Annotated in this window: 54 protein-coding genes (2 of these 54 cut by a window edge); 35 read left to right on the top strand and 19 right to left on the bottom strand. The window is 64.1% G+C overall.

The features are described 5' to 3' along the window. The 3 genes from K408_RS0120680 to K408_RS0120670 form a co-directional block, all read right to left on the bottom strand. A protein-coding gene (locus tag K408_RS0120680) for an acetyl-CoA C-acyltransferase (RefSeq protein WP_024340578.1) crosses the window boundary here: on the bottom strand, positions 1 to 1,035 show its 5' portion. 153 nt of this gene lie to the left of the window's left edge; only the first 1,035 of its 1,188 coding nucleotides appear in the window; it begins with the start codon at positions 1,033 to 1,035; the stop codon falls past the left edge of the window. Beyond that, positions 1,032 to 2,714: a dicarboxylate--CoA ligase PimA gene (pimA, locus tag K408_RS0120675; protein ID WP_024340579.1), complete on the bottom strand. Its 1,683-nt coding sequence runs from the start codon at positions 2,712 to 2,714 to the stop codon at positions 1,032 to 1,034. The genes K408_RS0120680 and pimA overlap by 4 nt, the downstream gene beginning before the upstream one ends. Before the next feature lie 166 nt (positions 2,715 to 2,880). Then, on the bottom strand, positions 2,881 to 4,977 hold the full coding sequence (locus K408_RS0120670) for a 3-hydroxyacyl-CoA dehydrogenase NAD-binding domain-containing protein (protein WP_024340580.1): 2,097 nt from the start codon (positions 4,975 to 4,977) through the stop codon (positions 2,881 to 2,883). A 131-nt stretch (positions 4,978 to 5,108) separates the two neighbouring features. Here K408_RS0120670 and K408_RS0120665 point away from each other — a divergent pair, with 131 nt between their 5' ends. The 10 genes from K408_RS0120665 (at position 5,109) to K408_RS0120620 (ending at position 16,455) form a co-directional block, all read left to right on the top strand. After that, a complete protein-coding gene (locus K408_RS0120665; protein WP_024340581.1) occupies positions 5,109 to 5,975 on the top strand; it encodes an IclR family transcriptional regulator in 867 nt (288 codons plus the stop codon). Positions 5,976 to 6,041: 66 nt separating this feature from the next. Then, entirely contained in the window at positions 6,042 to 6,839 is a 798-nt protein-coding gene (locus K408_RS0120660) for an ABC transporter ATP-binding protein (RefSeq protein WP_024340582.1), read from the top strand. Further along, entirely contained in the window at positions 6,836 to 7,549 is a 714-nt protein-coding gene (locus tag K408_RS0120655; protein ID WP_024340583.1) for an ABC transporter ATP-binding protein, read from the top strand. The genes K408_RS0120660 and K408_RS0120655 overlap by 4 nt, the downstream gene beginning before the upstream one ends. 13 nt (positions 7,550 to 7,562) lie before the next feature. Beyond that, positions 7,563 to 8,441, top strand: coding sequence for a branched-chain amino acid ABC transporter permease (locus K408_RS0120650; RefSeq protein ID WP_024340584.1), 879 nt, complete (start codon positions 7,563 to 7,565; stop codon positions 8,439 to 8,441). A gap of 2 nt (positions 8,442 to 8,443) precedes the next feature. Beyond that, a complete protein-coding gene (locus tag K408_RS0120645) occupies positions 8,444 to 9,463 on the top strand; it encodes a branched-chain amino acid ABC transporter permease (protein ID WP_024340585.1) in 1,020 nt (339 codons plus the stop codon). A 39-nt stretch (positions 9,464 to 9,502) separates the two neighbouring features. Beyond that, positions 9,503 to 10,738, top strand: a complete 1,236-nt coding sequence (locus K408_RS0120640) for an ABC transporter substrate-binding protein (RefSeq protein ID WP_024340586.1) — start codon at positions 9,503 to 9,505, stop codon at positions 10,736 to 10,738. Between the two features lie 117 nt (positions 10,739 to 10,855). Then, the gene (locus K408_RS0120635) at positions 10,856 to 12,082 is read left to right on the top strand and encodes an ABC transporter substrate-binding protein (protein WP_024340587.1); all 1,227 of its coding nucleotides are present in this window, start codon (positions 10,856 to 10,858) and stop codon (positions 12,080 to 12,082) included. Positions 12,083 to 12,339: 257 nt separating this feature from the next. Beyond that, positions 12,340 to 13,569, top strand: coding sequence for an ABC transporter substrate-binding protein (locus K408_RS0120630; RefSeq protein ID WP_024340588.1), 1,230 nt, complete (start codon positions 12,340 to 12,342; stop codon positions 13,567 to 13,569). A 178-nt stretch (positions 13,570 to 13,747) separates the two neighbouring features. Then, positions 13,748 to 14,977 (top strand): ABC transporter substrate-binding protein, encoded by a 1,230-nt coding sequence (locus K408_RS0120625; protein ID WP_024340589.1) that lies wholly within the window; start codon positions 13,748 to 13,750, stop codon positions 14,975 to 14,977. A gap of 194 nt (positions 14,978 to 15,171) precedes the next feature. Further along, complete coding sequence (locus K408_RS0120620) at positions 15,172 to 16,455, top strand: glycerate kinase type-2 family protein (RefSeq protein WP_024340590.1); 1,284 nt, start codon at positions 15,172 to 15,174, stop codon at positions 16,453 to 16,455. 57 nt (positions 16,456 to 16,512) lie between these two features. On the opposite strand, the gene K408_RS0120615 is transcribed toward K408_RS0120620, so the two are convergent. After that, a complete protein-coding gene (locus K408_RS0120615) occupies positions 16,513 to 17,031 on the bottom strand; it encodes a MarR family winged helix-turn-helix transcriptional regulator (RefSeq protein ID WP_024340591.1) in 519 nt (172 codons plus the stop codon). A 174-nt stretch (positions 17,032 to 17,205) separates the two neighbouring features. Here K408_RS0120615 and K408_RS0120610 point away from each other — a divergent pair, with 174 nt between their 5' ends. Genes K408_RS0120610 through K408_RS0120600 form a run of 3 tightly spaced genes read left to right on the top strand, consistent with a single transcriptional unit; the run spans position 17,206 to position 20,750 of the window. Beyond that, the gene (locus K408_RS0120610; protein ID WP_024340592.1) at positions 17,206 to 18,246 is read left to right on the top strand and encodes a branched-chain amino acid ABC transporter permease; all 1,041 of its coding nucleotides are present in this window, start codon (positions 17,206 to 17,208) and stop codon (positions 18,244 to 18,246) included. A 6-nt stretch (positions 18,247 to 18,252) separates the two neighbouring features. Then, positions 18,253 to 20,022: a branched-chain amino acid ABC transporter ATP-binding protein/permease gene (locus tag K408_RS41175; RefSeq protein ID WP_024340593.1), complete on the top strand. Its 1,770-nt coding sequence runs from the start codon at positions 18,253 to 18,255 to the stop codon at positions 20,020 to 20,022. Beyond that, complete coding sequence (locus tag K408_RS0120600) at positions 20,019 to 20,750, top strand: ABC transporter ATP-binding protein (RefSeq protein ID WP_024340594.1); 732 nt, start codon at positions 20,019 to 20,021, stop codon at positions 20,748 to 20,750. The genes K408_RS41175 and K408_RS0120600 overlap by 4 nt, the downstream gene beginning before the upstream one ends. Positions 20,751 to 20,796: 46 nt before the next feature. On the opposite strand, the gene K408_RS0120595 is transcribed toward K408_RS0120600, so the two are convergent. Next, positions 20,797 to 21,426, bottom strand: coding sequence for a pyridoxamine 5'-phosphate oxidase family protein (locus tag K408_RS0120595; RefSeq protein ID WP_024340595.1), 630 nt, complete (start codon positions 21,424 to 21,426; stop codon positions 20,797 to 20,799). 120 nt (positions 21,427 to 21,546) lie between these two features. Here K408_RS0120595 and K408_RS0120590 point away from each other — a divergent pair, with 120 nt between their 5' ends. Next, positions 21,547 to 22,431 (top strand): LysR family transcriptional regulator, encoded by an 885-nt coding sequence (locus tag K408_RS0120590; RefSeq protein ID WP_024340596.1) that lies wholly within the window; start codon positions 21,547 to 21,549, stop codon positions 22,429 to 22,431. A 143-nt stretch (positions 22,432 to 22,574) separates the two neighbouring features. Here K408_RS0120590 and K408_RS0120585 read toward each other — a convergent pair whose 3' ends face one another. Together K408_RS0120585 and pobA are read right to left on the bottom strand one after the other, a co-directional pair. Further along, positions 22,575 to 22,994 carry a PaaI family thioesterase gene (locus tag K408_RS0120585; protein ID WP_024340597.1) on the bottom strand — a complete coding sequence of 140 codons (420 nt, stop codon included), beginning with the start codon at positions 22,992 to 22,994 and terminating at the stop codon, positions 22,575 to 22,577. Between the two features lie 361 nt (positions 22,995 to 23,355). Next, a complete protein-coding gene (gene pobA, locus K408_RS0120580) occupies positions 23,356 to 24,525 on the bottom strand; it encodes a 4-hydroxybenzoate 3-monooxygenase (RefSeq protein ID WP_024340598.1) in 1,170 nt (389 codons plus the stop codon). Between the two features lie 267 nt (positions 24,526 to 24,792). Between pobA and K408_RS0120575 the strand changes: the two genes are divergently transcribed. From K408_RS0120575 to K408_RS0120535, 9 genes are all read left to right on the top strand, one after another. Then, positions 24,793 to 25,809, top strand: a complete 1,017-nt coding sequence (locus K408_RS0120575) for a TRAP transporter substrate-binding protein (protein WP_024340599.1) — start codon at positions 24,793 to 24,795, stop codon at positions 25,807 to 25,809. A gap of 199 nt (positions 25,810 to 26,008) precedes the next feature. Next, positions 26,009 to 26,518 carry a TRAP transporter small permease gene (locus K408_RS0120570; RefSeq protein ID WP_024340600.1) on the top strand — a complete coding sequence of 170 codons (510 nt, stop codon included), beginning with the start codon at positions 26,009 to 26,011 and terminating at the stop codon, positions 26,516 to 26,518. Positions 26,519 to 26,520: 2 nt separating this feature from the next. After that, positions 26,521 to 27,840 (top strand): TRAP transporter large permease, encoded by a 1,320-nt coding sequence (locus tag K408_RS0120565; RefSeq protein WP_024340601.1) that lies wholly within the window; start codon positions 26,521 to 26,523, stop codon positions 27,838 to 27,840. Between the two features lie 11 nt (positions 27,841 to 27,851). Continuing rightward, positions 27,852 to 28,313, top strand: a complete 462-nt coding sequence (locus tag K408_RS0120560) for a DUF3237 domain-containing protein (RefSeq protein WP_024340602.1) — start codon at positions 27,852 to 27,854, stop codon at positions 28,311 to 28,313. Positions 28,314 to 28,601: 288 nt separating this feature from the next. Further along, positions 28,602 to 29,411 (top strand): crotonase/enoyl-CoA hydratase family protein, encoded by an 810-nt coding sequence (locus K408_RS0120555; RefSeq protein ID WP_024340603.1) that lies wholly within the window; start codon positions 28,602 to 28,604, stop codon positions 29,409 to 29,411. Continuing rightward, on the top strand, positions 29,408 to 31,291 hold the full coding sequence (locus K408_RS0120550; protein ID WP_024340604.1) for a feruloyl-CoA synthase: 1,884 nt from the start codon (positions 29,408 to 29,410) through the stop codon (positions 31,289 to 31,291). Before K408_RS0120555 ends, K408_RS0120550 begins: the two co-directional genes overlap by 4 nt. 24 nt (positions 31,292 to 31,315) lie before the next feature. Then, complete coding sequence (locus K408_RS0120545) at positions 31,316 to 32,077, top strand: SDR family NAD(P)-dependent oxidoreductase (RefSeq protein WP_024340605.1); 762 nt, start codon at positions 31,316 to 31,318, stop codon at positions 32,075 to 32,077. A gap of 84 nt (positions 32,078 to 32,161) precedes the next feature. After that, on the top strand, positions 32,162 to 32,581 hold the full coding sequence (locus tag K408_RS0120540) for an acyl-CoA thioesterase (protein ID WP_024340606.1): 420 nt from the start codon (positions 32,162 to 32,164) through the stop codon (positions 32,579 to 32,581). A 91-nt stretch (positions 32,582 to 32,672) separates the two neighbouring features. After that, positions 32,673 to 33,824 carry an ABC transporter substrate-binding protein gene (locus K408_RS0120535; RefSeq protein ID WP_024340607.1) on the top strand — a complete coding sequence of 384 codons (1,152 nt, stop codon included), beginning with the start codon at positions 32,673 to 32,675 and terminating at the stop codon, positions 33,822 to 33,824. Positions 33,825 to 33,955: 131 nt separating this feature from the next. Here K408_RS0120535 and K408_RS0120530 read toward each other — a convergent pair whose 3' ends face one another. Next, the gene (locus K408_RS0120530; protein ID WP_024340608.1) at positions 33,956 to 34,684 is read right to left on the bottom strand and encodes a glutathione S-transferase family protein; all 729 of its coding nucleotides are present in this window, start codon (positions 34,682 to 34,684) and stop codon (positions 33,956 to 33,958) included. 36 nt (positions 34,685 to 34,720) lie between these two features. Continuing rightward, the gene (locus tag K408_RS0120525) at positions 34,721 to 34,981 is read right to left on the bottom strand and encodes a hypothetical protein (protein ID WP_024340609.1); all 261 of its coding nucleotides are present in this window, start codon (positions 34,979 to 34,981) and stop codon (positions 34,721 to 34,723) included. A 123-nt stretch (positions 34,982 to 35,104) separates the two neighbouring features. Between K408_RS0120525 and K408_RS0120520 the strand changes: the two genes are divergently transcribed. Next, complete coding sequence (locus tag K408_RS0120520; RefSeq protein ID WP_024340610.1) at positions 35,105 to 35,803, top strand: helix-turn-helix transcriptional regulator; 699 nt, start codon at positions 35,105 to 35,107, stop codon at positions 35,801 to 35,803. Positions 35,804 to 35,808: 5 nt separating this feature from the next. Continuing rightward, positions 35,809 to 36,123, top strand: coding sequence for a YkgJ family cysteine cluster protein (locus K408_RS0120515; RefSeq protein WP_024340611.1), 315 nt, complete (start codon positions 35,809 to 35,811; stop codon positions 36,121 to 36,123). Here the strand turns inward: K408_RS0120515 and K408_RS42795 are convergent. Both K408_RS42795 and K408_RS0120500 read right to left on the bottom strand, forming a co-directional pair. Next, a complete protein-coding gene (locus K408_RS42795) occupies positions 36,120 to 36,518 on the bottom strand; it encodes a hypothetical protein (protein WP_024340612.1) in 399 nt (132 codons plus the stop codon). The two genes, K408_RS0120515 and K408_RS42795, sit on opposite strands and share 4 nt — an antisense overlap. A gap of 214 nt (positions 36,519 to 36,732) precedes the next feature. After that, positions 36,733 to 37,080: a DUF3307 domain-containing protein gene (locus tag K408_RS0120500; RefSeq protein ID WP_029674221.1), complete on the bottom strand. Its 348-nt coding sequence runs from the start codon at positions 37,078 to 37,080 to the stop codon at positions 36,733 to 36,735. 385 nt (positions 37,081 to 37,465) lie between these two features. On the opposite strand from K408_RS0120500, the gene K408_RS0120495 reads away from it, so the two are divergent. The 3 genes from K408_RS0120495 to K408_RS0120485 all read left to right on the top strand — a co-directional run bounded on the left by K408_RS0120495 (position 37,466) and on the right by K408_RS0120485 (position 40,163). Next, positions 37,466 to 38,911 (top strand): TAXI family TRAP transporter solute-binding subunit, encoded by a 1,446-nt coding sequence (locus tag K408_RS0120495; protein ID WP_024340614.1) that lies wholly within the window; start codon positions 37,466 to 37,468, stop codon positions 38,909 to 38,911. A 128-nt stretch (positions 38,912 to 39,039) separates the two neighbouring features. After that, a complete protein-coding gene (locus K408_RS0120490; protein WP_024340615.1) occupies positions 39,040 to 39,258 on the top strand; it encodes a hypothetical protein in 219 nt (72 codons plus the stop codon). A gap of 119 nt (positions 39,259 to 39,377) precedes the next feature. After that, a complete protein-coding gene (locus K408_RS0120485) occupies positions 39,378 to 40,163 on the top strand; it encodes an enoyl-CoA hydratase/isomerase family protein (protein WP_024340616.1) in 786 nt (261 codons plus the stop codon). A gap of 168 nt (positions 40,164 to 40,331) precedes the next feature. On the opposite strand, the gene K408_RS0120480 is transcribed toward K408_RS0120485, so the two are convergent. Beyond that, positions 40,332 to 40,976 (bottom strand): glutathione S-transferase family protein, encoded by a 645-nt coding sequence (locus K408_RS0120480; RefSeq protein WP_024340617.1) that lies wholly within the window; start codon positions 40,974 to 40,976, stop codon positions 40,332 to 40,334. An 88-nt stretch (positions 40,977 to 41,064) separates the two neighbouring features. Here K408_RS0120480 and K408_RS0120475 point away from each other — a divergent pair, with 88 nt between their 5' ends. Beyond that, positions 41,065 to 42,039: a helix-turn-helix transcriptional regulator gene (locus K408_RS0120475; RefSeq protein WP_028145947.1), complete on the top strand. Its 975-nt coding sequence runs from the start codon at positions 41,065 to 41,067 to the stop codon at positions 42,037 to 42,039. A 142-nt stretch (positions 42,040 to 42,181) separates the two neighbouring features. Next, positions 42,182 to 42,436: a hypothetical protein gene (locus K408_RS0120470; RefSeq protein WP_024340618.1), complete on the top strand. Its 255-nt coding sequence runs from the start codon at positions 42,182 to 42,184 to the stop codon at positions 42,434 to 42,436. Between the two features lie 54 nt (positions 42,437 to 42,490). Here the strand turns inward: K408_RS0120470 and K408_RS38370 are convergent, their stop codons facing one another. The 4 genes from K408_RS38370 to K408_RS0120450 form a co-directional block, all read right to left on the bottom strand. Continuing rightward, positions 42,491 to 43,723 carry an EAL domain-containing response regulator gene (locus K408_RS38370; RefSeq protein WP_162250062.1) on the bottom strand — a complete coding sequence of 411 codons (1,233 nt, stop codon included), beginning with the start codon at positions 43,721 to 43,723 and terminating at the stop codon, positions 42,491 to 42,493. Positions 43,724 to 43,993: 270 nt separating this feature from the next. Beyond that, entirely contained in the window at positions 43,994 to 44,941 is a 948-nt protein-coding gene (locus K408_RS0120460) for a fatty acid desaturase (RefSeq protein ID WP_024340620.1), read from the bottom strand. Positions 44,942 to 44,956: 15 nt separating this feature from the next. Then, entirely contained in the window at positions 44,957 to 45,973 is a 1,017-nt protein-coding gene (locus tag K408_RS0120455; RefSeq protein ID WP_024340621.1) for an alpha/beta fold hydrolase, read from the bottom strand. Between the two features lie 151 nt (positions 45,974 to 46,124). Then, positions 46,125 to 46,928, bottom strand: coding sequence for an MBL fold metallo-hydrolase (locus tag K408_RS0120450; protein ID WP_024340622.1), 804 nt, complete (start codon positions 46,926 to 46,928; stop codon positions 46,125 to 46,127). A 178-nt stretch (positions 46,929 to 47,106) separates the two neighbouring features. Between K408_RS0120450 and K408_RS0120445 the strand changes: the two genes are divergently transcribed. Continuing rightward, on the top strand, positions 47,107 to 48,306 hold the full coding sequence (locus tag K408_RS0120445) for an MFS transporter (RefSeq protein WP_024340623.1): 1,200 nt from the start codon (positions 47,107 to 47,109) through the stop codon (positions 48,304 to 48,306). A gap of 21 nt (positions 48,307 to 48,327) precedes the next feature. Here the strand turns inward: K408_RS0120445 and K408_RS38365 are convergent, their stop codons facing one another. Next, on the bottom strand, positions 48,328 to 49,335 hold the full coding sequence (locus K408_RS38365) for an outer membrane protein (RefSeq protein WP_155248551.1): 1,008 nt from the start codon (positions 49,333 to 49,335) through the stop codon (positions 48,328 to 48,330). Between the two features lie 386 nt (positions 49,336 to 49,721). Here K408_RS38365 and K408_RS0120435 point away from each other — a divergent pair, with 386 nt between their 5' ends. Next, complete coding sequence (locus K408_RS0120435; RefSeq protein ID WP_230646621.1) at positions 49,722 to 50,411, top strand: helix-turn-helix domain-containing protein; 690 nt, start codon at positions 49,722 to 49,724, stop codon at positions 50,409 to 50,411. Here the strand turns inward: K408_RS0120435 and K408_RS0120430 are convergent. Continuing rightward, positions 50,408 to 51,415 (bottom strand): zinc-dependent alcohol dehydrogenase family protein, encoded by a 1,008-nt coding sequence (locus K408_RS0120430; RefSeq protein WP_024340626.1) that lies wholly within the window; start codon positions 51,413 to 51,415, stop codon positions 50,408 to 50,410. The genes K408_RS0120435 and K408_RS0120430 overlap by 4 nt on opposite strands. Positions 51,416 to 51,430: 15 nt before the next feature. Then, positions 51,431 to 53,044: an acyl-CoA synthetase gene (locus K408_RS0120425; protein WP_024340627.1), complete on the bottom strand. Its 1,614-nt coding sequence runs from the start codon at positions 53,042 to 53,044 to the stop codon at positions 51,431 to 51,433. Positions 53,045 to 53,269: 225 nt separating this feature from the next. Between K408_RS0120425 and K408_RS0120420 the strand changes: the two genes are divergently transcribed. From K408_RS0120420 to rbbA, 3 genes are all read left to right on the top strand, one after another. Then, positions 53,270 to 54,460: an ABC transporter substrate-binding protein gene (locus K408_RS0120420; RefSeq protein ID WP_162250063.1), complete on the top strand. Its 1,191-nt coding sequence runs from the start codon at positions 53,270 to 53,272 to the stop codon at positions 54,458 to 54,460. Between the two features lie 243 nt (positions 54,461 to 54,703). After that, a complete protein-coding gene (locus K408_RS0120415) occupies positions 54,704 to 55,771 on the top strand; it encodes an HlyD family secretion protein (RefSeq protein ID WP_024340629.1) in 1,068 nt (355 codons plus the stop codon). Next, positions 55,768 to 56,099, top strand: the beginning of a protein-coding gene (gene rbbA, locus K408_RS0120410) for a ribosome-associated ATPase/putative transporter RbbA (protein WP_024340630.1). Its footprint extends 2,443 nt past the window's final position; 332 of the gene's 2,775 nt are visible here — the first part of the coding sequence; it begins with the start codon at positions 55,768 to 55,770; the stop codon falls past the right edge of the window. The genes K408_RS0120415 and rbbA overlap by 4 nt, the downstream gene beginning before the upstream one ends.

Here is a 56,099-nt window from a genome sequence, read left to right as displayed (position 1 = left end):
CGCGCCGCCGTCGACGTTGATCTTGTCCGGGTCGATGCCGAGCTTGTCGCGGCAATACAGCACCTGCACCGCGAAGGCTTCGTTCAATTCCCAGAGACCGATGTCGTCCACGGTGAGACCGTGGCGCTTGAGCAGGCGCGGCACGGCGAAGACCGGGCCGATGCCCATCTCGTCCGGCTCGCAGCCCGCGGAGACGAAGCCGCGGAAGATGCCGAGCGGCTTGAGGCCGCGCTTCGAGGCTTCCTTGTCGCTCATGATCACGCTGGCGCTGGCGCCGTCGGAGAGCTGGCTGGCATTGCCGGCGGTGATGGTGAAGCCTTCGCCGCGCACGGGCTTGAGGCCGGCGAGGCCTTCGATGGTGGTCTCGGGGCGCGGACCTTCGTCCTGCGACAGCGTGATCTCCTTCATCGACACGGCGCCGCTGGCCTTGTCGGTGACCGCCATCTGCGTGGTGATCGGCGCGATCTCGTCCTTGAACCTGCCGCCCTGCTGCGCAGCGGCCGTGCGGCGCTGGCTCTCCAGCGAATATTCGTCCTGGCGTTCGCGCGAGATGCCGTAGCGCTTGGCGACGACCTCGGCGGTGTCGATCATGGGCATGTAGACCTCGCCCTTGATCTTGAGCAGCGCCGGATCCTGGGCGTGGAAGCCGTTCATCTTGTCGTTCTGCACGAGGCTGATCGACTCGCCGCCGCCGCCGACCGCGATCTCGACGCCGTCGAAGATCACCGAGCGCGCGGCGAGCGCGATCGCCTGCAGGCCCGAGGCGCATTGCCGGTCGATCGTGGTGCCCGCGACGGTGACGGGCAGGCCGGCGCGGAGCAGCGCCTTGCGGGCGATGTTGCCGCCGGTCGCGCCCTGCTGGAGCGCTGCGCCCATCACGACGTCCTCGACCTCCTTCGGATCGATCTTGGCACGTGCGACGGCTTCGCCGATGGCGTGGCCGAGCAGGGTCGCGCCCTCGGTGGCATTGAGCGCGCCGCGATAGGCCTTGCCGATCGGGGTGCGGGCGGTGGAAACGATGACGGCGTCTGTCAAGAACGAACTCCTGATGCGGTTTTGCTGGATTGTGATGGTTTCTGCTGCTGGCGCAATTCGTGCCGCGACAATTTTCCGACCGGCGTGCGCGGCAGATCGTCGACGAACTCGACCGCCGCCGGCAGTTCGTGCTTGCCGAGCTTGCCATTGAGCTGCGCGCGCAGCTCGTCGAGCGAGAACGGCCTTGCGTCGGGCCTCAGCTTGATGAAGGCCTTTGCGGCCTCGCCCCGATACTGGTCGGGGATGCCGAGCACGATGACCTCGTGCACGCCGGGAATGGTGTAGATCGCCTGCTCGATCATCTGCGGATAAACGTTGAAGCCGCCGGAGATGATCATGTCCTTCTTGCGGTCGACGAGGAAGAAATAGCCGTCTTCATCCATGTAGCCGATGTCGCCGGTGAGGAAGCGGCCGTCGATGAACGCCTCCGCCGATCCTTCCGGCTTGTTCCAGTAGCCCCTGGTGACGTTCGGCCCCTTGATGCGGATCTCGCCGACTTCGCCTGGCGGCAGCACCTTTGTCGGATTGTCGAGTGCGACGACGTCGAGCTCGATGCCTGGCAGCATCAGGCCGATCGAGCCGGGCTTGTCCGGCCCCGTGGGCGGATGGCCGGTGCCGGGCGAGCAGGTCTCGGTCATGCCCCAGCCGCTCTTGAGCTTCTTGCCGACCTTGCGTTCGAAGAAGCTCGCGATCTCCACCGGCAGCGGCGCGCCGCCGGAGCCGATCGTGGCGAGGGAAGAGAAGTCGCGCTTGTCGAGGTCCGGCAGCGCGGCGATCGCGATCCACATGGTCGGCACGCCGGGAAAATACGTGGCGCGCTTGATTTCAATGTCGCGCATGACAGCTTCGACGTCGAAGCGCTGGTGCAGCGAGATCAGATGGCCGCGGCTGAGCGAGGACAGGAGCACGACGGTCAGCGCGTAGATGTGGAACAGCGGCAGCACGCAGATCACGCGTTCAATGACCTCACCGCGCGCGGCGCGCGATGGCTTGCCCCAGACGTCGTAGATCGAGACGGCGGAGGTGAGATTGCCGTGGGTCAGCATCGCGCCCTTGGGCAGGCCGGTGGTGCCGCCGGTATATTGCAGCAGCGCGACGTCGTGGGCCGTGACTTGCGGCCATTCCGCCGGCGCGGCGGCGCCCTCGACGAAGGCCTTGAAGGTCACGATGCGGGGATCATCGGGGATCGCCGCCTGCGGCGTGCCGATCCTGCCCCAATGATCGTCCTCGCAGACGACGAGACGATCGATCAGCCCCTTCTCCAGGAATTTCAGCGCGGTCGGCAGCAGCGCCTGGAGGTTCGAGGTGACGAGCAGGCGCGAGCCTGAATCGGAGACCTTGTGGGTCAGCGCGATCTCGCCGTCGAGCGGCGACAGATGCGCGACGCGGGCGCCGGCCTTGAGCGCGCCGAAGAAATTGACGGGATGGTCCGGCGTGTTGCCGAGGAACAGCGCGACGGAAGAGTTCTTGCCGCAACCGGCGCGCAGGAACGCCGCAGCCGCGCGCTCGGCCATCGCGGCAAGCTCGGCATAGGTGATCGGACGATCGCGGAATTCCAGCGCGGTGCGCGGGCCGTACTCGGCGGCAGCTTTCGACAAGAGGTCAGGGAGCGTGCCCTGGACGATTGCGTCGTCCCAACGCACGCCCTCGGGGTAAAACTGTTCGCCGGGATGGGTCATTCTCTGCATCACAATCGGTCGTCATTCCGGGGCGATGCGAAGCATCAAACCCGGAATCCATCAGGCAGCGCACGCAAAGGCGAAATGGATTCCAGGCCCGGCCCTGCGGGCCACCTCCGTTGCGCAATGGCGCAACGGAGAATGACGCCGAGAGTGCAAGCCCCCATCACGCCGCCTTCGATGTCGCCGCCAGCGAGGCGAAGGTCTTGCCCTCCGCCGCGAGCTTCTTCAGCAGCGGCGCAGGCTCGAGGCTGGGGTCGTTGGTCTCCTTGGCGTAGAACGACAGGCGATCGGCGATGTGCTTGAGGCCGACGCTGTCTGCCCAGAACATCGGGCCACCGCGGTAGATCGGCCAGCCATAGCCGTAGAGCCAGACCACGTCGATGTCGGACGGGCGCGCGGCGATGCCCTCTTCGAGGATCTTCGCGCCCTCGTTGATCATCGGATACATCATGCGCTCGAGGATCTCCTCGTCGCTGACGACGCGCTTCTTGCGCCCGAGGCGCAGCAGCGTCTCGTCGATCAGCTTCTCGACCTCGGGGTCGGGCAGCGGCGCGCGAGAGCCGGCTTCGTACTTGTAGTAGCCCTTGCCGGTCTTCTGGCCGAAACGGCCGGCTTCGCACAGCGCGTCCGCGATCTCCGACTTGATCCCGCGGTCCTTGCGCGAGCGCCAGCCGATGTCGAGTCCGGCGAGATCGCCCATCGCGAACGGGCCCATCGGCATGCCGAACTTGGTGACGACGGCGTCGACCTGCTGCGGCAGCGCGCCTTCAAACAGCAGCTTCTCGGCCTGCTTGCCGCGCTGGGCGAGCATGCGGTTGCCGACGAAGCCGTCGCAGACACCGACAACGGCCGGCACCTTGGCGATCTTGCGTGCGATCGTCACCGCCGTGACGAGCGCATCCGGCGCGGTCTTGTCCGCGCGCACGATCTCGCACAGCTTCATGACGTTGGCCGGCGAGAAGAAGTGCATGCCGAGCACGTCCTGCGGACGCTTGGTCGACTTCGCGATCTCGTCGATGTTGAGATACGAGGTGTTGGAAGCGAGCACCGCGCCTTGCTTGGCGTACTGGTCGAGCTTGGCGAACACTTCCTTCTTCACCGCCATGGTCTCGAACACCGCCTCGATCACGAGGTCGGCATCGCCGACATTCTCAATGCCGACCTTGCCGTCGATCAGCGCCATGCGCTTGGCGGGTGCATCGGCCGGAATGCCGCCGCGCGCGGCGGTCGCCTCCCAGTTCTTCTGCATCACGCCCATGCCGCGCTTGAGCTGCTCCTCGCCCGTCTCGATCAGGGTGACGGGAATGCCGGCATTGGCAAAGGACATCGCAATGCCGCCGCCCATGGTGCCGGCGCCAAGGATCGCGACGCGATTGACGGGGCGCGGCTTGGTGCCTTCAGGCACCCCCGCGATCTTGTTGGCCTCGCGCTCGGCGAAGAAGGCGTAGCGCTGCGCCTTGGACTGGTCGCTGGTGACGAGCTTGAGGAAGCCCTCGCGCTCCTTCTTCAGGCCTTCGTCAAAAGGTAGGTCAATGGCGTAGCCGACGGCATCGGCTGCGGCGAACGGCGCCTCCAGGCCACGCGACTTCTTGGTCATGGCGGCGACGGCATTGGTGAAGATCGAGCGGTCGGCCTTGGCGGCCGCGAGCTTGGAATCGTCGTCGCGCAGGCGCCGCAGCGGACGCTTCTCCGCGAGAATCTTGCGCACGAAGGCTTCGCCGCCGGAGGCCGGACCTTCCACGATCTCCTCGATCAAGCCGTTCTTCAGCGCTTCCGCCGCACCGATGGGGTCGCCGCCGACGATCATCTTGACCGCGAGTTCGGGACCGACCGCACGGGGCAGGCGCTGCGTGCCCCCGGCGCCCGGCAGCAGGCCGAGCTTCACCTCGGGCAGACCGAGCTTGGCCTCCTTCACCGCGACGCGGAAATGACAGGCGAGCGCGACCTCCAGACCGCCGCCGAGGGCAGTGCCGTGGATCGCGGCAACGACCGGCTTCGGCGAATTCTCGATCTCGGACAGCACGTCGTTGAGGGCGGGCGGCTTCGGCGGCTTGCCGAATTCAGTGATGTCGGCGCCGGCAATGAAGGTGCGGCCGCCGCAGGTCAGGACGATGCCCTTGATGGCGGGATCGGCGACGGCAGCCTTGATGCACTCGAGGATGCCGCCGCGCACTGCGGCACTCAGCGCGTTGACCGGAGGGCTGTCGACCGTGACGATCCCGACTTCGTCATGACGCTCAAGCTTAACCACTTCGCTCACGGTGTCCCTCCTTGGTAGGGTTATATACTTTTGTCGATTTCGCGCTGCGGAATTTAATTCCGCATCTTGACGGCAGGGTTATTTTGAAGCACGGACGTTGTCAACGACTCCGCGCAAGAAGCAGATCAGGGATGAAGCGTACAGGAAAGAAGACTGCGACCGATCGGAATTTCGTCGTCGCGCTTTCCCGCGGACTGGATGTATTGCGCGCGTTCCACCCCAATGACGGCCTTCTCGGTAATCAGGAGATTGCGGCCCGCACCAATCTGCCCAAGCCAACCGTGTCGCGGCTGACCTACACATTGACCAAGCTCGGTTATCTGACGCCGGTTCCCCGCTTCGAGAAGTACCAGCTCGCACCGGCCGCGATGTCGCTGGGTTACGCGGCGCTGGCCAACCTCGGCGTTCGGCATTTGTCCGAGCCGTTTCGCGAGGAAGTTATGCGCGCGACCGGCGGCGCCGTCGCCGTTGGCGGCCGCGACCGTCACAGCATGATCTATTTCGGGCAGAGCCGCGGCAGTGAGACGGTCGGCGTTCAACTTGACGTCGGCTCGCGCGTGCCCATTGCAACCAGCGCGATGGGCCGCGCCTATTTCTGGGCGCTCGACGACGCGGATCGCGCCGAAGTGTCGCGCATCCTGCGCGAACATTACGGCAGCCGCTGGCCGAAGATGCGCGACGGATTGGAACGTTCCGGCGAGACTGTCGCGAAGTACGGTTTCGCGATTTCGGTCGGCGACTGGCACGACGACATCGGCGCCGCCGGGGTCGCACTCAGGCTTAATGACGGAACCGGCCCTTACGCATTCAATTGCGGCGCGCCGGCATTCCGCTTCACGGAAGAGCGTTTGATCAACGACATTGGACCGCGTCTCGTAGCGATGGTAAGGAACATCGAAGCGGCGCTCGGGGGTTTGATGCCGCATTCAAAAAAAGACATCAGCAAAAAGCTGAAATCAGGAGGGAAAGTTGCGCGTGTGGCTGAGGGGATCAGATAGCGTTTGTCATCATCGGGAGCGGTTCGCATCGCCCCATCGCTCACTGAACGACGTGAGCGAGACGAGATGACGCAGGCTCAACTCGCGCAGGGGGCATCGCCCCTGCTCGCCGTTCGCGACGTCAGCGTCGTGTTTGGCGGCATCGTCGCGCTCAACGGCGTGTCCTTCGACATGCACAAGGGCCAGATCCTCGGCTTGATCGGCCCCAACGGTGCCGGCAAGACGACGCTCTTCAATTGTCTCTCGCGACTGTATCAGCCGTCGTCCGGCGACATCCTGATGGACGGCGTGAGCATCCTGTCGCGGCCGCCGCACCGGATCGCCGAGATCGGCATCGGCCGCACGTTCCAGAACGTGGCGCTGTTTCCGAACCTGTCGGTGATGGACAACGTCCGCGTCGGCGCGCATGCGAAGACCTCCAGTGACATCATCAGCGACTCCTTGAGGCTTGCCTGGGTCCGGCGCAGCGAGACCAGCATCAACAGGAAGGTGCAGGAGATCCTCGCCTACCTCGGCCTCGAGGATGTCGCCCACACCGTCGTGTCCGGCCTGCCGTTCGGCACGCAGAAGCGCGTCGAGCTGGCGCGCGCGCTGGCAGCGGATCCGAAGATCCTGCTGCTCGACGAGCCGGCCGGCGGCCTCAACCACGAGGAAGTCTACGTGCTCGGCGACCTCATCCGCAAAATCCGCAGCGAGCGCCATATGACCGTGCTGCTGGTCGAGCATCACATGGGCCTCGTGATGTCGATCGCCGACCACGTCGTCGCGCTGAATTTCGGCAAGAAGCTCGCGGAAGGCACTCCCGCCCAGGTGCAGGCGGACCCCGACGTCATCAAGGCCTATCTCGGGAGCAAAGATCAATGACGCCACTGCTCAACGTCAAGGACCTGCGCGCCTATTACGGCCAGGTCCAGGCGCTCCACGGCCTGTCGTTCTCGCTCAACGAGGGCTCGCTGACGACGCTGCTGGGTGCCAACGGCGCCGGCAAGACCACCACGCTGCGCGCGATCTGCAACATGGTGCGTTCCACGGGCGGAGTCGAGTTCGAAGGCAAGCCGCTGAACAACCGCTCCACCGAGAGCATCGTGCGGTTCGGCATCGCCCACGTGCCGCAGGGCCGTGGCACCTTCACCAACATGACCGTCGAGGAGAACCTTCAGCTGGGGGCGATCACCCGCAAGGACAGCGCAGGCATCGTCTCCGACATCGAGCGCATGTATGCGCATTTCCCGGTCCTGAAGCAGCGCCACACCCAGCAGGCCGGCACGCTCTCCGGCGGCGAGCAGCAGATGCTCGCGGTCGCCCGCGCCCTGATGCTGCGGCCGCGGCTGATGCTGCTCGACGAGCCGTCCTTCGGCCTCGCGCCGCTCGTCGTGCGCGACCTGTTCGGCATCCTCGGGAAGATCAACCGCGAGGACAAGGTGTCGATCCTCGTGGTCGAGCAGAACGCCCAGCTCGCGCTCGAGCTCGCCGACCAGGCCTATGTGATCGAGACCGGACGCATCGTGATGTCGGGCAACGCCAAGGACATCGCGAACAACGAAGAAATCCGCAAATCCTATCTGGGTTACTGAGGGAGCCGGGGCAATGGAGCTTTTCACCAACCAGGTCCTGGCCGGCATCGCCACGGGCGCGATCTATGCCTGCATGGCCTTGGCCGTCGTCATGATCTATCAGGCCATCGACCATCTCAACTTCGCGCAAGGAGAGATGGCGATGTTCTCGACCTTCATCTCCTGGCAGCTGATGCAGTGGGGCGTATCCTATTGGGCCGCCTTCCTGATGACGCTGGCGTTCTCCTTCGTCGCCGGCATCGCGATCGAGCGCATCCTGTTCAAGCCGCTCGCGAAGGCACCGGTGCTGACCAACGTCGCGGGCTTCATCGCGCTGTTTGCAATCATCAACTCCTCGGCCGGCCTGATCTGGGACTTCACGATCAAGCAGTATCCGACCCCGTTCGGATCCGCACCGTTTCTCGGCAGCCAGCTGATCTCGACGCACCAGGCCGGCATGATCGGCGTCACCGTGGCGCTGCTGCTCGCGCTCTATTTCTTCTTCCAGTACACGCGGATCGGCCTTGCGATGCGCGCTGCCGCGTCGGTGCCTGAATCGGCCCGCCTCGTCGGCATCAACACGAGCTGGATGATCGCGCTCGGCTGGGGCATGGCGACTGCGATCGGCTCGATCGCCGGCATGCTGATCGCTCCTGTGGTGTTCCTCGAGCCCAACATGATGGGCGGCGTGCTGATCTACGGCTTCGCCGCCGCGGTGCTCGGCGGACTGAGCAGCCCGTTCGGCGCCGTGGTCGGCGGCTTCCTTGTCGGTGTTTTCGAGAACCTCGCCGGCACCTACATTCCCGGCGTCGGCAACGAGTTGAAACTCCCGATCGCGCTCGCGCTGATCGTTTCCGTCCTGGTCGTCAAACCCGCTGGCCTGTTCGGCCGGCAAATCGTCAAGCGAGTTTGATCATGAGCGCAGCAGAAGAAGCCATTGCCGAGGGCCACGAGGCGGTCGAGGCGGTTCCGAAGCGGGCCATGACGCTGGGCACCGGCACCTCGCTCGTGGTGCTTGCGGCGCTGCTGGTCGTGCCGATGTTCGTCAAGAACTTCATCATCTTCCAGATGACGATGCTCCTGATCTACGGGCTCGCCGTGCTGGCGTTGAACATCCTGACCGGCGGCTCCGGCCAGTTCTCGCTCGGGCAGAGTGCGTTCTACGCCGTCGGCGCCTACACCTCGGCGGTGCTGATGGAGCACGCCAACATCAACTACGCCCTGACCATTCCGGTGTCCGCCGTGATCTGCTTCGGATTCGGTTACCTGTTCGGCAAGCCGGCGCTGCGGCTGTCGGGCATCTATCTCGCGCTCGCGACCTTCGCGCTCGCGACCGCGATGCCGCAGTTGCTCAAGCTGAACTTCCTCGAGCACTGGACCGGCGGCGTGCAGGGCCTCGTCGTCACCAAGCCGGACGCGCCGTTCGGCCTGCCGATGTCGCAGGACATGTGGCTGTACTATTTCACCCTCGCGGTGACGGTCGCGATCTACATCTTCTCGGTGAACCTGCTGCGCTCCCGCTCCGGCCGCGCCTTCATGGCGATCCGCGACAACGAGATCGCGGCCTCCTCGATGGGCGTCAACGTCGCGCTCTACAAGACACTGGCGTTCGGCGTATCCGCCGGCATCACCGGCGTCGCCGGCTCGCTCGGCGCCATCGCCGTGCAATTCGTCGCGCCCGACAGCTACACCATCACGCTGGCGATCTCGCTGTTCCTCGGCATGGTCGTCGGCGGGGTCGGCTGGCTGCCCGGCTCGTTCGTCGGCGCGGCCTTCATCATCTTCGTGCCCAACATGGCGGAGAGCATCTCCAAGGGCCTCTCCGGCGCGGTGTTCGGCGTGCTGCTGTTCCTCGTCATCTATCTCGTGCCGCATGGCGCAAGGCAGGTTGCGATCTTCGGCCAGCAGCTCGTTGGCAAACTCAGAAAGAACTGAAGACTGTCACCCAGGCGTTCATTCAAGAAGGAGACCCAATTGCTTTTCGAAAAAACACTGCGAGCCGCCGCGCTTGTAACGGCAACGGCGGCCGTCACTCTCACCTCCGGCGCTGCACTCGCCCAAAAAAAATACGACACCGGCGCAAGTGATACCGAGATCAAGATCGGCAACATCATGCCGTACAGCGGTCCGGCGTCGGCCTATGGCATCATCGGCAAGACCGAAGAAGCCTATTTCAGGATGATCAACGACAAGGGCGGCATCAACGGCCGCAAGATCAATTTCGTCACCTATGACGACGGCTATTCGCCGCCCAAGGCCGTCGAGCAGGTTCGCAAGCTGGTCGAAAGCGACGAGGTGCTGGCCGTCTTCAATCCGCTCGGCACGCCCTCGAACACGGCGATTCAGAAGTACCTCAACGCCAAGAAGATCCCGCAGCTCTTCGTGGCCACCGGCGCGACCAAGTGGAACGATCCGAAGAACTTCCCCTGGACCATGGGCTGGCAGCCCTCCTACCAGAGCGAAGCGCAGATCTACGCAAAGTGGCTGATGAAGGAGAAGCCCGACGCCAAGGTCGCGATCCTCTACCAGAACGACGATTTCGGCAAAGACTACCTCAAGGGCACCAAGGACGGTCTCGGCGCCAAGGCCGCCTCCATGATCATCATGGAGGAGAGCTACGAGATTTCCGAGCCGTCGATCGACGGCCACATCGTCAAGATCAAGGCCGCCAATCCCGACGTGCTCCTGATCTACACCACGCCGAAGTTCGCGGCCCAGACCATCAAGAAGACCGCCGAGCTCAACTGGAAGCCGCTCCAGATCCTCACCAACGTGTCGATCTCGGTCGGCAGCGTGATGAAGCCGGCCGGTTTCGAGAACGCGCAGGGCGTGTTGTCGGCTGCCTATGCCAAGGACTCCACCGACCCGCAGTGGGCCAACGATCCCGGCATGAAGAGGTGGCACGAGTTCGTCGACAAGTACATGCCGGGTGCCGACAAGTCCGACACCAGCATGGTCTATGGCTACGGCGCCGCGTCGACCCTCGCCAAGGTGCTGGAAATGTGCGGTGACGATCTCACCCGCGCCAACCTCATGAAGCAGGCCGCGAGCCTGAAGGACTTCGCGCCGGACACCCTGCTGCCCGGCGTCAAGATCAACACCAACCCGACCGACTTCGCCCCGATTGCGCAGCTTCAGATGATGCGCTTCAAGGGCGAGAGGTGGGAACTGTTCGGGGAGATCATCAGCGGCGACATCGCCTCCCAGTGACACGCTGACGGAATGGTCCAATGCCAAGAGCCCCCGCGGGCGACCGCGGGGGCTTTTTGTTGACGACCGGCGTCAATCTTGTTCAATGCGACCGATCCATTCCAGGGCAGGAGAGCAATGGTCGGCGTTCGTTCCCAGGTTGCGTTCCTCTGGGTCGCTCTCGCCCTGTGCACTGCAATGAGCAGCGAGGTGCTGGCGCAGAAGAAATACGACAGCGGCGCTTCCGATACCGAGATCAAGATCGGTAACATCATGCCCTATAGCGGCCCGGCTTCCGGCTACGCCTCGATCGGCAGGACCGAGGCGGCCTATTTCAACAAAGTCAATGCCGAGGGCGGCATCAACGGCCGCAAGATCAAGTTCATCTCTTATGACGACGCCTATACGCCGCCGAAGACGGTCGAGCAGGCGCGCAAGCTGGTCGAGAGCGACGGCGTGCTCTTGATCTTCGGCTCGCTCGGCACCTCCACCAATGGCGCCATCCGCAAGTACATGAACGAGAAGAAGGTGCCGCAATTGTTCGTGGCGAGCGGCGCGTCGAAATGGAACGATCCCAAGCAATATCCCTGGACCATGGGCTGGCAGCCGAACTACGCCAGCGAGGCGCGCATCTATGCCAAGTACATCATGAAGGAGAAGCCAGGCGGAAAGATCGGCGTGCTCTACCAGAACGACGATTTCGGCAAAGACTATCTAAAGGGGTTGAAGGAGGGCCTCGGCGCCAAGGCTTCGATGATCGTGCGGGAAGAAGCCTACGACACTTCCGAGCCCGCAATCGACGAGCGGGTCGTGAAGCTGAAGGCGGCCGGCGCCGACATCTTCATCAGTTTCACCAGCCAGAAATTCGCCGCGCAGGGAATCAAGAAGGCGGCGGAGATCAACTGGCATCCGATGCACATCATCTCCAACGTCTCGGCATCGGTCGGAGGCGTGCTGGAGCCGGCCGGCGTCGAGATTTCGCAAGGCATCCTGTCGGCGACGTACATGAAGGACGGCTCCGACCCGCAGTGGAATGCCGATGAGGGCATGAAGAAGTTCTACAGTTTCCTCGCGCAGTACGAACCCAAGGCCAACAAGCTGGATGCCGGCGTGGTGTACGGCTATGCCGCCGCGCAGACCATGATGAAGGTCCTGCAGATGTGCGGCGACGATCTCACCCGCGAGAACGTCATGAGGCAGGCCGCAAGCCTGAAGGACTTCGAGCCCGATACGCTGCTGCCCGGCATCAAGATCAATACCGCGCCGGACGACTTCGCCCCGATCGAGCAGCTGCAGATGATGCGGTTCAAGGGCCGGAAATGGGAGCTGTTCGGCGATGTCATCTCGAGCGAGATCGGCCATTGAAGCCGCGCAAGGACGCAATTCGAAATAGCTAACAACCCGCAGAACAACTTTTGCGCCATTGAAGGAGGTGCGCCTCTTCTCGCGCGCCGGAATATTCGACGGCCTCACGACAAAGAAACAGCTCGCTGCGACGGCGCCGGCGGGGTGTTTTGCTTGCTGGGCGCCTGAGAAGGGTATTCAATGCGTGTCGGAGCGGCGCGCAACGATCGCTCCCAATCAAGAACACGACACATTCAAACCGACCTAGGGAGATCAAGATGCCTGCAATACGTGTGCGATTGGGGGCCTTCTCGGCTGCCCTCGTGCTGGCTGTCGCCGTTTCCACGACAGCGTCCGCCCAGAAGAAATACGACACCGGCGCATCCGACACCGAAATCAAGATCGGCAACATCATGCCCTACAGCGGACCGGCCTCCGCCTACGGCGTGATCGGCAAGACCGAGGAGGCCTTTTTCCGCAAGGTCAACGCAGAAGGCGGCGTCAACGGCCGCAAGATCAACTTCGTGACCTATGACGATGCCTATTCGCCGCCGAAGACCGTGGAGCAGGCGCGCAAGCTGGTCGAGAGCGACGAGGTGCTGCTGATCTTCAACTCGCTCGGCACGCCGCCAAACTCGGCGATCCAGAAATACATGAACCAGAAGAAGGTGCCGCAGCTGTTCGTCGCCACCGGCGCCACCAAGTGGAACGATCCGCAGAACTTCCCGTGGACGATGGGCTGGCAGCCCAACTACCAGAGCGAGACCATCATCTACGCCAAGTACATCCTGAAGAACAAGCCGGACGCCAAGATCGCGGTGCTCTACCAGAACGACGACTACGGCAAGGACTATCTGAAGGGCTTCAAGGACGGCCTCGGCGCCAAGGCGGCCTCGATGATCGTGATCGAGGACAGCTATGAGGTCTCCGAGCCGACCATCGACTCGCACATCGTGAGACTGAAGGCCACCGGCGCCGACGTGTTCATGAACATCACCACGCCGAAATTCGCGGCGCAGGCGATCAAGAAGAACGCCGAGCTCGGCTGGAAGCCGCTGCATTTCCTCAACAACGTCTCGGGCTCGATCGGCAGCGTGATCAAGCCGGCCGGCTTCGAGAACGCCCAGGGCATCATCTCGTCACAATACTTCAAGGATCCGACCGACGCGCAATGGAAGAACGATCCGGCGATGATCGCCTGGAACGAATTCCTGGATAAGTACTATCCGGAGGCGAACCGAGCCGACGCTTCGGTCATGTACGGCTACATCGTCAGCCAAGGCCTCGTTCACGTGCTCAAGGCCTGCGGTGACAATCTGACGCGCGAGAACATCATGAAGCAGGCCGCCAGCATCAAGGATTTCGAGCCGGCAGGCCTGTTGCCGGGCGTCAAGGTCAACACCTCGGCCACCGATTTCGCCCCCCTCTCGCAGCTCCAGTTGATCCGCTTCAAGGGCGAGCATTGGGAGCGATTCGGCGAGGTTCTGAGCGGCGACGTCGGCGGCTGATCTTAACCAGTCGCTAAAGATGTCGGGTCCAATCGACTAAAGACGCAGCCCCTGCGGCTTTGCCGCAGGGGTTTTCCTTGAAGCTTTCCGGCAAATCGTATTGAATTGCAGCCGCGTCGCCAAAAACAATCAAGCCAAGAAAAGGGACGCACACACCAAGAAGATTAGGGAGATTGGAATGCCTGCTGTTACCGGCAAGCTTGCGGCCGCATCATTGGCGCTCGCGCTCATTGCGACTTCGACATCAACTGCATCGGCCCAGAAGAAATACGATAGCGGCGCGACCGACACCGAGATCAAGATCGGCAACATCATGCCCTACAGCGGACCAGCCTCCGCCTATGGCATCATCGGGCGGACCGAGGCCGCCTATTTCAAGAAGATCAACGACGAGGGCGGCATCAACGGCCGCAAGATCAATTTCATCTCCTATGACGATGCGTACTCGCCGCCGAAGACGGTCGAGCAGGCCCGCAAGCTGGTCGAGAGCGACGAGGTGCTGTTCATCTTCAACTCGCTCGGCACGCCGCCGAACTCGGCGATCCAGAAATACATGAACTCGAAGAAGGTGCCGCAGCTTTTCGTCGCCACCGGCGCCACCAAGTGGAACGATCCGCAGAACTTTCCCTGGACGATGGGCTGGCAGCCCAACTACCAGAGCGAGACACAGATCTACGCCAAGTACATCCTGAAGGAGCTGCCCAACGCCAAGATCGGCGTGCTCTACCAGAACGACGATTACGGCAAGGATTACCTGAAGGGCCTGAAGGACGGCCTCGGCGCCAAGGCCGCAAGCATGATCGTGCTGGAAGAAAGCTACGAGACGTCGGAGCCGACCATCGACAATCACATCGTCAAGCTCAAGGCGACGGGCGCCGACGTCTTCATCAACATCACCACGCCGAAGTTCGCGGCGCAGGCGATCAAGAAGAATGCCGAGATCGGCTGGAAGCCGATCCACTTCCTCAACAACGTCTCCGCCTCGGTCGGAAGCGTGATCAAGCCGGCAGGGTTCGATAACGCGCAGGGCATCATCTCGGCGGCTTACTTGAAGGACACCACCGACGCGCAATGGGCCAATGATGCGGGCATGAAGGCGTTCCTCGACTTCATGACCAAATACTTCCCCGAAGGCGACAAGACCGACGGCGGCACGGTCGTCGGCTACGGCGTCGCGCAGACGCTGGTCCAGGTGCTGAAGAACTGCGGCGACGACCTCACGCGCGCGAACGTGATGAAGCAGGCCGCAAGCCTGAAGGACTTCCGTACCGAGGTGCTGCTGCCCGGCATCAAGATCAACACGTCGCCGACCGACTTCGCCCCGATCAGCTCGCTGCAGCTGCAACGCTTCAAGGGCGAGCGATGGGAGCTGTTCGGCGATGTGATCAACGCCGAAGCCGGCGGCTAGCCGGCGCCCTGAACACATGACGAGAAATCCCCTGCGCCGGCCGCGCAGGGGATTTTTGCTTGCGGGTCTCCGACCACGCGATTGCAGCGGTCCAAATGGTGCACAAGAGGCAGCTTACGCTTTGCCGCGCGATGCGGTAGGCAGATGACGACAACCTCATCGCCGCCGCTTCAGTCTGCTCAAGGCCATCGTCCATGACCGACCGCCGCCCTCTGCTCCGCGCGCTCTATGGCGCCGCCGTGGCCGCCGCCCATCCGAACACAATCCTCGCACCGCATCTGCGTGCCGCGCCCAAGGGACGCGTGATCTGTCTCGCCGCCGGCAAGGGCGCCGGTGCCATGGCCGCGGCGGCCGAGCGGCATTATCTCGACGCGCAGGGGCTGGCGCCGGAGCGGCTGGTCGGCATCGCCACCACGCGCCACGGCTATGGCGTGCCGACGCGCCGCATCCGTGTGGTCGAGGCCGGCCATCCCGTGCCCGACGAAGCCGGCCTGAAGGGCGCGGCCGATACGCTCGCACTGGCGGGCGAGGCCGGTCCTGACGATCTGCTGCTGGTGCTGCTCACCGGCGGCGGCTCGGCAAACTGGATCGCGCCGGTGGACGGCGTCAGCTTTGCGCAGAAGCAGGCGGTGAACAGGGCGCTGCTGCGGTCGGGCGCGCCGATCGGCGAGATGAACATCGTCAGGAAGCATCTGTCGCGCATCAAGGGCGGCCGTCTCGCGCGCGCCGGCAGGAACGCCGCCGAGATCGTCACGCTTGCGATCTCCGACGTGCCGCACGACGATCCTTCCGCGATCGCCTCCGGCCCCACCGTACCGGATCCGACCACGCTGGCGGATGCACGCGCCATCGTCGCGAAGTACAAGCTCGACATCGACGAGGCCGTGCGCCGCGCGCTCGACGATCCCGCCAACGAGAGCTGCAAGCCCGGCGACACGGCCTTTGCGCACGCGCATTTCGAGCTGATCGCGCGGCCCAGGCAATCGCTCGCGGCGGCTGTGAAGCTCGCACGCGAAGCCGGTTACGAGACGATCGACCTCGGTGCCGATCTCGAGGGCGAGGCGCGCGAGGTCGCCGCCGATCACGCCAGGCTGGCGCTTCAGGCCCGCGCGCAGGGCAAGCGCATCGCGATCCTCTCCGGCGGCGAGCTCACGGTGACCGTGCGCGGCAACGGGCGCGGCGGACCGAACCAGGAATACGCGCTGGCACTCGCCGGCCTGTTGCAGGACACGGCGGGCATCGCGGCGCTGGCCGGCGACACCGACGGCGCCGACGGCGGTGCCGGCAACCCCACCGACCCCGCCGGCGCATTGATAGACGCGACGACGTTCGCGAAGATGAAGGCGCAGGGGCTGCAGCCGCAGGCCTATCTCGACGACAACGACGCGACCGCGTTCTTCGAGGCGACAGGCGATCTGCTCACGCCGGGGCCGACACTGACCAACGTGAACGACATCAGGGTGATCTTGGTGGATTGAGGCGCGCCTCAATCTCACCGCGTCACTGCGAGCAACGACGGGAGGTGACAGCCCGCCTCAAAACTCGTTGGCGATCTTCGCGAGCATCCCGATCAGGGCTTCGCGGTTGGCCTGGCCGAGCAGATCGTTCAGCCGGGCCTCGTGCTTGGTGGCGACGAGCTTCTTGGCGCGGGCCAGTACGGCCTTGCCCTTGTCGGTCAAGACCAGGATGTGGGAGCGGCGGTCGTTGGTTGACCGGATCCGCGCGCAAAGGTCGCGGCTCTCCAGATTGTCGAGCATGGCCACGAAGTTCGGCCTGAGAATGCCGAGCGTGGAGGCGATCTCGGTCTGGTTACGGCCGGGATTCTTCTCGACCAGGAGCAGCACCGAAAACTGCGCCGGCGTCAGCTGGAGCGAGGCCATGCAGCGCAAGAAGTTCTCGAACACTTTGAGCTGCGCCCGCTTCAGGACGTAGCCGAGCTGCTCGGAGAGTTCGCCGAGCTGGAGGGCTTCGGCGTGGACGTCGCCCGCATCCTTGCGGCCCTTGGCGTCGGCCGCTTTTTCGGAGGACTTTTCAGCGGTTTTGGAAACGGTCATCGCCTCGTGCTCGTAATCCCGCTAAATTCCGGGACGGGTCGTTCCCCACCCTTGATGTTATATTTGATAATTGTTATGGACCATATCAAATATCGTCAGCGATTTTCAATGGCTGTGAGCGGACCGTCCACCGTAATCGCGAGGACCGGTCCGGATTAGGGGGAGCGTCCGGTCTTGAATACCACCATCATGCTGTTCCTGGTGCAGGACGGCATCACCAATGGCGCCATCTATGCGCTGCTCGGCCTGGCGCTGGTGCTGGTGTTCGCCGTCACCCGCGTGATCCTCATTCCCCAGGGCGAATTCGTCACCTACGGCGCGCTGACCTATGCCTCGCTGGCGGCCGGACAGATGCCGGGCACGGCAAAGCTCGCGCTTGCGCTGGGCATCGGCGCCTTCGCCTTCGACCTGTTCGAGGCGCGCAAGGCGCTGCATGGGCGGCTGATCGTGCGCGGCCTCATCACCAACATCGCGCTGCCGGCCATCGTGCTGGCGCTGACCCTTTACTTCGCCGCGCAGAAGCCGCCGGTGGCGATCTGCATCGCGCTTTCGCTGGTGATCGTGGCCATGATCGGCCTGTACATCTACCGCATCGCCTTCCAGCCGCTGGCGCACACCTCCGTGCTGGTGCTGCTGATTGCGTCCGTCGGCGTCCATCTTGCGCTGCAGGGGCTTGGCCTGTTGTTCTTCGGCGCCGAAGGCCAGCGCGGACCGGCCTTGCTGTCCGGCGCCTTCACCGCCGGCGCGCTGCGCTTCACCGGGCAGAGCATCACCGTCTACGCCATCACCATCGCCTTCATCGTCGGACTCTGGCTGTTCTTCGGCCTCACGCTCTACGGCAAGGCGCTGCGCGCGACTGCCGTTAACCGGCTCGGCGCGCGGCTCGCCGGCATCCGTACCACGTTGTCGGGGCAGATCGCCTTTCTGCTGGCGTCCGTCATCGGCGCACTGTCCGGCATCCTGATCGTGCCGATCACGACGCTCTATTACGACAGCGGCTTCCTGATCGGCCTGAAGGGCTTCGTCGCGGCGATCATCGGCGGCCTGGTCAGCTATCCCCTCACCGCCGTCGCGGCGCTGGTCGTCGGCATCGTCGAGGCGTTCTCGTCCTTCTATGCCTCCAACTACAAGGAGGTGATCGTCTTCATGTTGCTGATCCCCGTGCTGCTGCTGCGCTCGCTCGCCGCGCCCGCGGTCGAGGAAGAGAAGGACTGACGCGCGATGCAAGGCCGGCTTCCCATTCTCGTCTTCGCAGCGGTCATGGCGGCGATCCCGTTCATCCCGGGCATTCCCCCGTTCTGGATCGTGCTGCTCGACAATATCGGCCTTGCCGCGCTGGTCGCGATGGGCCTCGTGCTGCTGACCGGCGTCGGCGGCCTGACCTCCTTCGGGCAGGCGGCCTTTGTCGGCTTCGGCGCCTACACCACAGCGGTGCTGTCGACGGCCTACGGCGTATCGCCGTGGCTGACCCTGCCGCTGTCGCTCCTGGTCAGCGGCCTGTTCGCGGTGCTGCTCGGGCTGATCACCGTCCGCCTCTCCGGCCATTATCTGCCGCTCGGCACGATCGCCTGGGGGCTGGGTCTGTTCTATCTCTTCAGCAAGCTGGAGTTCCTGGGGAGGAACGACGGCATCTCGGCGATCCCGCCGCTGTCGATCGGCTCGCTCAAGATGCTCTCGCCCGGCTCGATCTACTACGCGATCTGGATCGCCGTGATCGTTTCGGCGCTGCTGACGATCAACCTGCTGGACTCCCGCACCGGCCGCGCCATCCGCGCGCTCAGGCGCGGCCACATTGCGGCGGAAGCCTTCGGCGTGCACACGCCGCGCGCAAAGCTCCTGGTGTTCATCCATGCCGCCGTGCTCGCCGGTCTTTCGGGCTGGCTCTATGCCCACCTGCAGCGCGCGGTGAACCCGACGCCGTTCGGCGCGCATATGGGCATCGAATATCTCTTCATCGCGGTGGTGGGCGGCGCCGGCTATGTCTGGGGCGGCGTGCTGGGCGCGGCGATCGTCGTGATCCTGAAAGAGGCGCTGCAAAGCTATCTGCCGCTGATCCTGCCCGGCTCCGGCCAGGTCGAGACCATCGTGTTCGGCATCATGCTGGTGGCGCTGCTTCAGTTCGCGCCCGGCGGCCTCTGGCCCTGGCTGATGTCGTTCTTCCCGGAGCGCACCGGTGGCAAGAAGCCCGACACCTCGCTGAAGCTGGAACATCGCGCCCGCGCGGCTGCCGAGTCCGGCGTGCTGCTCCAGGTCGAGAAAGCACGCAAGCAGTTCGGCGGCGTGGTGGCGGTCAACAACGTGTCGTTCGACGTCCAGGCCCGCGAGATCGTCGCGCTGATCGGCCCGAACGGCGCCGGCAAGAGCACCACATTCAACCTGATCACGGGCGTGCTGTCGGCAACCTCGGGCTCGATCTCGGTGCTCGGCAAGAAGGTCGACAACGCGCCGCCGCAGGAGATCGTCAAGCTCGGCATCAGCAGGACCTTCCAGCACGTCAAGCTCGTGCCCGACATGACCGTGCTGGAGAACGTCGCGATCGGCGCGCATCTGCGCGGCCATTCCGGCCCTGTCGCCTCGATGTTGCGGCTCGACCGCGCTGACGAGGCCAGGCTGCTCGCCGAAGCCGCGCGCCAGATCGAACGCGTCGGGCTCACCGAGCAGATGCATCAGCTCGCCGGCAGCCTCTCGCTCGGCCAGCAGCGCATCGTCGAGATCGCCCGCGCGCTGTGTGTGGATCCGATGTTGCTGTTGCTCGACGAGCCGGCCGCGGGCCTCCGTCACATGGAGAAGCAGCGGCTCGCAACGCTGCTGCGTGACTTGCGCGACGGCGGCATGAGCGTGCTGCTGGTCGAGCACGACATGAGCTTCGTCATGAACCTCGCCGACCGCATCGTGGTGCTCGATTTCGGCACCAAGATCGCGGAAGGCACGCCCGCCACGATCAAGACCAACCCCGAAGTGATCAAGGCCTATCTCGGAGTGGCGGCATGAGCGCACTGTTGTCCGTATCCGACGCCCACGTCGCCTATGGCAAGGTCGAAGCCGTGCGCTCGGTCTCGCTCGAGGTCGGCACCAACGAGATCGTCACGATTGTCGGCGCCAACGGCGCCGGCAAGACCACGCTGCTCTCCGCCATCATGGGCATTCTGCCGCTGAAGGGCCGCGTCGCCTTTGCCGGCCAGGATCTCGCCCAGCTCGACATCGAGGACCGCGTCGCGATGGGCCTCGGTCTCGTCCCCGAGCACCGCGAGTTGTTCGTGACGATGAATGTCGAGGACAACCTCGAGCTGGGAGCCTTCCGGATCGAGCGGAGCAAGGCCAAAGCCTCGATGGAACGCGTCTACGCGCTGTTCCCACGGCTGAAGGAGCGCCGCAAGCAGCTCGCCGGCACACTCTCCGGCGGCGAGCAGCAGATGCTCGCGATGGGCCGCGCGCTGATGGGGGAGCCGAAGCTCCTGATGCTGGACGAGCCGAGCCTCGGCCTTGCCCCGATCATCGTCGCCGACATCTTCCGGATCGTCACCGAACTGCGCGCCGCCGGCGTCTCCGTGCTGCTGGTCGAGCAGAACGCGCAGGCTGCGCTCAAGATCGCAGACCAGGCCTATGTGATGGAGCTCGGCGAGTTCGTGCTCAGCGGCAAGGCCAGCGACATCGCGGCGAACGAACGGGTGGCGGCGAGCTATCTCGGCTTCCAGCACGAAGGCGAGAGTGCAGTCTAACTCTTCTTACCCTCCCCCTCGGGGGGAGAGTAAGCGAGCCGCGTGCTTACGAAGTTGCCGCCTTCGCCCCCTTCAGCGCCGCCACCTCAGCCTCCAGCTCCGCGATCCTCGCATCTCTCGCCGCCAGCGCCGCCGCCACGTCTGCGGCATCGAACTTCTGCGGGATGTGCTGCGGGCAGTTGGTGTCCCAGGCCACGATCTTGAACAGAATTACCTGCTCGGGTCGCGCACGGTAGCCTTTCGGCATCAGCGACGTCGTGAGCGCCTCATCGTCCTCGACGATGCGCGCGTCGCCCCAGATCTTCACGCGACGGCGATGGGCGTAGTCCATCACGAAGATATACGCCCTGGGATTCTCCGACAGATTGCCTTGGGTGATGAACTGCTGGTTGCCGGCATAGTCGGCAAAGGCGAGCGTCTGCTTGTCCAACACCTTGAGAAACCCTTTCGGACCGCCGCGGTGCTGGATATAGGGCTGGCCGTCCGCCGCGGCCGTTGCGAAATAGATGCTGTTGGCGTCCGCCAGAAAGGCTGCGAGGTTATCGTCGACCTCGGTGCGCCAGCCGCGCTGCTCGCTGCGAGCATAGGCTTCGCGCGAGCCTTTTCGCGCCTGGATTGCCTTCACCGCCGGTGAGAAGGCGATGTCACTCGCAAAGGCGTGGGCTGCTGTCGTCATCGGAACGTCTCCTGAAATTCCGGCGCATTCCTGCGTCTGTGGCAGCTAAGATGGACCCACGAGCGCATAAAACAATCTCACCACTTGACACTTCATCATTGCGCTATATGCAATAATGCCATGGACCGCCTCGAAGCCATGCACGTCTTCGTCACCGTGGCCGATCTGCGCGGCTTTGCGCCGGCGGCGCGCAAGCTGCGGCTGTCGCCTTCGGCGGTGACGCGGATGATCGCAGGCCTGGAGGAGCATCTCGGCGCGCGGCTGTTGCAGCGGACCACCCGGCAGGTGCGGTTGACCGACGTCGGCACCCGCTACCTGGAACGCGCCCGGCGCATCCTGGCCGACGTCGAGGAGGCCGACGGCTCGGCGCGCCAAGAACGCAACCGGCCGAGCGGACGGTTGGTGGTGTCGGCGCCGGTCGGCTTCGGCCGGCTGCATGTCGGACCGGTCATGACCGCCTATCTCAAGCGTTACCCCGAGGTTACCTGCGAATTGCGGCTCTCCGACCATCTCGTCAACCTGGTGGAGGACGCCGTCGATGTCGCGGTGCGGATCGGCCATCTCGCCGATTCCTCGCTCGTTGCGCGTCAGGTGGGGCAGATGCGGCGGATCGTGGTGGCCGCACCCGGCTATCTCAAGCGCCATGGCGAGCCGAAGACGCCGGACGCTCTATGCGAGCACCAGACGATCCAGTTCGGCCCCTGGTCCGAGTGGCGCTTCCTGCAAGACGGCCGCGATATCGAAGTAACACCGAGCCCGCGCTTTACCAGCAACAGTGCCGACGCGGCGCTGCAATATGCCGAAGCCGGCGGCGGCGTGACCCGCGTGCTGGCGTACCAGGCCGCCGAGGGCCTGAAGCGCGGACGGCTTAGGATCGTGCTCGCGAATTACGAACAGCCGGCGCTGCCGATCCATATCGTTTATCCGACCTCGCGCCTGCTCTCCGCCAAGGTGCGCGCGTTCATCGATCTCGTGGTGGAGACGACGGACTGGAGGTTTGGGTGACGGTTGCCGTCGTGGCCGGGCTTGTTCCGGCCATCCACGCGCCTCCACACGTGCAGGCCCGAAGACGAGGGATGTCCGGGTCACGCCCGGGCATGACGGCAGAGAGAGAGAGAGGGAGAGAGAGAGAGAGAGAGAGAGCGGGCTCACCCCTTCTTCGGCACTACGCGGAACGTGCCGCTGGCACGTGCGATCACGGCATCGTCCGCTCTTACCAAGCACTGCGCGAAGCAGATCGTGGAGCCGGTCTTGAGCGCCTCACCCTTCACCGCAAGCCATTGGCCGATCTCGGCCGCGCCGACAAAGTCGACCGAGAGCGAGATCGTGACGAACGACGTGGTCCAGCCCGTCGCCTGTGCGCAGCTATAGCCCATGGCGGCATCGGCCAGCGCTGCGATCAGGCCGCCATGGATCAGCCCCCGCGCGTTGGTGTGCGGCGTCGCCAGCCGCAATCCCACGGTGACACCCTTGTCCGTCTTCTGCGAATAGAGCGGCTCCCATGGGTCGGTAAGCGGCGCCTTGCGGAAATGCGGCTCGAAGCCGGCGGGGATGTTGGGGGTGGTCATGACTGTCTCGCGTTGCTGTGTCGCCAGCATTGAACGCGATGAACGTGACGGATGCATCAATTACAAAGTTTCAAACGGCATTTGCGCGGACGTTTGAAACGGGCCACGCCCGTCATTGCGAGGAGCTCTTGCGACGAAGCAATCCTGGCTGTCCCGCGGAGGGATTCTGGATTGCTTCGCCGAGCCTCTCATCGGGCTGCGCTCTGTGCGGACCCGCTGGCTCGCAATGACGGTGTGGCAACGCAGATGTCATAGGATGGACAGAGCGAAGCGTGCCCACCAACTTCTCGATGGTGCAAGATGGTGGCCACGGCGCTGTGCGCCCCGCCCTACGGCAGTGCGCGGGGCATGACAGCTGTGATCAAAACGGCAGTCCCACGTAATTCTCCGACAGCGACGTCATGGCGGCCTTGGACTGCGTGACGTAATCGAGCTCGGCGAGCTGAATACGCGCTCCGATGGTACCGGTGTCGGGGAATTTGTGCAGCATCGAGGTCATCCACCAGGAGAATCGCACGGCCTTCCAGACGCGCGCCAGCGCCTTGGCAGAATAGGCGTCGATGCCGGAGCTGGATCTCTCATCGTAGAATTCGCGCAGCGCGCTCGACAAATAATGCGCATCGCTGGCCGCGAGGTTCAACCCCTTGGCGCCGGTCGGCGGCACGATATGGGCGGCATCGCCGCACAGGAACATTCTGCCGATGCGCATCGGCTCGGCGACGAAGCTTCGCAAGGGCGCGATGCTCTTCTCGATCGAGGGGCCGGTGACGAGGCTGTCGGCCGCCTTCTGGTCGAGCCGACGCTTCAATTCGTCCCAGAAGCGGTCGTCCGGCCATTGGTCGACATGGTCGTCGAGCGAGCATTGCACATAATAGCGGCTGCGCTTGGTCGAGCGCATGGTGCACAGCGCAAAGCCGCGGGCGTGGTTGGAGTAGATCAGTTCGTGACTGACCGGCGGGGTATCGGAAAGAATGCCGAGCCAGCCGAACGGATAGATCCGCTCGAACTCCTCGATCGCATTGGCCCGGACGCTGGCGCGGCTGACGCCGTGAAAGCCGTCGCAGCCGGCAATGAAGTCGCAATCGATCGTGTGGGTGACGCCGTCCTTGACGTAGGTCACGCGCGGGTGACTGCCGTCGAAATCGTGCGGCTGCACGTCCCTGGCCTCATAGACCGAAACGAGACCGGCAGCCTTGCGCGCATTCATCAGGTCGAGGGTGACTTCGGTCTGGCCGTAGATCATCACGGTCTTGCCGGTCGCGCCCTTCATGTCGATGCGGTGACGCCGGCCTGAGAACGCAAGCTCGATGCCTTCATGCACCAAACCTTCGGCATGAGCCCGCGCGCCGGCGCGGACCTGATCGAGCAGCGCGACGGTTCCCTCCTCCAGAAGACCGGCGCGGATGCGACCGAGCACGTAATCCGGGCTCTGCCGCTCCAGGATGACGTTGTCGATGCCATATGTGTGCAGCAGTTGCCCAAGCAACAATCCGGCCGGCCCTGCCCCGATGATTGCGACTTTTGTCCGCAATACTTGCTCCTCCCGATCCTGTAGGCTTTCACCGCGACCTGCTTGTGGTGCCGGTCGGCAGGCGATAATTATATCATATAACGTTTGCAAAAGGGGAGCGGTCGTCGCCCGGCAGCGACAAATGCGTGCAACACGGCTGACGTAGATGGATGGTGCGACAGGACACGCGCCACTTCCGGCTTGAACACGCCGGCCAATTAGATAACATGTTAATTAACGAGACCGGGCCATCGAAAGCCCGCAGTCGAAAACAGGGAGAGACGCGTGATGAGGAAAGCCTGTCTGGCATTGCTGCTGGCAGCAAGCGTGAGCCCCGCGCTCGCGCAGGACAAGACCTTCGACTTGAAGATCTCGCATTGGGTGCCGGCCTCGCACCCGCTGCAGAAATCGCTGGAGGACTGGGCCGCCGCGGTCGAGAAGGATTCCGGCGGCACCATCAAGAGCAAGGTGTTTCCGGCCCAGCAGCTCGGCAAGGCCTTCGACCATTACGACATGGCGCGCGACGGCATCGCCGACGTCACCTACGTCAACCCCGGCTACCAGCCCGGCCGCTTCCCGATCATTGGCGCGGGCGAGCTGCCATTCCTGATCTCGGATGCCAAGGGCGGCTCGATGGGGCTGGATGCCTGGTACCGCAAGTATGCCGAAAAGGAGATGAAGGACGTCAAATACTGCCTCGCCTTCGTCCACTCGCCCTCCTCTTTCCATTCGCGTAGCAAGAAGATCGTCAACCCTGAGGACGTTAAGGGCATGAAGATCCGCCCAGCGCACGCCACGATGGCGAACTTCGTCACGTCGCTCGGCGGCACCAACGTGCAGTCCTCGGCGCCGGAGGTGCGCGACATCATCGAGCGCGGCGTCGCCGACGGCGTCACCTTCCCCTGGGGCTCCCTGGTGCTGTTCGGAATCGACAAGGTGACCAAGTACGACATGGAGGCGCCGCTCTACACCACGACCTTCGTGTTCGTGATCAACAAGGACAAGTACAATGCGATGTCCGACAAGCAGAAAGCCGCGATCGACAAGAACTGCTCGGTCGAAACGGCTGGTGCGGTGGGCGAGCATTGGGGCAAGTTCGAGGATGCCGGCATCGCCAAGGTGAAGGCGGAATCCGGCCACGAGGTCTACAAGCTGACGGCCGAGCAGACTGCCGCCTGGAAGAAGGCCGCAGAGCCGCTGGTCAAGACCTGGAGCGACGGCGCCAAGAAGGCCGGCGCCGATCCGGACGCGGCGCTCGCGGATCTCAAGGCATCGCTGAAGAAGTACAACGCACTGGCGGAGTAACTTCACGCGCTGCGGCGTACTCGCTGCACCTCTCCCGCTTGCGGGAGAGGTGGGTGCGTCCTGGCGATTCAGAGCATCGTCCCGCGCGCCGGGTTCTCGATTGCGCAGACACCATCCCCAACCTTCCCCCCGCAAGCGGGGGAGGGATCGCGGCTCCATCGCAGGCACATCTCGCACTCGTCGGAAGGACTCTTTCCCCATGAAGCGCTCCTGGATGGACCGCATCATCGATTCGATCGAATGGATCGCAGCCGGCTTCGTCGGCATCGTCGCGCTGGACATCTTCCTGTCGGTGCTGCTCCGCAACACGATGAACTATTCGATCCCGGACAGTTTCGACATCGGCCGCATGTTGCTCGGCATCCTGATTTTCTGGGGCATCGCCGCAACCTCCTATCGGGGTACCCACATCACTGTGGACCTGGTCTGGGCCAATGTCGGCCCGCGCTACCAGCGCATGATCGACGTGTTCGCGACCCTGGTGCTGCTCTTCGTCGTGACGGTGCAGACCTGGACGCTGTTCGACAAGGTCCGGCTGACCTACAACGACAATGTGCAGACCTTCGACCTGCACATGCCGACATGGCCGTTCTTCCTCGTCGCCTGGATCGGCGACGTCTGCGCCGTGCTGCTGATCGCGATCCGTACGTACCGGTTGATCTTCCATCCCGAAGACATGCATGAACCCAAGATCAAGGTGACGGAGTGACCATGAGTACCGACGCCGTCGCCGTCCTCGGCTTCATCTCCCTGTTCGCCTTGATGCTGTTGCGCGTGCCGGTCGGCATGGCCATGGGCCTCGTCGGCGTGTGCGGCTTCAGCTATCTCGTCGGCTCGACACCGGCCCTCAAGATGGTCGGACAGGTCACCATGCGGACGGTGACCGACTACACTTTCGGCGTTATTCCGATGTTCCTGCTGATGGGCTCCTTCGTCAGCAATTCCGGCATGAGCCGCGAGCTGTTCCGCGCCGCCAACGGCTTCGTCGGCCATCTGCGCGGCGGACTCGGCATCGCAACCGTAGGCGCCTGCGGCGGCTTTGCCGCGATCTGCGGCTCCTCAGTCGCGACCGCCGCGACCTTCTCCGCGGTCGCCTATCCCGAGATGCGGCGCTTCGGCTATCCGCAGTCCTTTGCCACGGGCGTGATCGCGGCCGGCGGCACGTTGGGCGCGATGCTGCCGCCCTCCACCGTGCTCGCCGTCTACGGCATCATCACCGAGCAGGACATCGGAAAGCTCTTCATCGCCGGCATCATCCCGGGCTTGCTCGCGATGACCATGTACATGCTCACGATCTTCCTGATCGGCTATTTCCGACCCGACTTCCTGCCCAAGGGCAAGGTCACGCCGTGGCGCGAGCGCTTCGCCGGATTGAAGGACATCTGGGCCCCGGTCCTGCTGTTTCTGTTCGTGATCGGAGGCCTCTACGGTCTGCCCTTCCTGCCGCGTTTCACCCCGACGGAGGCTGGCGGCGTCGGGGCCGCCGGCGCCTTCATCATCGGCGTGCTGACGGGCCGCCTCGACCGCGAGAAGGTGCTGGCCTCGCTGCTGCAGGCAACGCGCACCGCGGCCGCCGTGTTCACCGTGCTGATCGGCGCGCTGATCTTCGGCTATTTCCTCACGGTGACGCAGACGCCGCAGAAGGTCACGGAGTTCCTCACCGGCCTTGGCCTTGGGCCCTACGGCGTGCTGGGGCTGATCTTGGTGATGTATCTCGTGCTCGGCTGCCTGATGGACGCAATGGCGATGATCATCCTGACCGTGCCGATCATCTTCCCCGTCATCATCCATCTCGGCTTTGACCCGATCTGGTTCGGCATCATCATCGTCATGACCGTCGAGCTCGGCCTGATCACTCCGCCGGTGGGCATGAACGTGTTCGTCATAAAAAGCGTGGTGAAGGACGTCTCCTTCTCCACCATCTTCAAGGGCGTGAGCCCATTCGTGGCAACGGACCTCGTGCGCCTCGTGATCCTGATCGCCTTTCCGCTGCTGGCGATCTGGTTGCCGACGCGGATGATGGCGCATTGAGAGGTGAAGCGATGACCACACCGACGCTGCAAACCAAATACGTCTTCACCATCACCGCCCGCATCGGCGACGTCGTCACCGCCGGCGAGACCGGAATCGGCGTTCGCCGCATCATCCCGATCATCGGCGGCGAGGTGAAAGGCGCGATCGCCGGCAAGGTTCTGCCGTTCGGCGCGGACTTCCAGACCATCCGCCCCAACGAGCTGATCGATCTCGAAGCGAAATACGCCTTCGAGACCGACGACGGCGCCGTCATCTATGTCGAGAACAAGGGCATGCGCTTCGGGCCCGTAGAGCTCCTGCAGAAGCTCAAGCGCGGCGAGCCGGTCGATCCCAAGCTGATCTATTTCCGCACCGTGCCGAAGTTCGAGACCGGGCATGAGAAGTATCGCTGGCTGATGGAGCACATCTTCGTCGGCTCGGCCGCGCGTCATGCGGATCGGGTGGTGATCGACGTTCATCAGGTAATGTGAGAGCTGTCCGCCCGTCATCGCGAGCGCAGCGAAGCAATCCAGAGTCTTTCCGGCGAGGCATTCCGGGATGCTTCGCGGCGCCTGTCATCGGGCCGCGCTTCGCGCGGACCCGTTGGCTCGCAACGACGGAACATGCAGCAGCATGTGCGCTGCCCAGCGCATTCCTGACATGCCGCCTCGCCGGTCGGACGCCAGGGCGGCTCTCCATAGGAGAGGATATCCCGCGCCGCCCCTCCTTGACTCCCCCGGAATTCGTTATACAACATAACTATTCTGATAAGGACGCAAATGACACAGGGAAACGCCGAGACCGCCAGCGCGGGCGCCTCCGGGCTCTTGAAGATCGAGAGGGCGGACCGGGTTCTGACCGTGGGTCTGAACCGGCCGGCGAAGCGCAATGCGCTCAACGACGGCATCATCCTGGAAATCGGCGAGTGTTTTGCGTCCCTGCCCGACGACGTCGGCGCAGTCGTCATCCACGGCATCGGCGATCATTTCTCCAGTGGCCTCGACCTGTCCGAGCTGACCGAGCACGACGCCACGGGCGGCCTGCTGCATTCCCAGATGTGGCACCGGGTATTCGACCGCATTCAGTACAGCCGCGTGCCCGTGATCGCGGCGCTGCGAGGGGCGGTGATCGGCGGTGGGCTGGAGCTGGCCTGTGCGGCGCATATCCGCGTCGCCGAACCTTCGACCTATTTCGCGCTGCCGGAAGGGCAACGCGGCATCTTCGTCGGCGGCGGCGGCTCGGTGCGGCTGCCGCGCCTGATCGGCGTCGCCAGAATGATGGACATGATGCTGACCGGCCGCGTCTACAGCGCGACCGAAGGCGCGTCCTACGGCTTCGCGCAATATTTGACGGAAGCCGGCAACGCGCTTCCCAAGGCGATGGAACTCGCGACCAAGGTCGCCTCCAACGCGCCGCTGACGAATTTCGCCGTGCTCCAGGCACTGCCGATGATCGCGGAGGCCAATCCGCAAACCGGTCTGCTGATGGAATCGCTGATGGCGACGGTGGCGCAGAGCGACAAGGAGGCCAAGCGCCGGATCCGCGAATTCCTCGAGCACAAGACCGCAAAGGTGAAGCCGAAGTCATGAGTGCGCAGCCGTCCTCTTCCAGCATGGAACGCGGCGCGAGCACTTTCCCGCTGCGGCCGATCTCGTTCGGCGATCCCGCCGTCGACATCGAGCGCCGCGACGACGGCACGATCTATCTCAGGCCGAAGCAGCCGCTCGGCGACTATCCCGTCCGCATCACCGAGCGCCTGCATCATTGGGCCATTACCACGCCGGACCGCGTCTTCATGGCCGAGCGCGAAGGTGGCCGCGGCTGGCGCAAGATAACCTACGCCGAGCTGCTCATCGCGAGCCGGCACATCGCCTCGGGCCTGATCGCACGCGGATTGTCCGCAGAGCGCCCGGTCGTCATTCTCTCCGGCAATTCGATCGACCATGCGCTGCTCGCCTTCGGCGCGTTCTATGCGGGCGTGCCGTTCTGCCCGGTATCGCCGGCCTATTCGCTGGTGTCGAAGGATTACGGCAAGCTGTCCTACCTGATGAAGCTGCTGACGCCCGGCCTCGTCTTCGCCGAGGATGCCGACAAGTTCGCCGATGCGCTCACGGCCAACGTCTCACTCGGCACCGAGATAGCCGCATCCTATGGCCACGTGCATGGCCGGGACGTCACTTCGCTCGCGGACCTGATGGCGACGCCGATCCGCACCGATCTCGACGAGGTCCATGGCAGGATCGGCCCCGACACCATCGCGAAATTCCTGCTGACCTCGGGCTCGACCGGCAATCCCAAGGCGGTCATCAACACCCAACGCATGATCTGCGCCAACCAGGTGATGCTGCGCGAGACGCTCGCCTTTCTCAAGGACGAGCCGCCCGTCATCATCGACTGGCTACCCTGGAATCACACCTTTGGCGGCAACCACAATATCGGGCTGACGCTCTACAACGGCGGCTCGATGTATCTGGATGCCGGCAAGCCGATGCCCGGCGGCATCGAGGAGACCGTGCGCAATCTCCAGGAGATCTCGCCGACGGTGTATTTCAACGTGCCAAAGGGCTACGAATCTCTGCTGCCTTACTTGCGCGACGACCAGGGCCTGCGCGCAAAGTTCTTCGACCGGCTGCACGCGATGTTCTTCTCGGGCGCGGCGCTGTCGCCGTTCGTCTGGAACAGCCTCGACGAGCTCGCGGTGAAGGAAAAGGGCTACCGCGTGCCGATGCTGACGGGCCTCGGGGCCACCGAGACCGCGCCGTTCTTCATGTCGGTCAATCCGCGCACCAGCCGCTCCGGCCATGTCGGCCTGCCGGTCTCGGGCAACGACGCCAAGCTGGTGCCGAACAATGGCAAGCTGGAAGTCCGCTGCAAGGGGCCGAACGTCATGCCCGGCTACTGGCGCCAGCCCGACATCACCGCAAAATCCTTCGACGAGGAAGGCTTCTACAAACTCGGCGATGCGCTGAAGCCGGCCGATCCTGATGATCTCAATGCCGGCTTCGACTTCGACGGCCGCGTCAGCGAGGATTTCAAGCTGGCGAGCGGCACCTGGGTCAGCGTCGGCCCCCTGCGCGCGCGTTTCGTTGCGGCCTGTGCACCGCTGGTGCGCGACGTCGTGATCGCCGGCATCAACCGCGACGAGGTCTCCGCGCTGGTCGTGCTCGATCTCGATGGCTGCCGGCTGATCAACCCGACGCTGCCGATCAACGACCTCGTCGTCGCCACGCGCGACCGCCTGGTGCGCGAGGCCTTCCGCGAACGGCTGACGCGTTTCCTCAGCCAGGCCACGGGCTCCTCGACACGGATCACGCGCGCGATCCTGATGGACACGCCGCTCTCGATCGACAAGGGCGAAGTCACCGACAAGGGCTCGATCAACCAGCGCGCCGTTCTCGAGCATCGCACCGAGCTGATCGAGGAGCTCTATGCTGCCAATCCGTCGAACCGTGTGATATCGGTCGGCTAGAATTCATCGCCAAAGGAGAACGCCATGTTGTTGAAGGATCAGGCAGCCATCGTGACCGGCGGCGCATCGGGACTGGGTGCAGCGACTGCGCGAAAGCTCGCGGCCCAGGGGGCCAAGGTCGCCGTGTGCGACCTCAACACCAAGCTTGCGGAAACGGTCGCGGCGGAGATCAAGGGTGTCGCCGTGACCTGCGACGTCTCCGATGCGGCCTCCGCCGAAGCCGCGATCGCGCAAGCGACGAAGGCCCATGGCCCGGCCCGCGTGCTGGTCAATTGCGCCGGCATCGGCGTTGCCAAGCGCGTGGTCGGTCGCGACGGCCCGATGGCACTCGCCGATTTCGACAAGGTGATCAAGGTCAACCTGATCGGCAGCTTCAACATGCTGCGCCTTGCCGCGACCGAGATGTCCAAGCTGGAGCCGCAGGCGACCGGCGAGCGCGGCGTCATCATCAACACCGCTTCCGTCGCCGCCTATGACGGCCAGATCGGCCAGTCCGCCTATTCGGCCTCCAAGGGCGGCATCGTCGGCATGACCCTGCCGATCGCGCGCGAGCTCGCGCAATTCGGCATCCGCGTGCTGACCATCGCCCCCGGCCTGTTCCTGACGCCCCTGCTCGCGAACCTGCCGCAGGAAGCCCAGGACTCGCTTGCCGCCGCAATCCCCTTCCCGCGCCGTCTCGGCAATGCCGACGAGTTCGCCGCGCTCGCGCTGCACATGGTCGAGAACGCCTATCTGAACGGCGAAGTGGTGCGCCTCGACGGCTCGCTGCGCATGGCGCCGAAGTAAGTTAAATGAGCCGATCGCAACAGGCCAGGATCCTACCTCTCCCATTGGGAGAGGTGTGGCACAGCGCTAGTGGATAGATGAAGCATGTTCGTGAACCGGCGCGAGGTCCAGATTCAGTGGGGCGACTGCGACCCCGCCAATATCGTCTATTACCCGCGCTATTTCGCGATGTTCGATGATTCGACCTCGACCCTGTTCGAGGTCGCCGGCTTCTCCAAGCAGGATCTGGTCCGCAAATACGGCCTGGTGGGCATTCCCATGGTCGACACGCGGGCCAAGTTCTACATCCCCTCGACCTATGGCGACTGGATCACCATCGAGACCAGGATCGAGAGCATCAAGCGCTCGAGCTTCGAGGTGAAGCACAACGTCTACAAGGGCGAGGCGCTGGCGATCGAGGGTTTCGAGACCCGCGTGCTGGTCGGCCGCGATCCCGTTAACCCAGACAAGCTGAAATCGGCACCATTCCCGGCGGAAATGGTAGCCAAATTCACGGGGAGTTAAAGTCTGGAGCTAAATCGCCGCATCACCAAAAGAGGGGGCTGAATTACCCCCCGATTTCTGCTTTCAAAGAAACACGTCAAGGGAGGAATAGATGAAACGTTTTTATTTGACCGCTGCCATCACTGCGGCCGCGCTGGCGCTGCCGGCCCTGCCCGCGCTGGCCCAGACCAGCGAAGTCACCATCGGCATCACCACCGCTACGACCGGGCCGGGCGCGGCGCTCGGCATTCCCGAGCGCAACGCGCTGGAATTCGTACCAAAGGAGATCGGCGGCGTGCCGCTGAAGGTGATCGTGCTCGACGACGGCGGCGATCCCACCACCGCCACCACCAACGCGCGCCGCTTCGTCACCGAATCCAAGGCTGACATCATCATGGGCTCGGCGCTGACGCCGCCGACCATCGCCGTGTCCAACGTCGCCAACGAAGCCGGCATCCCGCATTTCGGCCTTGCGCCGTTCCCGATCACGCCCGAGCGCATGAAGTGGTCGGTGGCGATGCCGCAGCCGATCCCGATCGTCGGCAAGGTGCTGTACGACCACATGAAGTCCAAAGGCGTGAAGACGCTCGGCTATATCGGCTATTCCGATTCCTATGGCGATCTCTGGTTCAACGACCTCAAGGCGCAGGCCGTGCCCATGGGCATGACCATCGTCGACGAGGAGCGCTTTGCCCGTCCCGACACCTCGGTGACCGGACAGGTGCTCAAGCTCGTCGCCGCCAATCCCGACGCGATCCTGGTCGGCGCCTCCGGCACCGCGGCCGCGCTGCCGCAGACCGAGTTGCGCGAACGCGGTTACAAGGGGCTGATCTACCAGACCCACGGCGCCGCCAGCATGGACTTCATCCGCATCGCCGGCAAAGCGGCGGAAGGTGTCCTGATGGCCTCGGGCCCCGTCATGGCCCCCGAGGAACAACCGGATAGCGCGCTGACCAAGAAGCCCGGCCTCGCGCTGAACTCGGCCTACGAGGCCAAGTACGGCCCGAACAGCCGCAGCCAGTTCGCCGGCCATTCCTACGATGCGTTCGAGATCCTCAAGCGCATCATTCCGGTGGCGTTGAAGACGGCCAAGCCCGGCACGCCTGAGTTCCGCGAAGCCATCCGCCAGGCGCTGCTGACGGAGAAGGAATTGGCCGCAAGCCAGGGCGTCTACAACTTCACCGAGAAGGACCGCTATGGCCTCGACCAGCGCTCGCGCATCCTGCTCACGGTGAAGGACGGCAAGTACACGCTGGTGAAGTAAGCGCAGAGAGAGCGTTGAGATGATCAAGAGCCGGCCCAATGGGCCGGCTCTTTTGCTTGGGGAGCTGAGCGCAAGCTGCTGCCACGGTGGCTTCGGCGCCCCCTCTCCCGAGCGTGCTGATACGCACGAGCTCACGCCGCCTGCCGCAGCGGGGTCCACGCAAACTCCGGATAGTAGTCGTCCATCATGCGGTCGACATAGGCGGTGAGGTTCGGAAATGCCTCGGTGCGTTCGCGCAAGGCCGATTCGAAGAACGGCGTCAGGATGCCGGCGAGCGCGCCGAAGGCGGTTGCGTCGACACCGCAGGGCTTTTTGCCCATCAGGTACGCCTTGTCGCCGAGCTGAACCGACAGCGCGAACAGCGAGCGGACCGCGAGATCGACGTCGTCATCGGGCCCATGGCGGCCGAGCCCGGAGAGCAGATAGTTCTCGGCGACGCGGAATTGCGCATCCTCCCGCAGCTTCTCGCGATTGTGCTCCGGCGCGCCGTCGAAGAAGTGCGCAGGCCCCTTGGCGAAATTCACCGGATCGACCCAGCGGGCGCCGACCAGCGCCCAATAGACGTGATGCTCGATCATGCGCTCGAACGCCCAGGCCTGCGCGCGCTCCTGCAACGAGAGCCCGGCGTCGAAATCGAAGCCGTAGCGGCGTTCGATATGGGCGCGGATGAAGGTGGAATCGGCCACCGCCTCGCCGCCGTCGTCGATGAAGGGCAGCTGCCCCTTGGGCGAAGCTGGCGGCATCGCCCGCTCCTTACGGTAAGGCAGCCCTGCCATCTTGAGCTGCACCTCCGTCTTGGTGACGAAGGGGCTGATTTCCGGCAGGCCGAAGCCGGCGCCGAAGCCGTAAAGCGTGATCATGCGAGCTCTCCTGAACCTCGAACGAGTTGAAGGAACCTAGCGGCGGGCTGCTGCCACCATGGTGGCAGCAGCCATGATATCTTCTGCGAAGCGGGCTCCCCGCCAGGCGCGGCCCATCAAGTGGCGGACCAGCGCGTCGGCAACCCGGACCAGCGGGCGTATCACGGCGCTTGCGAGGGCAAACCGGAGGTCGACGGCCACGAGATCGAGCGAAACGAGGCGGCCGAACACCGCTGCGGACCACGCCTGTGCCCGCAGCATCGGAACGGCCGGGCCGAAATGGGTTGGAATGATCATGGACAAATCCCCTTCAGTCGATGAGTTGTCCGGGTATAGAACTCCCCTGCTGCCAACATCCTGTCAGCAGCCGCGCTCCGCGTGCTGAAAGAGCACCGAGAAAATGGGCACAAGAGACCTGTCATGAGACGCGCCGACCGGCTGTTTCAAATCATTCAGGTGCTGAGGCGCACGCGCAAGCCGCTGACGGCGGACGCGATCGCGGCCGAGCTTGAGACCTCCAAGCGCACCATCTACCGCGACATCGCAACCCTGATCGGTCAACGCGTACCGATCCGCGGTGAAGCCGGCATGGGTTACATCCTGGAAAAGGGTTTTGACCTCCCGCCGCTCATGCTGACACCCGACGAGATCGAGGCGGCGGTGCTGGGCGCGCAATGGGTCGCGGGCCATGCCGACTCCGCGCTGGCACGCGCGGCCGAAGACTTGATGGCCAAGATCGCCGACACGGTCCCAGAACGCCTGCGGCCTTTCGTGCTGGAGCCGGCGAGCCGGGCGCGGCCGAGCTGGAACAGAGAGCCGGACCGCCTGGACATGGTGCGCACCCGCACCCAAATTCACGAAGGCAAGAAGATCATGCTGCGCTATCGTGACGAGCACGGCCGCCCCAGCGAGCGCATGATCTGGCCGATCTCCGTCGGCTATCTCGAAGCCGTGCGCCTGTTGGCGGCCTGGTGCGAGCTGCGCGGCGACTTCCGCAGCTTCCGCACCGATCGCGTGGTCGAGGCGACCTATCTCGACGAGAAATACCCGGAGCGGCGCGACGTGCTGCGCGCAAGATGGCGGCAGAGTCTGGTCTGGGGTCCGCCGAAGGACACTTGAGGATGATGCAAGAGACCGACCTGTCGAGCTGCTGCCAGGGTTGCGGCGCCTGCTGCGGCTATTCGCAGAACTGGCCGCGCTTCTCGATCGAGAGCGACGAGGAGCTTGCGGCGATTCCCGAAACGCTGGTCAACGCGCGTCAGTCCGGCATGCGCTGCGAGGGGGATCGCTGCTCGGCCCTGCAGGGAAAGATCGGAGAGATGACGACCTGCGGCATCTATGAACTGCGGCCAGAGGTCTGCCGCACCTGCATGCCGGGCGACGCCGAATGCGCGATGGCGCGGCGGAAGTTCGGCCTGCCGATCATAGAGGCCGCCTAGGCGGGAACGGCTTCGCTGGTCTCGTCGTCGAGCTCGTCATCGAGTGGTGCGAGCACCGAAAGCGGCTTGGTCGACAGCGTGATCGGCTTGCGCCCGCCCGAGAGCGACGGCGAGGATTTCGCCGAGCTTTCGCGCGACAGCGCGTAGAGCGTCGAGCCAACGCGGCCGCCGTTCTCGATCAGGTCACGCTCGCTGCAGCTTGCTGCAATCGCGACCGCCAGCGAATGCAAATGACTGCGGCGGTAGCAAAACAGCGCCAGCCTGGCACGCGCGTCAGGGGAAACACTCTCAACCAGCCTCGGCAGGCCACTCTCGCTGGCGCGATACATCTCGCCAAGGAGCTCGTCGCGGACCGGACAGGAATCGCCTTCAAAGGTGTCGCGGCTTGCAAACATTGCGGTTCTCCCTCATGGCGAAGATGCAGCGTAATTCTCTAACGAAAGGTTAACCACGCCCCCCGGTAGTCGCCGGGGGTGCTTGCGCCATGGCTGCGAATCGGAGGCGTATTGATGCTTGCCCGTCATTCCGCGGCGCGCGAGGCGAAAACCGGAAATCTCGAGATTCCGCGCCCGGCGCTGCGGACCGCCCCGGAGTGACGGATGCGAGCAGTCAGTTCGCCGCCATGAAGATGGAGAGGCCGAAGCCGGTCAGGTGATGCAGCGCCTGGTCGACGCCGATCAGGGTCCAGAACCAGGGATGCGCGAGGTCGACACCGAAATTGGCGGAGACGAATCCCTTGGCGCGGTCGATCGTGATGTGGATCGCGAAGTCAATGAAGGCCACGAACCAGAATCTCGGTGCGACGATCAGGATGAGGGGCAGCGCGACGGCGAGGTGGACGAGACAGTGCACCAGAAGCGGCAGGGCCCAGCCGTGCTTCTGGTCCTTGCCGTGCGCCATCCACGCGGTCTGGAGCACGAAATCGGCGATGATGTGCTTGAAGGTGAGCAGCAACATCCAGCCAATGAGCGCTTCAACCGGAATCGCCGATGACATGGGTGGAAACGACAAGCTGACGCCCTCATTGACGTGACGAGAAGAATTGGAGCGTTCAGCGCAACTTCTTCCCTGACCCGCCAAATCGCCGGGACGCGTGATTTATGACATCTCCCGCGGCGGAATGCAGCCGGGGGGAACCGGAAAATCGCCAACTGTGGCTAACTGGTGATACGATGGCCAATCGCCGCGGCCGCCTCCAGTAAGGTTACCTCCGGCTCGAAATTTGCATCCCGTTACCTTCGCGCTATCATCAGCGAAGAATATCGTTCTTTTTTCAGCCGTTTACGAATTTCAGGGCTCCCCATCGCGGGTGCCGACATCCGAATAAGGCCAGAGTGCTGCCATGGGTACTGAAGGCCCCATCTCATCGCTGACCGAACCTCCGCCCCGTCGCCCGAAGGTGATCAAGACCAATCAGCAGCAGGTCTTCCTCTACGTCGTGCTGACCCTGCTGTTGTCGTTCGCCACCGTCTGGGCTGGCCGCTCCTTACTGCACAATTCGGAAACGCTGACCTTTGCCGTCGGCGCTCCCAACGGTGACGAGGCGCTGTTCGCGGCCAAGCTGGCCACCGTGGTGCAGAACAACGCTTCGCGCTTGCGGATCAAGGTCGTCAACAACGCAGACAATGCCAAGGCGCTCGTGCAGTTCGACCGCAAGCAGGCCGACCTCGCCGTCCTGCGCACCGACGCCAAGATCCCGCTGCGCGCACGCACGCTCGCGATTCTCGAGCATGATCTCGTCCTCCTGTTCGGTCCCGGCAACAAGAAGATCAAGTCGTTGGCGGAGCTGAAGAAGAAGAAGGTCGCGGTGGTCTCCGACAACGAATCCTCGCTCGCCTTCGTCCGCAGCATCCTCGACGTCGCCGACGGACCCGATGCCACGAGGATCCAATTGGCACCGCAGGGCGCAACGCTCGACAAGTTGTTCGCCCCGGCAAACGGCTTTGGCGCGGTGATCGCCATCGTCCACGCGTCGCGGGCGGTGCGGGACAAATCGTATGAGCAGGCCGCCAGGCGCGGCGGCTTCACGCTCAACGCCATCGACGAAGCCAAGACGCTGGCGCGTAAATTCCCCGGCATATCCGACGAGACGCTGACGGCAGGCACGGTATCGGCGTCCCCGCAGATTCCCAACGACGATCTCGATACGATCGGGCTCGAATGGCTGCTGGTCGCGCAGTCCAGGATGTCGCCGACCACGGCAGGCGAGCTCGCCCGCATTGTCTACGAAAACAAGTCGGCGCTCGGGCTCGACAACGGCTTCGCCACCAGGATCGAACCGGCCTCCGTCGAGAAGGACGCCTTCGTGATCGCGCATCGGGGCGCAGCCGACTACATCAACGACGACACGAAGACCTTCGTGGACAAGTACAGCGACCTGATGTATCTGGGCGCCGCCGCGCTCAGCGTCATCGGCTCGATCTTCGCAGCGATCTACGCCAAGATCACCCGCATCGCCCCCGAGAAGGCCAGCGAGCTCTCCACCGCCATCCTCGACATCGGCGAGCGGATCGAGCACGCCCACTCGCTCGACCAGCTCGAATGTCTCCAGGACGAGTTGGAGGCCATCCTGCGCGGCGCGGTGATCGGCCTCAGGGACGGCACGATCAGCACCGACGGGCTCGACACCTTCAAGCTCGGGTACGAGTTCGTCCGCGACGAGATCAGCATGCGCCGCGACTATTTGAAGCGTCATGCCGGCGAAGCCGAAAAGCCGGCGCGCGATGGCGGCGCGCCCCCATCGGACGACAGCAATGTGGTGGTGGTGAAGACCGCCCATAGCGCCTGACCAGCCGGGGACCTGCCCCGTCAGGCCAGCGTCCGGCCGACTTCTATCCCCCGCAGAATCAACGCCGGGTGCCTTGGAACCGTCGCATTGCGCAACCGTTGGTTTCCGGTTGCAACCAGAGAACGCGCATGCGTGCACTCCTCATCATCCTCCTTCTGGCAATGCTGGCGGCCGCCGGCTACTTCGCCTATTCCGCAATGGTGGTCGAAGGTGAGCCGATTCCGACGGAAGGCTACGTGGCGCTGGCGCTGGGCGCGGGGTTTTCCGTCATCGTCGGAGTCGGGCTGATGGTGCTGCTGTTCTTCAGCAGCCGCCGCGGCTATGACGAGCCGCCACATTTCAGGTAGGCATTCCGCGAACGGCAGCGGCCGGGGATCGGCGCAGCGGCGCCAATGCAGCCGCCTGCGTCCGTCGTTGACGGCTTGCGTCCAGGCGGGCACTTATGGCGCCGACAATGGAGACAAGAATGTCGGACACAGCGGACGCGGCGACAGGCCCGCTGCTCGAAATCATCGGCGCACGCGCCACCATCCGCCTCAATCGACCCCAACACCTCAACCGGCTTCAGGCGGAGGATCTCGGCGAACTGACAAGACTGTTCGACCGGATCGAGACCGATCCTGATATTCGCGTGCTGGTGCTGACCGGCACCGGGCGGGCCTTCTCCGCGGGTTACGACCTCAATTCGGTGGCGGAGCGCGCGGTCAGTGCGAACGAGCAGCAGAGCGCGGGTTCCGCTTTCGAGGTGGTCGTCAACCGGCTCGAGGATCTCGGCGTACCAACCATCTGCCGTCTCAACGGCGGTGTCTATGGCGGCTCGACCGACCTCGCGCTCGCCTGCGATTTCCGCATCGGCGTCGATACCGCGGAGATGTTCATGCCGGCGGCGCGGCTTGGGCTGCATTATTACCCGAGCGGCATCAAACGCTACGTGAGCCGGCTCGGCCTGGACAGTGCGAAGAAGCTGTTCCTGACCGCGCAGAAGATCAGCGCGCCGGAAATGCTGCGCATCGGCTATCTCACGGCCATGGTGCCGTTGGAATCTCTGGACGAGGAGGTCGACAAGCTCGCTGCCATCCTCGCCGGCAACGCCCCGCAGGCGATGCGCGGCATGAAGCGCGCGATCAACGAGTTCGCCCGTGGCGAGCTCGATGAGCGAGCCGCCGACCAGCGTCACCGCGACAGCATGCGCGGCGACGAGATCAAGGAAGGCATCAAGGCGTTTGCCGAGAAGAGAGCGCCTCGGTTTTGAGTCGAACAGGAGTGCCACGCCCTCGCTATCGTCCCGGCGAAGGCCGCGATCCATAGTCACAAGGGCTCGTCTTCGCGAGGGCCGGTAGGTCCGATTGTTCGCAAAAACTATTGTTGCGGCGTATCGGTCCCGGCCTTCGCCGGGACGACTCTGTAGCTGAGATGCGTTCTACCCACCTGCCGCCTTGGCATGCTGCGCCGCCATCTCCGCGTCCTCCGCATTGATGCGCTGGAACGCCGGCCGCGCCGTCATGCGGTCGGCGTAGCGGACGAACACGTCCTTCTTGGGCACGATGCCGAACATCATGGTCCAGCTGAACGCGACGCCCCACAACACGTCGGCGGCGGTCATTCGCTCGCCGAGCAGATACGGCCCCTTCGACAGCTGCGCCTCGAGCGCAGCCAGCATGGTGTCGTAGTCCGCGTAGGGCGACTGCGTGACCGGCGCCGGCTCGCGCTGCATGAACTTGTCGATCAGCGCCGGCTCGAACGATGACCCGTAATAGGCGATCCAGCGCAGATACGGGCCGCGCAGCGGATCGTTCAGCGCCGGCGTGAGGCCTGCCTGCGGATACAGGTCGGCGAGATGGATGGTGATGGCGACCTGCTCGGTCACCAGCGCCTCGCCGTGGCGGATCGCCGGCACCTTTCCGAGCGGATTGATGGCGAGGTAGGCGGGCTCGCGCTGCTGGCCGGCCTTCATGTTGAGAACGTGGAGATCGTAGGGAGCCCCCAGCTCCTCCAGCAGGATCCGTGTGCCGGTGGCCCGCGTCTGCGGCGAATAGTACAGCGTGATGCGGTTTGGATCGGTCATGGCGGGACTCCCATCTGGCCTTTTGGCGACGACGCAGCTTGTAGCGGACCATACCTGACATCTTGTGTCAGGTATGGTTTAAGGAACCATGCGCGCGAGCCGGATGCTGTCGATCCTCACCACTCTCCAGGCCAGGGGCCGGGTCACCGCGCCCGAACTGGCGGACGCCTTTGAAGTCTCGGTGCGCACGATCTACCGCGACATCGATGCGCTTGCCGCGTCAGGCATTCCCGTTTACGCCGACCGCGGCGCGGACGGCGGCTATCGCCTGCTCGATGGCTATCGCGTGCGGCTGAACGGCCTGTCGCAGAGCGAGGCAGGCGCGCTGTTCCTGGCGGGATTGCCGGGCCCGGCAGCAGCGCTCGGGCTCGACGCGGCGATGCTCGCAGCGCAGAACAAGCTGATGGCCGCTCTACCCGCCAATTTGCGCGAAGACGCCGGTCGGATGCAGGGGCGTTTTCACCTGGACGCACCGACCTGGTTCGGCGAGGCGGAAAACCCAAAGCACCTGCGCGCGATCGCCGGGGCCGTGCTGCGAGACACGCTGATCAAGATCCGTTATCGGAGCTGGCGCGCGGAGAAGCAGCGCCGGATCGGGCCGCTGGGCCTCGTCCTGAAGGGCGGCAGCTGGTATCTCGCCGGCGATGTCGACGGCAGCGTGCGCACCTATCGCGTCGCGCGCGTGCTCGACTGCACGGCGCTCGACGACCGCTTCGATCGTCCCGCCGGCTTCGATCTCGCCGCCTATTGGCGGGCCGCGACGCTGCGGCTCGAGGCCGAGATGCATCCCAATGTCGCGACCGTCCGGCTGTCGCCGTTCGGCGTCAAACTGCTCGACGCGCTGAGCCAGCCTTACGTCAAGGCACGCATGCAGCTTGAAGAGACTCCCGATGCAGATGGCTGGCGCATCGCACGAGTGCCGGTCGGCAAGACCTCGTGGCACGCCGCGGCCGAATTGCTCCGGCTCGGCCCCGAGGCCGAAGTGCTGGAGCCCGCCGATCTGCGCGACAAGATGGCCGAGCTGATCAAGGCCATGGGCGTGCGCTATCGCGCGGTGCAATAAGCCCGATGGCGGCGCATTTTGCCGCAGCCCAAGAAACAATCCTGAAACACGATTCTTCCCTCGCGTCGTGAACGCATTCGAGTTTCGGCTCGACCGAGATGCAGGGACACAACAACGGCCTTAGCGCCAATGGAGAATGAAGATGTTTCGTAAGCTTGCACTTGGTCTGATCGCCGCTGCTTCGCTCGGCGTTGCCGCTCTCGCCCCCACCGCCGCTTCGGCCGGCGGCTTCCATGGTCACCCCTGGGGTCATCATCACTACTGGGGTCCCGGCTTCGGGTTCGGCGGTCTCTACGTCAACACCGGCATCAGCAATTGCTACCAGGAGCGCCTGGTCCGGACCCGTCATGGCCTGCGCGTGCGCGTCGTGAATGTCTGCGCCTACGGGATCTACTGAGCACAGCTATCGGCTGGCGCAGCCCCGGTCGCTCCGCGACCGGGGCTCGTCGTCTCAGCTCGCTAGAGCAGCGGCCGTTGCGGACGCAGCCTGCTCGTCCGCAAGAGAATTGCGCTCCAATATCCATCGTTCGGCGCGCGAACGCCGTAGCGAGGGTGCGAAGTAGTAGCCCTGGGCGACGTCGCAGCCTGCCCGACGGATGATTTCAAGCGCGTGCGAGCTCTCGACCCCCTCGGCCACGACCTTCATATTGAACGCCTTCGCAAGCGCGACGGAGGCATCGACGATCTTCATCATGTCGTCATCGGCTTCGCAACCTTTGATGAAGGATTGGTCGATCTTGAGTTCGCTGAACGGCAGTCGCGCCAGGGCAGCCAGCGACGAATAGCCGGTGCCGAAATCGTCGATAGCGGTGCCGATCTTCTTCAGCCGCAGACGCACCAGAATGTCGTTGGCACGGTCGACGTCGGCCATTGCGGTGGTCTCGGTGATCTCGACCGTCAGCGAGGACGGAGGCACGCCCTCCTGGCGCAGGATCGCCTCGATCCGTTCCGGCAAGGTCAGATCCGACATCAATGAACCCGAGATATTGACGGCGATGGTGAAACCGGGATTGCGCTCGATCAGCTTGCGGCCCTGCGACATCGCCGATGAGAGTATGCAATCGGTCACCTCGCCCATGAGCCCAGCCTCTTCGGCGATCGGAATGAAGACCATGGGCGAGACCATGCCGAACTCGGCGGTACGCCAGCGCGCGAGGGCTTCCGCGCCGACGACTCTCCCGGTCTGAAGGGCGATTTTGGGCTGATACTCCACGAAGAACTCGCGCTCGGCGAGCCCACGCGCAATCCTGTCCCGCGTGATCCGAGGCGCTGGCGAGGCCGACGCCGCAGCCAGCGGCAAGCGCCGCGGCAATTCGAGTGCACAGCGCAGGCGGTTGAGATCGAGCGGCTTGGTCAGACATCCGCCGAGCGACAGCTTCAGTCCTGTGGCAACCCGGCGCGTTGCCTTCATGATGCGATCGTCGCAACCGCTGATGATCACGATCGACATCGCGCGGAGATCCCGCTCGGCGACGAACCGCAACAGCTCCACGCCGTCCCGCTCGCCGAGCGACAGGTCCAATGCCATGATGTCGAAGGCTTCGCGCGCCAGAAGCTCGATTGCAGCCTCGTATGAAGGAACAACGACGGAATCATAGCCGAGCTTCGAGCCGATCTTGCTGATCAGAACCCGCTGCACCAGATCATCGTCCACCACCAGAAGACGGCCTCTTGTCGCGCTCATCATCAAACTCCCGGTTGACGGCTTTCACGCTAGAGCGGCGGTCTCGCTTGGTTATGAATAGAAGACGGCTAAAACTTTCCCGATTGGAAGGGAATTGTTAGCGCTGTTTTTCGGCCATCTAAACAACTGATATCCTTGCGAAATTTTAGGTCGCTCTCGCCGCACGGAAAAACGGTATCGGGTTGACGCGTCCAATCCTCACGCCGTGATGAACGCGTAGTGAAGCTCCTTATCGGAAGCCGGCAAAACGCACGGGGAGAGCTTGCGCAACTAGCCGGTCTGCCGCTGCCGCCGAAACCAGGCCCAGGTTTCGCGCGTCGTTCTGATGTAGCCGCGACCACGATGGACGATCTCGCCATCGACGATCCCGTTCAGCCTCGGAAGCGCGTGAAAGGGAATCGATGGATAAGCGTGGTGCTCGACATGGTAGGGCATGTTCCACGCAAACCATTTGACGATCCCGCCGGTGTAGGTCGTGCGAGTGTTATGGAAGGCGCTGCGGGTCTGGTCGCAGCCGGTATGCTCGGCGTAGAGGTATGGCCGCAGGAAGAACTGCCCGATGATCAGCGGCACGATCCAGACCCAGAGCAGCAGCGCTGAGGAGAACCAGAATGAAAGCGCGAGCAGCAGGGCATAGAGCGCCAGATAGATTCGCGCCTCCGTCACGATTGTCGCGCGCTTGCTCTCGGGGATCCACGGCACGGTGACCTTGCCGGTGAGCGCATGGCCGAGCATCAGCTGCAGCCGGCCCGCGACCTGGAGCAGGCCGCTATAGGCCAGCGCAAGCTGCGTGTCGGACGTCGGCTTCACCCCGACGATCAGCTCGGGATCCCTGGCCGGATCCTGGGTGTAGCGGTGATGATCCCAGTGAAACAGGCAGTAATATTCGTAAGGCAGACCGATGATGAAGGCGGAGAGATGGCCGACGGCAAGATTGAGGCCGCGGCTCCTGAATGCGGTCTTGTGCGCGGTCTCGTGCACCGCCATGAACAGGAAGGCGACGACATAGCCCTGCACCACCATCAGGGGCAGAGCCCAGAGCACGCCCCAGCTCGAGGAAATCTTCCAGATCAGCGCGCCCATCAGCAAGATCACGCCGTAATGGCCTAGGCTCTGCGCCGCCCCCCTGAGGTTTGAGCGCACCGACAATTCGCGTAGCATGGCCGGCGTCAGCGGCTTGAGGCGATGACCAGTGTCTGGAACGGTTGCGTCGCTCATGCTGGATTTCCTGCTCTACCTGCTCAGAAGCTCGGCGATTTCGGCCTTGATGAAAGCCTGATCGCGCGGATTGTTGACGGGATTGCCGGCGCGATGGCCGTGCAGTGACGGGATCGGATGCAGCACCGCCGACCTCGCATTGACCAGCCGGCCGAGCTCATCCTCGTTGTCGCGGAGGTCGAAATAGCGATCGGTCGCGCCCGGCATCAGCAGCATGTGGGCCTTGATCGCCGCCAGGGCACGATCGAGATCACCCCCGAATGTCCGGCACCGGCTGACGTCACCATTCTGCCAGATGCCGATCTGCGCCAGGAGATCGTTGGCATCGCGCCGCGCAAAAGTCGCGTCCCACGCGCGGACGAGATAATCCTCCAGCGAAGTGAAGCCCGCCTCGCGCCAGAGCTCGTCGCGATAAAAGCCGTGCGACATCGCCCAGCCGGCGTAGACGCGACCCATGGCGCGATAGCCGGCGACGGGCCTTTCGGCGAAGCGTCCGTCGCGGAAGGCGGGATCGGCGGTGATTGCAGCCTTCACGCTTTCCAGGAAGACGTGATTGTAGGGCGCGCAGCGGGCGCTGCCGCAAACGATCGCGGCGCGCTCGACCATGTCGGGGTGCAGCGCCGCCCAGTGATAGGCCTGCATGCCGCCCATTGACCAGCCATAGACGAGGGCCAGCTTTGAGATGCCGAAGCTTTCCGTGAGCAACCGGTGCTGGACCGCAATGGCGTCGTGATAAGTCACCTCGGGAAAGGTCGCGGGCGTATTCGAAGGCGAAGATGACAGGCCATTGCCGAACAGGTTCGGGATGATGATGAAGTACCGCGTCGGATCGAGCACGCGATCGGGTCCGATCAGCCATTCGGTGTCGGTGTGCTGCGCGCTGAACGAGGTCGGGTAGAGGATGACGTTGTCCCTGGCGGGGCTCAGCGTGCCGTAGGTCTTGTAGGCGAGCTTCAGCGACGGAAAGACGGTCCCCGACCGGAGTGCGACGTGGCCGGCATCGAATATCTCGTAGTCCCGCTGTGCCGTCATGCATCCAACTCCCGCTCACGCAGCCCTGGAGCGCCGCACTTATAGCGATGCATCGATCATGCCGTACCTGCCGCGCCATTGCGGCAGATTCCATAACTGTACTTATAGTACACTTATTGATGCCCGGCAAGATAGATCCTGTCGGCGCCGCTCAGGCAATGGCGGCCAGATAACGTGCGACCGACGCAGCAAACGCCGCCTTGGCGCCGCCAGCGATGTTGCGGCCCCACCAGGCGCCGTAGATCCGATCGAACGCAAGCGGCTCGACGGCTGCCGCGACCCGCCGCACCGCAGCGGCATTGAGCGGCATGTAGTTCGGATAGGAGTACATGAAGCTGACGAAGCGCCGGTCCATCGTCACCTGCGCGATATCCCCGGTGAGCAGCGCGCCCTTCCCGTCGGCGCCGTGTGCATAGTGGAGCACGGTGGCGCCGGCGAAATGGCCGCCGGTGCGCAGCAGCAGCACGTCGTCGGAAATGCGATGATGGTCACCGGTCCAATGCACGATCGCGGGATGAGGTCGCGTGACGAAGGCGCGATCGTCGGCATGCAGATAGACCGGCACGCCGCCAAACGTGTCGCTCCAGTCGGCGACCGCGCCATAATAATGCGGATGCGAGATCGCGATCGCCTTCAGCCCGCCGAGTGCTGCGACATATCGGATGGCGTCGTCGGTCGCGAGCGGAATGCAATCCCACATCACGCAGCCGTCGTTTTGAGGCACCAGCAGCGCGCGCTGCCCGATCGCAAAGCTCGGCTCCATGCCTAGTCCGGTGAGGCCAAAATCATCGCGCCCCACCAGTCGGTGCTTACGCGCGAGCTCCTCGCGCGTAAGGAAGCTTTGACCGCTCCAGCCGACGAACTGTCGCTCGTCCTCGCAGATCGGACAGGTCGTCGGGGGCATCTTGCTGTTCGGAAATTGAGCGCCGCAGGTTGCGCAGGTCCAGAGTGGCATTGCGGTGATCCATCATGAGGTTGTCGGAGCAAGGCATGAAGATGCGGTCGCCCGATAGCAAGAGCAACCGGAACCAACGCGATTGGCGCAGGTTGAGTTCTGTCCCGCCGTCCCTCGGGGCACCCACAAGCCCGCCCATTGCCGCGTGATGCGAGTTCCGACCAAGTTTAGCGTGCCTATGACATCGCGCCCTTCCTCGTCCCGCATCTGGCCCCTGTTCGCGCTCAACTTCTTCATGGCCGACATGCAGTCGGGCATCGGGCCGTTCGTGGGGGTCTTTCTCCAGGAACGCGGCTGGGCGACCGGCCTGATCGGCACAGCGATGACGATCGGCAACGTTGCGGGCATGCTGGTGACGACGCCGATCGGCGGCTTCATAGATTCCAGTCGCAACAAGCGAATGTGGGTCGTCATCCCCGGCATCTGCGTGGTCTCGGCCTCTGCGATCATCCTGATCTCGCAGAATTTCTGGGCGGTGACGTTTTCGCAAGTCGCACAATCGCTCGCGAGCGCCGCGATCGTGCCGGCGGTCACCGGCATCACGCTCGGCATTGCCAAGCAGAAGGGCTTCAACGAGCTCAACGGCCGCAACCAGGCCTACAACCATGCCGGCAATATGGTCGGCGCCGCGCTGTCGGGCTACCTCGGCTACAAATTCGGCTATGTCGCCGTGTTCGCACTGGCCGCCGTCTTCGGCGCCATCGCGATCGCCTGCGTCATGATGATTCCGGCCAAGACGATCGACGACCGTGCCGCGCGTGGCAGCAAGGAGGATGATCCGGACAGCGCGCCGGACGCGTTCACGATGCTGCTCAAGCACCGGGCGCTGCTCGTACTGGCACTCTCGCTGGCGCTGTTTCACCTCGGCAACGCAGCCATCGTTCCGCTCTACGGACTTGCTGCGGTGGCGGAGGGACAGGCCAACGGTCCCAGCTTCGTCGCGACCACCGTCGTGATCGCACAGGGCGTGATGATCGTGACCTCACTGATTGCAATGAAGGCCGCGAGCAGGCGCAACTACTGGCCGATCATCCTGTTGTCCTTCATGTTCCTGCCCATCCGGGGCGTGCTCGCCTTCTTCGTCACGGGATGGTGGGGAGTCGTGCCGATGCAGGTGCTCGACGGCATCGGCACCGGACTGCAGACGGTTGCCGTTCCCGGCATGGTCGCGCGCGCGCTCAACGGCACGGGCCGCATCAATCTCGGCCAGGGCGCCGTGATCACCGTACAGGGGGTCGGCGCCAGCTTGAGCCCTGCGCTCGGCGGCTGGATCGCGCAATGGATCGGCTACGGCCCGACCTTCCTGCTGCTCGGCGGCTTCGGGCTCGCCTCCATGGCGCTATGGCTGGCGTTCGGAGCGGCGGTGAAGAAATACTGAGCTTCATCACCAGCACCGGAGTCACGGCGCAAACTGCCGATTCAAACCGATCCTGAAGGTGTGAAGCTCGATGTCGCTGGGCATCAGGCTGGTCCCGGGAATGGACAAGGAGAGCTGACGACCAAGGTTGAGATAAAGATACTCCGCCTTGAGCGACCAATGCGGCGTGAACGCCCACTCTCCGCCGCCGCCGACTGCGTACCCGATTTTGTAACCGCTTGCCGAGGCATGACCATCCAGTGCGCCCGGAAGCCCCGGCATCGGGAAATTGTTGGTCAATCTGACATGCGTGCTGTCGAGACTTGCCTTGACATGCGCCCAGGCGAGGCCGCCTGTCGCGTAGAACAGCCAGTTGTGGCTGGCGTAGCCAAGGCGGCCGCGTAGCGTACCGAGATAATCGACGTTCTGGGTCACCGTCACCGTACCGGTGTAGTTGTCGAAATCGCCGACGAGGAAAACCGGGCGCAACGCATACGAGCTCGATTCGCGTGCGCCAATCCCGGCAGCGCTGACGTCGGCTTCAACACCGGCGACAAAATGGCCGGTTTGCCAATTGTAGCCAGCCTGCAATCCACCCAGCCAACCGGACCGGTCGACGCCGAACGTAAACGGGGCCGATGCCGTCGAGGTCAGATTGTTCACCCCGGGAAACAGCGCCAGAAGCGCGCCTGGATCGACTGACGCAGCATTCCCCTCGCCAGAGCCGTATCCGGCGTGAACGCCGGCATAGAAGCCCGTCCAGCTGAAGGCGGCCGGCGGCGGCGCAGGCGGCGCCTTCAGCGCAAGATCGGCGGCGGATGCATCGGCGGCGCAAACCGCACCAAGACCAAGCGCCAGCAGAACCGGCAACAGATTGCGCACACGACGTGTCATCGAATCTTTCCTTTCCGATCGGTCGATCATTCGCTGGTCACGATAGGGGGGACGCGATGCGCGTTCGTGGCGGGGGACGAACCAGCGAATGGACTGAAATGAAAGAGAGCGACAACGACAGTGCCTGTTGCGATCCGGGCACACCCGCTGCGGCACCCGGTCGCGGTCTCACTGCGTCATCCCGAATGGCTTTTCACGCAATCCGCCGCTTTTGCCGTTGCGGCACGGCGGCTGACGATACAACCTGCCGAAACTGCCAGCATACCTGCGTTTCACGATTGATGATTCAGCCTCAACTCTCCTTTGATGGCGACCCGAACGGCCCGGTCTATGAAAGATGGCGCGAGCAGTTTTGCCGTCAGGTGGCAAACGTCGATTTCGTGCCGGTCGGGGAAGGGCGAGTTCACCGGACCATTGCGCCCGCCATTCTTCCCCGCGTCAGACTCTCGGCCTCGTTCGGTACGCCGATGTCATTTGTGTCATTGGGGACGAACGACGAATTGATCATTACGATGTCGCCTAATTCGCCGTTGAGCGGAGCCATGGGCCAACGTCCGCTGGAGATCGCGGCCGGCGACATCACCATAGGCGACCCCTCGATCAAGGGCGCCCGCGTCACCCAGATCGAGCATGGCAATTTCCAGACCGCGCTCCTGCCGCGCAAGGCGCTGTTGCGGGTGTGCCCGAACGCCGAAGACCTGATTGCGCAATCGATCCCCGGCGCGAGCCCCATCGCGTCGATGTTCCTGCGATACTATGATCTCGCGCATGCTTATGCCCGCGAGCTCGCGCCCGCGGAGCTCGATGCGGTCTCACAGCATCTGTTCGACCTGTCGGTGCTGATGATCGGAGCCCGCGGCGATGTCGCTGAGGAAGCTCGGACGCGCGGCCTCGCCGCGGCGCGCCTCGAAACCCTCAAGGCCGATATCCTGGCGCAGCTGGACAGCCCTGCGCTGTCCCTCTCCGTCCTGTCAGCAGCGCACCGTGTCAGTCCACGCACGATCCAACTGCTGTTCGAGCAAGCCGGCATCACCTATAGCGGCTTCGTGCTGGAGCAGCGGTTGCTGCGGGCCGAACGTCTGCTGCGAAACCCTGCCATGCGCACGTGCAAGATCATCGAGATCGCGCATCTTGCGGGATTTCACGACGTCTCGTACTTCCATCGCGTGTTTCGCCGGCGCTTCAGACAAACGCCTGACGATGTCAGGAAGCTCGCTGGCGACGCCGGCTAGGCGAACTCGACCACGATCTTGCCGAAGTGTCCGCCCTGCTGCATGAGACGCAGCGCGTCCGGAACGGTATCGAAGCTGAACGCCCGATCAATCACCGGCTTCGCGCTGTTGCGTCCGATCGCAGCCGTCATGGCCTCGAACATGCGCCGGCTGCCTACCGAGAGGCCGATGACGTGCAGGTTCTTGGCGAACAGGCTCGAGATCGCGATCTGCTGCGAGACGCCCGTGAGTATGCCGATCACCAGAATGGTGCCACCGACGCGCGCTGCCTCCAGTGATTGGGAGAAAGTGTCCTTGCCCCCGACCTCGACGATATGGTCGACGCCGCCGCCGGTCCACGCTGCCGCAGCTTTGCCCCATTCCGGAACCGAGCGATAGTTGATGGTGTGGTCGGCGCCGAGCGCCCTCGAACGTTCGAGCTTCTCGTCGCTCGACGACGTCACGATCACGGCTGCGCCGGCGAGCTTCGCGAACTGCAGCGCGAAAATCGAGACGCCGCCGGTGCCCTGCACCAGCACGGTGTCACCGGGCTTGACGTTTGCTTCTTCAAACAGCGCCCGCCAGGCGGTCAGCCCGGCGCAGGGCAGCGTCGCAGCTTCCTTGAACGACAGATGCGATGGAATGTGGCTGACGCCCTCGGCGTCGAGCACCATCACTTCCTGCAGAACCCCCGGCCGCGTGCCACCGAGCGCGTAACGGCGGCTGGTCGCGGAAACTCTTCCGTCGATCCAGGACTGGAAGAACATCGGGCAGACGCGATCGCCCACCGCAACGCGCGTAACGCCCTCGCCGACGGCGACCACCTCGCCCGCGCCATCCGAGAACGGGATCAGGGGCAATCTGGTGACGCCGCCCTTGCCCTGCACGGTCAGCAGGTCGCGGTAGTTGAGCGAGGCCGCCTTCATCCGCACCGCGACCTGGCCGGATCCGGGCGCAGGCTCGGGAAGATCGGCCAGCTCCATTCCTTCGATCGACCAGTCGCTCGCGATCTGCCAGGCTTTCATGGGAGGCGCTCCCTCTCAGGTGCCGAAGCTCGTCTGCACCGCCTTGTCGAGCGTCTCGCCACCCACGAAGCGCTGGCGCAGTTCGCGCTTGAGCAGCTTGCCGCTCGGATTCTTCGGCAGACTATCAACAAAGATGACCCGCTTTGGCACCTTGAAATGCGCCATCTGGGCGGCGCAATGCTTGATGACGGCGTCCTCGTCCAGCGTCTCGCCGCTCTTGACCACGACGATGGCGGTCACCGCCTCGATCCAGCGCGGATCGGGCAGGCCGACCACGGCGACCTCGGAAACCTCAGGGATGCGGTAGACCATCTCCTCGACCTCGCGGCTGGCAACGTTCTCGCCGCCGGTCTTGATCATGTCCTTGACGCGATCGACCACGGTGATGTGGCCTTCCTCATCGATGGTGGCGAGATCGCCAGAGTGAAACCAGCCGCCGGAGAACGCGGCTGCGGTCTTCACCGGATCATTGTAATAGCCCGAGAGCAGGTGCGGTGAGCGGTGCACGATCTCGCCAACCTCGCCCACCTTGACGTCCTCCATCGCGGTGTTGACCACTCGCGTCTCGACATTGAGCACCGGCTTGCCGGCCGAGCCGGCCTTGCGCAACTGGTCCTCCGGCCGCAGCACGGTCGCGAGCGGTGCGATCTCGGTCTGGCCATAGAAATTCCAGAACTTGACGTTCGGCAGGCGGCGCTGGAGCTCGAGCAGCACTTCGACCGGCATGATCGAGGCGCCGTAATAGCCCTTCTGTAACGTCGACAGGTCGCTCTTGTCGAAGTTCGGCGAGCGCAGCATCGCGATCCAGATCGTCGGCGGCGCGAAGAACGAGGTGATCTTGTGCGCCTGGATGAGGGCCAGAATATTATCGGCCGTGGGCTTGCCCGTGATGACGCCGGATGCACCGAGATAGATCTGCGGGCCCAGGAAAACGTCGAGTTGCGCGCAGTGATAGAGCGGCAGCGCATGCAGGAACTTGTCCTCAGCGTTCATGCCGCCGTCGATGATGCAGCTGACATATTGCCACATCACGGCTTCATGGGTCAGCATTGCGCCCTTGGGCAGGGATTCCGTGCCGCTGGTGTAGACGATCTGCGCGAGATCGCGGCTGTCGACCGACGCGTCCAGAAACGAGCCGTCGGGGTCGAGGAGATCGGCGAATGTGGTGAGGCCCGCAGGCGCAGCGGCCGGATCCTCGCCCGGCAGCCAGATCATCTTCTCGACGGCGCAATCCTTGGCGCTGGCCGCGCGCGCGGGCTCGACGAAATCGGGACCCGTCGCGAGCAGCTTGGCGCCGGAGCTTTTCAGGATGAAATTGATCTCGTCCGGATTGAGCATGAAGTTGATCGGCACCAGTACCGCACCGATCCGCGCCAGTGCGAAACGAAGCGCCGCGAAGGCATGCGAATTGCGCGAGAGCACGGCGACGCGGTCGCCCTTCTTGACGCCGAGGCCGAGCAGGCCGCGGCCAAGCCGGTTGCAGATTGCGTCCATTTCCGCAAAGGTCCAGCTCACATCGCCGCAGCTCACCGCGAGCTTGTTCGGCTCGCGGCCCGCCGATCGGCGCAGCAGATCGCCGATCGAATGCTCGCGCGCTTTCGAGATGGTGGCTGCGGTGTCGCCGGTCATTTCCGTCCCCTGAATCTGCAATTTGCCTGGTTACCGCCGACAGCAGTGGCTCGGCCATTGCAATCGAGAGCTTCCGATGCTTGCGCGAAACGTAGTCGGCACGATCGGCCGCGTCAATTCGGCCGGGGACGTGGCGCCGTTACGCAAGTATTGGCACTTCGCCGAGGCAATCTGGGCCCGCGCACCAACTATAATATTAGAGGAAATGCCATGTGCCGGATTATTATGCGGGCCGCGTTGGCGGCCGCACTCACAGCGGTCGCGATCAGCCCATCCTTCGCCCAGCAAGCACCGCTCAAGATCGGCGTGCTCGCCGACTTCTCGTCCGTCTATTCCGACATCGGCGGCATGGGGAATGTCGAAGCCACCAAAATGGCCATCGAGGACTTCGGCGGTCAGATGTTCGGCAAAGCGATCGAGATGGTCAGCGCCGACGTGCTCAACAAGCCCGACGTCGCCTCCACCATCGCCCGCAAGTGGTGGGAGACCGAAGGCGTGGACATGATCATCGACCTGCCGACCTCGGCGACCGCGCTCGCGGTGATGGAGCTGTCGAAGCAGTATGAGAAGATCATGATCGTGACGGATGCGGCGAGCTCCGATATCACCGGGAAATCCTGCTCGCCCTACACCGCGCACTGGACCTACGACACCTACGCCAACGCGCACACGGTCGGCAGCGCCATCGTCAAGAACGGCGGCGATACCTGGTTCTTCCTGACCGCCGACTACGTGTTCGGCCATTCGGTCGAGCGCGACACCGGCGATGTCGTGAAGGCCTCCGGGGGCAAGGTGCTGGGCAGCGTCAAGCATCCGCTCAACACCGCCGATTTCTCCTCGTTCCTGCTTCAAGCCCAGGCGTCCAAGGCCAAGATCATCGGCCTCGCGAACGGCGGCGGCGATACCATCAATGCGATCAAGCAGGCCGGCGAGTTCGGCATCGTCGCCGGGGGGCAGAACCTGGCCGCGATCGTGATGTTCATCTCCGACGTTCACAGCCTCGGGCTCAAGCTGGCGCAAGGCCTGATCGTCACGGAGGCCTATTATTGGGACCTCAACGACAAGACCCGCGCCTTCGGCAAGCGCTTCATGGAACGCGTCAAGCGCATGCCGACCATGAATCAGGCCGCCACCTACAGCGCCACGCTGCATTACCTCAAGGCAGTGCAGGCCGCCGGCACCCGCGACACCAAGACGGTGATGGCGAAGATGCGCGAGCTGCCGGTGAAGGACGCTTTCACCGAACACGGCGTGCTGCGCGAGGACGGCCGCATGGTGCACAGCATGTTCCTGTTCCAGGTCAAGAAACCGGAGGAATCGAAGGGGCCGTGGGATTACTACAAGCTGCTCGCTGAAGTTCCCGCCGACCAGGCGTTCCGGCCGCTGAAGGACGGCGGTTGCCCGCTGGTGAAGTGAGACGACCCGGCTGAGCCGGACGACCATCTGTTCAGCAATCGCTCGTCCGCTCGACAATCAGGGCGGACGAGTGGACATGATGAAGCGCAGGCCCGAAATAGAGGCAGGGCACCTCGCGCCTCGGTCTGATCTGCATCAAGCTGCGGCGCACAATTTGCTGCCATCTTGAGGGCGCCCGTTGCCGCAATCAGCGGCCGGGCGTTCGTGTTCAACAATGGGCGCCGCCGCACGGCGTTAGAACAGATGAACTTCAGACCGGGTCGCGTCGTCGCCGTGCTCGCCTTCCTGCTCGCGGCCGGCGGTTACTATTATTGGCAGCACCGCGACGCCGACGCGCTGCCACCGGGTTTCGCTCGCGGCAACGGCCGCATCGAGGCAGTCGAGATCGACATCGCCACGAAGACCCCGGGACGGATTCGCGAGATTCTGGTGAACGAAGGCGATTTCGTCACCGCCGGCCAGGTTCTGGCACGCATGGATACCGAGCAGCTGCAGGCCCAGCGCCGCCAGGCCGAGGCGCAGCTGCAACGCGCGACAATCAACGTCGAGACTGCGAAGAGCCTTGTGAACCAGCGCGAAGCCGAACGCAGGGCGGCGGAGGCCGTGGTCGATCAACGCATCGCCCAACTCGACACCACGAGCCGCAAGCTCGATCGCTCCGAGCAGTTGATCAAGTCCAATGCCGTGTCCCAGCAGGTCCTGGACGACGACCGCTCAGCAAACGCCACGGCAAAGGCGGCGCTCGCAGCTGCGCAGGCCCAGGTCGCGGCATCGGAAGCGGCGATCAGTTCCTCCCGCGCCATGGTGATCGATGCCGGCGCGGCGGTCGATGCGGCAAAGGCCGCGATCGAAAGCATCAACGCCGACCTCGACGACAGCGTGTTGAAGGCGCCGCGCGACGGCCGCGTGCAATATCGCGTGTCGCAGCCTGGCGAGGTGCTCGCCGCCGGCGGCCGCGTTCTCAACATGGTCGATCTCGGCGACGTCTATATGACATTCTTCCTGCCGACGGCCGCTGCCGGCCGCGTCGCGATCGGCGCCGAAGTCCGGCTCGTGCTCGACGCCATCCCGCAATATGTGATCCCCGCCAAGGCTACCTTCGTCGCCGACGTCGCGCAATTCACGCCGAAGACCGTCGAAACGGAGGAGGAACGCCAAAAGCTGATGTTCCGCATCAAGGCGCACATCGCCCCCGATTTGCTGCGCCAGCACATCGAGCATGTGAAGACCGGCCTGCCTGGCATGGCCTATGTGCGGCTCGACCCGGGCGCGCAATGGCCCGACAACCTCAAGATCAGGCTGACGCGATGACCACGACTGCCGCAGCCGAAGCACCGGCTGCCGCCGGCAGGGTGGTGCATCTGGACGGCGTGGGCCTGAGCTATGGCAAGAGCCGGGCGCTGGAGTCCATCACGCTCGACCTGCCGTCCGGCTGCATGGTCGGGATCATCGGCCCCGACGGCGTCGGCAAGTCAAGCCTGCTCGCCCTGATCGCGGGCGCGCGCGCGATCCAGGAGGGCCGTATCCACGTGCTTGGCGGCGACATGGCCAGCGCGCGGCATCGCCGCACCGTCTGTCCCGAGATCGCCTACATGCCGCAGGGTCTCGGCAAGAATTTGTATCCGACGCTGTCGGTGTT

Origin of the sequence: Bradyrhizobium sp. in8p8, assembly GCF_000426845.1 — a bacterium.
GTDB lineage: Bacteria > Pseudomonadota > Alphaproteobacteria > Rhizobiales > Xanthobacteraceae > Bradyrhizobium > Bradyrhizobium japonicum_C.
Note: the sequence above shows the minus strand (reverse complement) of the source record. Positions and strands in the feature narration are given on the sequence as shown.

Excerpts from the sequence above, each read along its gene's own strand:
- K408_RS0120600 (WP_024340594.1), top strand. The coding sequence starts at position 20,019 with ATGAGCGCACTGTTGTCCGTATCCGACGCCCACGTCGCCTATGGCAAG.
- K408_RS0120460 (WP_024340620.1), bottom strand. The coding sequence starts at position 44,941 with ATGAGCGACGCAACCGTTCCAGACACTGGTCATCGCCTCAAGCCGCTG.
- K408_RS0120565 (WP_024340601.1), top strand. The coding sequence starts at position 26,521 with ATGAGTACCGACGCCGTCGCCGTCCTCGGCTTCATCTCCCTGTTCGCC.
- K408_RS0120630 (WP_024340588.1), top strand. The coding sequence starts at position 12,340 with ATGCCTGCAATACGTGTGCGATTGGGGGCCTTCTCGGCTGCCCTCGTG.
- K408_RS0120455 (WP_024340621.1), bottom strand. The coding sequence starts at position 45,973 with ATGACGGCACAGCGGGACTACGAGATATTCGATGCCGGCCACGTCGCA.
- K408_RS0120450 (WP_024340622.1), bottom strand. The coding sequence starts at position 46,928 with ATGCCACTCTGGACCTGCGCAACCTGCGGCGCTCAATTTCCGAACAGC.
- K408_RS0120520 (WP_024340610.1), top strand. The coding sequence starts at position 35,105 with ATGAGACGCGCCGACCGGCTGTTTCAAATCATTCAGGTGCTGAGGCGC.
- K408_RS0120645 (WP_024340585.1), top strand. The coding sequence starts at position 8,444 with ATGAGCGCAGCAGAAGAAGCCATTGCCGAGGGCCACGAGGCGGTCGAG.
- K408_RS0120475 (WP_028145947.1), top strand. The coding sequence starts at position 41,065 with ATGCGCGCGAGCCGGATGCTGTCGATCCTCACCACTCTCCAGGCCAGG.
- K408_RS0120415 (WP_024340629.1), top strand. The coding sequence starts at position 54,704 with ATGAACTTCAGACCGGGTCGCGTCGTCGCCGTGCTCGCCTTCCTGCTC.
- K408_RS0120490 (WP_024340615.1), top strand. The coding sequence starts at position 39,040 with ATGCGTGCACTCCTCATCATCCTCCTTCTGGCAATGCTGGCGGCCGCC.
- K408_RS0120530 (WP_024340608.1), bottom strand. The coding sequence starts at position 34,684 with ATGATCACGCTTTACGGCTTCGGCGCCGGCTTCGGCCTGCCGGAAATC.
- K408_RS0120615 (WP_024340591.1), bottom strand. The coding sequence starts at position 17,031 with ATGACCGTTTCCAAAACCGCTGAAAAGTCCTCCGAAAAAGCGGCCGAC.
- K408_RS41175 (WP_024340593.1), top strand. The coding sequence starts at position 18,253 with ATGCAAGGCCGGCTTCCCATTCTCGTCTTCGCAGCGGTCATGGCGGCG.
- pimA (WP_024340579.1), bottom strand. The coding sequence starts at position 2,714 with ATGACCCATCCCGGCGAACAGTTTTACCCCGAGGGCGTGCGTTGGGAC.
- K408_RS0120425 (WP_024340627.1), bottom strand. The coding sequence starts at position 53,044 with ATGACCGGCGACACCGCAGCCACCATCTCGAAAGCGCGCGAGCATTCG.
- K408_RS0120560 (WP_024340602.1), top strand. The coding sequence starts at position 27,852 with ATGACCACACCGACGCTGCAAACCAAATACGTCTTCACCATCACCGCC.
- K408_RS42795 (WP_024340612.1), bottom strand. The coding sequence starts at position 36,518 with ATGTTTGCAAGCCGCGACACCTTTGAAGGCGATTCCTGTCCGGTCCGC.
- K408_RS0120575 (WP_024340599.1), top strand. The coding sequence starts at position 24,793 with ATGAGGAAAGCCTGTCTGGCATTGCTGCTGGCAGCAAGCGTGAGCCCC.
- K408_RS0120650 (WP_024340584.1), top strand. The coding sequence starts at position 7,563 with ATGGAGCTTTTCACCAACCAGGTCCTGGCCGGCATCGCCACGGGCGCG.
- K408_RS0120430 (WP_024340626.1), bottom strand. The coding sequence starts at position 51,415 with ATGAAAGCCTGGCAGATCGCGAGCGACTGGTCGATCGAAGGAATGGAG.
- K408_RS0120480 (WP_024340617.1), bottom strand. The coding sequence starts at position 40,976 with ATGACCGATCCAAACCGCATCACGCTGTACTATTCGCCGCAGACGCGG.
- K408_RS0120495 (WP_024340614.1), top strand. The coding sequence starts at position 37,466 with ATGGGTACTGAAGGCCCCATCTCATCGCTGACCGAACCTCCGCCCCGT.
- K408_RS0120620 (WP_024340590.1), top strand. The coding sequence starts at position 15,172 with ATGACCGACCGCCGCCCTCTGCTCCGCGCGCTCTATGGCGCCGCCGTG.
- K408_RS0120625 (WP_024340589.1), top strand. The coding sequence starts at position 13,748 with ATGCCTGCTGTTACCGGCAAGCTTGCGGCCGCATCATTGGCGCTCGCG.
- K408_RS0120555 (WP_024340603.1), top strand. The coding sequence starts at position 28,602 with ATGACACAGGGAAACGCCGAGACCGCCAGCGCGGGCGCCTCCGGGCTC.
- K408_RS0120500 (WP_029674221.1), bottom strand. The coding sequence starts at position 37,080 with ATGTTGCTGCTCACCTTCAAGCACATCATCGCCGATTTCGTGCTCCAG.
- K408_RS0120515 (WP_024340611.1), top strand. The coding sequence starts at position 35,809 with ATGCAAGAGACCGACCTGTCGAGCTGCTGCCAGGGTTGCGGCGCCTGC.
- K408_RS0120470 (WP_024340618.1), top strand. The coding sequence starts at position 42,182 with ATGTTTCGTAAGCTTGCACTTGGTCTGATCGCCGCTGCTTCGCTCGGC.
- K408_RS0120665 (WP_024340581.1), top strand. The coding sequence starts at position 5,109 with ATGAAGCGTACAGGAAAGAAGACTGCGACCGATCGGAATTTCGTCGTC.
- K408_RS0120535 (WP_024340607.1), top strand. The coding sequence starts at position 32,673 with ATGAAACGTTTTTATTTGACCGCTGCCATCACTGCGGCCGCGCTGGCG.
- K408_RS0120585 (WP_024340597.1), bottom strand. The coding sequence starts at position 22,994 with ATGACCACCCCCAACATCCCCGCCGGCTTCGAGCCGCATTTCCGCAAG.
- K408_RS0120655 (WP_024340583.1), top strand. The coding sequence starts at position 6,836 with ATGACGCCACTGCTCAACGTCAAGGACCTGCGCGCCTATTACGGCCAG.
- K408_RS0120545 (WP_024340605.1), top strand. The coding sequence starts at position 31,316 with ATGTTGTTGAAGGATCAGGCAGCCATCGTGACCGGCGGCGCATCGGGA.
- K408_RS0120590 (WP_024340596.1), top strand. The coding sequence starts at position 21,547 with ATGGACCGCCTCGAAGCCATGCACGTCTTCGTCACCGTGGCCGATCTG.
- K408_RS0120635 (WP_024340587.1), top strand. The coding sequence starts at position 10,856 with ATGGTCGGCGTTCGTTCCCAGGTTGCGTTCCTCTGGGTCGCTCTCGCC.
- K408_RS0120435 (WP_230646621.1), top strand. The coding sequence starts at position 49,722 with ATGGGCCAACGTCCGCTGGAGATCGCGGCCGGCGACATCACCATAGGC.
- K408_RS0120540 (WP_024340606.1), top strand. The coding sequence starts at position 32,162 with ATGTTCGTGAACCGGCGCGAGGTCCAGATTCAGTGGGGCGACTGCGAC.
- K408_RS0120660 (WP_024340582.1), top strand. The coding sequence starts at position 6,042 with ATGACGCAGGCTCAACTCGCGCAGGGGGCATCGCCCCTGCTCGCCGTT.
- K408_RS0120525 (WP_024340609.1), bottom strand. The coding sequence starts at position 34,981 with ATGATCATTCCAACCCATTTCGGCCCGGCCGTTCCGATGCTGCGGGCA.
- K408_RS0120595 (WP_024340595.1), bottom strand. The coding sequence starts at position 21,426 with ATGACGACAGCAGCCCACGCCTTTGCGAGTGACATCGCCTTCTCACCG.
- K408_RS0120420 (WP_162250063.1), top strand. The coding sequence starts at position 53,270 with ATGCGGGCCGCGTTGGCGGCCGCACTCACAGCGGTCGCGATCAGCCCA.
- K408_RS0120445 (WP_024340623.1), top strand. The coding sequence starts at position 47,107 with ATGACATCGCGCCCTTCCTCGTCCCGCATCTGGCCCCTGTTCGCGCTC.
- K408_RS0120485 (WP_024340616.1), top strand. The coding sequence starts at position 39,378 with ATGTCGGACACAGCGGACGCGGCGACAGGCCCGCTGCTCGAAATCATC.
- K408_RS38370 (WP_162250062.1), bottom strand. The coding sequence starts at position 43,723 with ATGAGCGCGACAAGAGGCCGTCTTCTGGTGGTGGACGATGATCTGGTG.
- K408_RS0120550 (WP_024340604.1), top strand. The coding sequence starts at position 29,408 with ATGAGTGCGCAGCCGTCCTCTTCCAGCATGGAACGCGGCGCGAGCACT.
- K408_RS0120570 (WP_024340600.1), top strand. The coding sequence starts at position 26,009 with ATGAAGCGCTCCTGGATGGACCGCATCATCGATTCGATCGAATGGATC.